The sequence below is a fragment of the Cupriavidus sp. 8B genome (assembly GCF_054589115.1).
In genome coordinates this window covers 1-51,005 of record NZ_BAAILO010000377.1, presented here as the reverse complement: position 1 = coordinate 51,005, position 51,005 = coordinate 1, and the positions used below count along the sequence as shown (strand labels likewise).

At 66.6% G+C, this 51,005-nt stretch carries 50 protein-coding genes; 19 read left to right on the top strand and 31 right to left on the bottom strand.

What is annotated here, in order from left to right:
- The 4 genes from ACYP5B_RS35015 to gcvA form a co-directional block, all read right to left on the bottom strand.
- The coding region (locus ACYP5B_RS35015) for a hypothetical protein (RefSeq protein WP_459572718.1) at positions 1–288 on the bottom strand (288 nt) is incomplete at its 3' end.
- Positions 285–845, bottom strand: a complete 561-nt coding sequence (locus ACYP5B_RS35010; protein ID WP_318238193.1) for an RNA polymerase sigma factor — start codon at positions 843–845, stop codon at positions 285–287. The genes ACYP5B_RS35015 and ACYP5B_RS35010, both read right to left, overlap by 4 nt.
- A gap of 241 nt (positions 846–1,086) precedes the next feature.
- The gene (locus ACYP5B_RS35005) at positions 1,087–1,404 is read right to left on the bottom strand and encodes a YXWGXW repeat-containing protein (RefSeq protein ID WP_459572717.1); all 318 of its coding nucleotides are present in this window, start codon (positions 1,402–1,404) and stop codon (positions 1,087–1,089) included.
- 141 nt (positions 1,405–1,545) lie between these two features.
- Entirely contained in the window at positions 1,546–2,448 is a 903-nt protein-coding gene (gene gcvA, locus ACYP5B_RS35000; protein ID WP_267606055.1) for a transcriptional regulator GcvA, read from the bottom strand.
- Between the two features lie 179 nt (positions 2,449–2,627).
- On the opposite strand from gcvA, the gene ACYP5B_RS34995 reads away from it, so the two are divergent.
- The 3 genes from ACYP5B_RS34995 to ACYP5B_RS34985 all read left to right on the top strand — a co-directional run bounded on the left by ACYP5B_RS34995 (position 2,628) and on the right by ACYP5B_RS34985 (position 5,596).
- Positions 2,628–3,614, top strand: coding sequence for a tripartite tricarboxylate transporter substrate binding protein BugE (locus ACYP5B_RS34995; RefSeq protein ID WP_459572716.1), 987 nt, complete (start codon positions 2,628–2,630; stop codon positions 3,612–3,614).
- Positions 3,615–3,626: 12 nt separating this feature from the next.
- Positions 3,627–4,499: an N-formylglutamate amidohydrolase gene (locus ACYP5B_RS34990; RefSeq protein ID WP_459572713.1), complete on the top strand. Its 873-nt coding sequence runs from the start codon at positions 3,627–3,629 to the stop codon at positions 4,497–4,499.
- A 281-nt stretch (positions 4,500–4,780) separates the two neighbouring features.
- The gene (locus ACYP5B_RS34985; protein ID WP_459572712.1) at positions 4,781–5,596 is read left to right on the top strand and encodes a BspC domain-containing protein; all 816 of its coding nucleotides are present in this window, start codon (positions 4,781–4,783) and stop codon (positions 5,594–5,596) included.
- Between the two features lie 58 nt (positions 5,597–5,654).
- On the opposite strand, the gene ACYP5B_RS34980 is transcribed toward ACYP5B_RS34985, so the two are convergent.
- Positions 5,655–6,797 (bottom strand): M14 family metallopeptidase, encoded by a 1,143-nt coding sequence (locus ACYP5B_RS34980; protein WP_459572711.1) that lies wholly within the window; start codon positions 6,795–6,797, stop codon positions 5,655–5,657.
- Between the two features lie 91 nt (positions 6,798–6,888).
- A complete protein-coding gene (yaaA, locus tag ACYP5B_RS34975) occupies positions 6,889–7,674 on the bottom strand; it encodes a peroxide stress protein YaaA (protein WP_459572710.1) in 786 nt (261 codons plus the stop codon).
- Positions 7,675–7,713: 39 nt separating this feature from the next.
- Here yaaA and ACYP5B_RS34970 point away from each other — a divergent pair, with 39 nt between their 5' ends.
- Positions 7,714–8,280 carry a putative toxin-antitoxin system toxin component, PIN family gene (locus ACYP5B_RS34970; RefSeq protein ID WP_459572709.1) on the top strand — a complete coding sequence of 189 codons (567 nt, stop codon included), beginning with the start codon at positions 7,714–7,716 and terminating at the stop codon, positions 8,278–8,280.
- Positions 8,281–8,334: 54 nt separating this feature from the next.
- The gene (locus tag ACYP5B_RS34965) at positions 8,335–9,522 is read left to right on the top strand and encodes a pyridoxal phosphate-dependent aminotransferase (RefSeq protein WP_400097867.1); all 1,188 of its coding nucleotides are present in this window, start codon (positions 8,335–8,337) and stop codon (positions 9,520–9,522) included.
- A 136-nt stretch (positions 9,523–9,658) separates the two neighbouring features.
- On the opposite strand, the gene ACYP5B_RS34960 is transcribed toward ACYP5B_RS34965, so the two are convergent.
- Positions 9,659–10,300: a glutathione S-transferase gene (locus ACYP5B_RS34960; protein WP_318236071.1), complete on the bottom strand. Its 642-nt coding sequence runs from the start codon at positions 10,298–10,300 to the stop codon at positions 9,659–9,661.
- Between the two features lie 233 nt (positions 10,301–10,533).
- On the opposite strand from ACYP5B_RS34960, the gene ACYP5B_RS34955 reads away from it, so the two are divergent.
- The 8 genes from ACYP5B_RS34955 (at position 10,534) to ACYP5B_RS34920 (ending at position 20,272) form a co-directional block, all read left to right on the top strand.
- A complete protein-coding gene (locus ACYP5B_RS34955) occupies positions 10,534–12,057 on the top strand; it encodes a 3-hydroxyacyl-CoA dehydrogenase (protein ID WP_459572708.1) in 1,524 nt (507 codons plus the stop codon).
- 93 nt (positions 12,058–12,150) lie between these two features.
- Complete coding sequence (locus ACYP5B_RS34950) at positions 12,151–12,930, top strand: oxepin-CoA hydrolase, alternative type (protein ID WP_400097871.1); 780 nt, start codon at positions 12,151–12,153, stop codon at positions 12,928–12,930.
- A 101-nt stretch (positions 12,931–13,031) separates the two neighbouring features.
- Positions 13,032–13,766 carry a histidine phosphatase family protein gene (locus ACYP5B_RS34945; RefSeq protein WP_459572707.1) on the top strand — a complete coding sequence of 245 codons (735 nt, stop codon included), beginning with the start codon at positions 13,032–13,034 and terminating at the stop codon, positions 13,764–13,766.
- Between the two features lie 75 nt (positions 13,767–13,841).
- Positions 13,842–14,918, top strand: coding sequence for a phosphotransferase (locus ACYP5B_RS34940; RefSeq protein WP_400097873.1), 1,077 nt, complete (start codon positions 13,842–13,844; stop codon positions 14,916–14,918).
- A 259-nt stretch (positions 14,919–15,177) separates the two neighbouring features.
- Complete coding sequence (locus ACYP5B_RS34935; protein WP_267606043.1) at positions 15,178–16,185, top strand: Bug family tripartite tricarboxylate transporter substrate binding protein; 1,008 nt, start codon at positions 15,178–15,180, stop codon at positions 16,183–16,185.
- Positions 16,186–16,317: 132 nt separating this feature from the next.
- Complete coding sequence (locus ACYP5B_RS34930; protein WP_459572706.1) at positions 16,318–18,111, top strand: vWA domain-containing protein; 1,794 nt, start codon at positions 16,318–16,320, stop codon at positions 18,109–18,111.
- 98 nt (positions 18,112–18,209) lie between these two features.
- Positions 18,210–18,830: an RNA polymerase sigma factor gene (locus ACYP5B_RS34925; protein WP_267606041.1), complete on the top strand. Its 621-nt coding sequence runs from the start codon at positions 18,210–18,212 to the stop codon at positions 18,828–18,830.
- Positions 18,827–20,272, top strand: a complete 1,446-nt coding sequence (locus ACYP5B_RS34920) for a hypothetical protein (protein ID WP_459572705.1) — start codon at positions 18,827–18,829, stop codon at positions 20,270–20,272. Before ACYP5B_RS34925 ends, ACYP5B_RS34920 begins: the two co-directional genes overlap by 4 nt.
- Before the next feature lie 28 nt (positions 20,273–20,300).
- Here ACYP5B_RS34920 and ACYP5B_RS34915 read toward each other — a convergent pair whose 3' ends face one another.
- Positions 20,301–21,236, bottom strand: coding sequence for a LysR family transcriptional regulator (locus ACYP5B_RS34915; protein ID WP_400097880.1), 936 nt, complete (start codon positions 21,234–21,236; stop codon positions 20,301–20,303).
- Positions 21,237–21,428: 192 nt separating this feature from the next.
- Between ACYP5B_RS34915 and ACYP5B_RS34910 the strand changes: the two genes are divergently transcribed.
- Both ACYP5B_RS34910 and ACYP5B_RS34905 read left to right on the top strand, forming a co-directional pair.
- The gene (locus tag ACYP5B_RS34910) at positions 21,429–22,691 is read left to right on the top strand and encodes an acyl-CoA dehydrogenase family protein (protein ID WP_267606038.1); all 1,263 of its coding nucleotides are present in this window, start codon (positions 21,429–21,431) and stop codon (positions 22,689–22,691) included.
- Positions 22,692–22,848: 157 nt separating this feature from the next.
- Entirely contained in the window at positions 22,849–23,541 is a 693-nt protein-coding gene (locus ACYP5B_RS34905; RefSeq protein WP_459572703.1) for a glutathione binding-like protein, read from the top strand.
- A 33-nt stretch (positions 23,542–23,574) separates the two neighbouring features.
- Here the strand turns inward: ACYP5B_RS34905 and ACYP5B_RS34900 are convergent, their stop codons facing one another.
- Positions 23,575–24,336, bottom strand: coding sequence for a hypothetical protein (locus ACYP5B_RS34900; protein ID WP_459572702.1), 762 nt, complete (start codon positions 24,334–24,336; stop codon positions 23,575–23,577).
- 385 nt (positions 24,337–24,721) lie between these two features.
- On the opposite strand from ACYP5B_RS34900, the gene ACYP5B_RS34895 reads away from it, so the two are divergent.
- Positions 24,722–25,111, top strand: a complete 390-nt coding sequence (locus ACYP5B_RS34895; protein WP_318236065.1) for a helix-turn-helix domain-containing protein — start codon at positions 24,722–24,724, stop codon at positions 25,109–25,111.
- A gap of 39 nt (positions 25,112–25,150) precedes the next feature.
- Here ACYP5B_RS34895 and ACYP5B_RS34890 read toward each other — a convergent pair whose 3' ends face one another.
- From ACYP5B_RS34890 to urtA, 15 genes are all read right to left on the bottom strand, one after another.
- The gene (locus ACYP5B_RS34890; RefSeq protein WP_459572700.1) at positions 25,151–26,170 is read right to left on the bottom strand and encodes a threonine/serine dehydratase; all 1,020 of its coding nucleotides are present in this window, start codon (positions 26,168–26,170) and stop codon (positions 25,151–25,153) included.
- A gap of 459 nt (positions 26,171–26,629) precedes the next feature.
- Positions 26,630–27,259: an urease accessory protein UreG gene (ureG, locus tag ACYP5B_RS34885; RefSeq protein ID WP_318236062.1), complete on the bottom strand. Its 630-nt coding sequence runs from the start codon at positions 27,257–27,259 to the stop codon at positions 26,630–26,632.
- Positions 27,260–27,308: 49 nt separating this feature from the next.
- Positions 27,309–28,001, bottom strand: coding sequence for an urease accessory protein UreF (locus tag ACYP5B_RS34880; protein ID WP_459572698.1), 693 nt, complete (start codon positions 27,999–28,001; stop codon positions 27,309–27,311).
- Complete coding sequence (locus ACYP5B_RS34875) at positions 27,998–28,369, bottom strand: endonuclease domain-containing protein (RefSeq protein WP_459572697.1); 372 nt, start codon at positions 28,367–28,369, stop codon at positions 27,998–28,000. Before ACYP5B_RS34875 ends, ACYP5B_RS34880 begins: the two co-directional genes overlap by 4 nt.
- A gap of 134 nt (positions 28,370–28,503) precedes the next feature.
- Entirely contained in the window at positions 28,504–29,136 is a 633-nt protein-coding gene (gene ureE, locus ACYP5B_RS34870) for an urease accessory protein UreE (RefSeq protein WP_459572725.1), read from the bottom strand.
- A gap of 35 nt (positions 29,137–29,171) precedes the next feature.
- Entirely contained in the window at positions 29,172–30,890 is a 1,719-nt protein-coding gene (ureC, locus tag ACYP5B_RS34865; protein ID WP_459572696.1) for an urease subunit alpha, read from the bottom strand.
- Positions 30,890–31,195 carry an urease subunit beta gene (locus tag ACYP5B_RS34860; RefSeq protein WP_267606026.1) on the bottom strand — a complete coding sequence of 102 codons (306 nt, stop codon included), beginning with the start codon at positions 31,193–31,195 and terminating at the stop codon, positions 30,890–30,892. Before ACYP5B_RS34860 ends, ureC begins: the two co-directional genes overlap by 1 nt.
- A 37-nt stretch (positions 31,196–31,232) precedes the next feature.
- A complete protein-coding gene (locus ACYP5B_RS34855) occupies positions 31,233–31,856 on the bottom strand; it encodes a HupE/UreJ family protein (protein ID WP_459572695.1) in 624 nt (207 codons plus the stop codon).
- A 78-nt stretch (positions 31,857–31,934) separates the two neighbouring features.
- Complete coding sequence (locus ACYP5B_RS34850; RefSeq protein WP_318236059.1) at positions 31,935–32,237, bottom strand: urease subunit gamma; 303 nt, start codon at positions 32,235–32,237, stop codon at positions 31,935–31,937.
- Positions 32,238–32,303: 66 nt separating this feature from the next.
- Complete coding sequence (locus tag ACYP5B_RS34845; RefSeq protein WP_459572693.1) at positions 32,304–33,176, bottom strand: urease accessory protein UreD; 873 nt, start codon at positions 33,174–33,176, stop codon at positions 32,304–32,306.
- Between the two features lie 205 nt (positions 33,177–33,381).
- Positions 33,382–34,074, bottom strand: a complete 693-nt coding sequence (gene urtE, locus ACYP5B_RS34840) for an urea ABC transporter ATP-binding subunit UrtE (protein ID WP_318236057.1) — start codon at positions 34,072–34,074, stop codon at positions 33,382–33,384.
- A gap of 37 nt (positions 34,075–34,111) precedes the next feature.
- Positions 34,112–34,960 carry an urea ABC transporter ATP-binding protein UrtD gene (gene urtD, locus ACYP5B_RS34835; RefSeq protein WP_267606021.1) on the bottom strand — a complete coding sequence of 283 codons (849 nt, stop codon included), beginning with the start codon at positions 34,958–34,960 and terminating at the stop codon, positions 34,112–34,114.
- Positions 34,957–36,162 (bottom strand): urea ABC transporter permease subunit UrtC, encoded by a 1,206-nt coding sequence (gene urtC, locus ACYP5B_RS34830; protein WP_459572724.1) that lies wholly within the window; start codon positions 36,160–36,162, stop codon positions 34,957–34,959. The genes urtD and urtC overlap by 4 nt, the downstream gene beginning before the upstream one ends.
- Positions 36,162–37,799 (bottom strand): urea ABC transporter permease subunit UrtB, encoded by a 1,638-nt coding sequence (gene urtB / locus ACYP5B_RS34825; RefSeq protein WP_267606019.1) that lies wholly within the window; start codon positions 37,797–37,799, stop codon positions 36,162–36,164. Before urtB ends, urtC begins: the two co-directional genes overlap by 1 nt.
- Before the next feature lie 186 nt (positions 37,800–37,985).
- Positions 37,986–39,251: an urea ABC transporter substrate-binding protein gene (urtA, locus tag ACYP5B_RS34820; RefSeq protein WP_267606018.1), complete on the bottom strand. Its 1,266-nt coding sequence runs from the start codon at positions 39,249–39,251 to the stop codon at positions 37,986–37,988.
- Positions 39,252–39,598: 347 nt separating this feature from the next.
- Between urtA and ACYP5B_RS34815 the strand changes: the two genes are divergently transcribed.
- The 3 genes from ACYP5B_RS34815 to ACYP5B_RS34805 all read left to right on the top strand — a co-directional run bounded on the left by ACYP5B_RS34815 (position 39,599) and on the right by ACYP5B_RS34805 (position 43,368).
- The gene (locus ACYP5B_RS34815; RefSeq protein WP_459572691.1) at positions 39,599–41,086 is read left to right on the top strand and encodes a flavin-containing monooxygenase; all 1,488 of its coding nucleotides are present in this window, start codon (positions 39,599–39,601) and stop codon (positions 41,084–41,086) included.
- Positions 41,087–41,220: 134 nt separating this feature from the next.
- On the top strand, positions 41,221–42,006 hold the full coding sequence (locus ACYP5B_RS34810; protein ID WP_459572690.1) for an alpha/beta fold hydrolase: 786 nt from the start codon (positions 41,221–41,223) through the stop codon (positions 42,004–42,006).
- A gap of 60 nt (positions 42,007–42,066) precedes the next feature.
- Positions 42,067–43,368, top strand: a complete 1,302-nt coding sequence (locus ACYP5B_RS34805; RefSeq protein ID WP_459572688.1) for an MFS transporter — start codon at positions 42,067–42,069, stop codon at positions 43,366–43,368.
- Between the two features lie 7 nt (positions 43,369–43,375).
- On the opposite strand, the gene ACYP5B_RS34800 is transcribed toward ACYP5B_RS34805, so the two are convergent.
- The 7 genes from ACYP5B_RS34800 to ACYP5B_RS34770 form a co-directional block, all read right to left on the bottom strand.
- The gene (locus ACYP5B_RS34800; protein ID WP_459572687.1) at positions 43,376–44,008 is read right to left on the bottom strand and encodes a hypothetical protein; all 633 of its coding nucleotides are present in this window, start codon (positions 44,006–44,008) and stop codon (positions 43,376–43,378) included.
- Between the two features lie 94 nt (positions 44,009–44,102).
- A complete protein-coding gene (locus ACYP5B_RS34795; RefSeq protein ID WP_267606012.1) occupies positions 44,103–44,582 on the bottom strand; it encodes a MaoC family dehydratase in 480 nt (159 codons plus the stop codon).
- A gap of 138 nt (positions 44,583–44,720) precedes the next feature.
- Positions 44,721–45,170: a MaoC family dehydratase gene (locus ACYP5B_RS34790; RefSeq protein WP_318236050.1), complete on the bottom strand. Its 450-nt coding sequence runs from the start codon at positions 45,168–45,170 to the stop codon at positions 44,721–44,723.
- Between the two features lie 126 nt (positions 45,171–45,296).
- Complete coding sequence (locus tag ACYP5B_RS34785; RefSeq protein ID WP_459572686.1) at positions 45,297–46,415, bottom strand: acyl-CoA dehydrogenase family protein; 1,119 nt, start codon at positions 46,413–46,415, stop codon at positions 45,297–45,299.
- A gap of 13 nt (positions 46,416–46,428) precedes the next feature.
- Complete coding sequence (locus ACYP5B_RS34780) at positions 46,429–47,631, bottom strand: acyl-CoA dehydrogenase family protein (protein WP_459572685.1); 1,203 nt, start codon at positions 47,629–47,631, stop codon at positions 46,429–46,431.
- A 95-nt stretch (positions 47,632–47,726) separates the two neighbouring features.
- Positions 47,727–48,176: a DUF1178 family protein gene (locus ACYP5B_RS34775; protein ID WP_318236048.1), complete on the bottom strand. Its 450-nt coding sequence runs from the start codon at positions 48,174–48,176 to the stop codon at positions 47,727–47,729.
- A 1,111-nt stretch (positions 48,177–49,287) separates the two neighbouring features.
- Positions 49,288–50,837 (bottom strand): IS3 family transposase gene (locus ACYP5B_RS34770; protein WP_459572684.1). Its coding sequence is split into 2 segments (ribosomal slippage): positions 49,288–50,351 and positions 50,351–50,837, totalling 1,551 coding nucleotides; the frame shifts between segments, so codons are not numbered across the junction.
- Between the last annotated feature and the right edge of the window lie 168 nt (positions 50,838–51,005).

Genomic DNA, 51,005 nt, shown 5'->3' with positions numbered 1-51,005 from the left:
GCCGGCCCGGCCGACGCCGGCCAGGCCCAGCCCGGACCACCACCACGGCGCGCGCGGCGCGCTCGCGCTCGCGCTCGCGCTCGCGGCGATGCGGCGCTGCAACGCCGCATCCGGGGCCGCCACCTCATGCGCGGCCAGCAAACGGTCGAGCGCGGCAGCTTCGGCCAACGCGCCAAGCTGCCCGGGAGCGGCGGCCATGGCCTGGCCCTCGGCCCGCTCCCCTTCGGGCCAGCGTGCCGGGTTGGCACCATAGCTCTCGGTCAGTGCGTGAAATCTCTCAGGTGTCATCGCAAGTCCTCGTGATGGCCGTCCTGCATGAGCAAGTCGCGCAGGTTGCGGCGTGCGCGCGCGAGCAAGCTTTCCAGCGCCTCGATGCTGATGCCCATCAGCGCGGCGGCCTCGCCATTGGGCAACTCCTGGTAGTACTGCAGCACCAGCGCCTCGCGCTGGCGCGGCGGCAGCTTAGCCAGCGCCGCGCCCACGCGCGCGCCTTGCGCCGCTGCATCCAGCCCGTCCTCGGGCCCCGCCCCGGACGCCGCGGGTTCCGGCAAGGAATCCATGGCCTGCTCGCGCGTGCCGCGCAAGCGGTCGTAGCAAAGGTTCAGCGCCACCCGATGCAGCCAGGTGTCAAAGCGCGCCCGGCCGGGTTGCCAGCGCGCGGCCTGCTTCCACAAGCGCATGAAGACTTCCTGCGCCACGTCTTCCGCTTCGCCGCGGTCTCCCAGCATGCGCGTGGCCAGCGCCAGCACGCGTGGCAGCTTGCGCGAGACCATCTCGCGCACCGCGGCTGCGTCATGCTTGCCGACCCGCGCCAGCAGCGCATCGTCCGGATCTGTGTCGCTCAATGGGTGTGGTTCCGCGTTGCCGGTTCATCCTTCTCGCACGCCGCGCCCGCCCCCCGGGGCAGGCGCGGCTTCCCCCGTCAGTAGACAAAAACCGGCGCGCGATAGTGATAGTAGGCAGGCCGGGCCGGCACGATCACGCAGCCAGACAACGTGACGGCGACCAGCGCCGCGATCAGAAGGCTTTTCATCGATTTCCCCTTGCTGTGGTTACTGCCTTCGCGCTTGACCCATGTCATGCCGGTCACGGCGCCCAATGCCCTTCGACCCAGCGCCATTGCGGGCCGCGCGCCACCCAGTGCCCCGGCACCCAGCGGTAGCCCGCCCGGGCAGGCCGCCAATGCCCGACCAGCCAGACGTAGGCGCCATTGCGCCATTGCCAGTGGCCCGGATCCCAGACGTAGCCGCCACGCGCGGGCGGCAGGACCTCCTGGCGCATCGGCGGGGGCGCCGAGGGCGCGATCACGATGGTTTGCGCGAATGCCGGCGCCAGCGCGAACGCCGCCGTCATGGCAACGCCCAGGCGGGCCAGGCTAGATGAGAGGGCAATTGACCTGCGCATGAGAGCCTCCAGTCCACAATCCACAGCCTGGCGCCGCTTCGCGCGCAGGCTTGTCATGTCTGTCATGTCTCTTAAACGCAGGCGGGCGGAAAAAACCGTCGCGGAAAAGCGTAAGTTTTGATTACAGCGGGGACGCGCGGCTCACGCCACCACGTCGACGCCTTCCATCACCCATTGGCGAAAGGTCTGCAGCGCCGGCAGATGCTGTTTCTGCTCGGGATAGCAAAGGTAGTAGCCCTTCTTGCTCAGCACCCGCGCCGGATGCGCCACCACCAGCACGCCGGTGGCAAGCTCCTCCTCGATCAGGCAGCGCGGGATCAGCGCGATGCCGAGCCCCGACATCGCCGCCTGGGTCAGCAGCGAGAACTGGTCGAAGCGTGCTCCGCTCCACGCCTTGCGGGTCGCCACGCCAAGCTCGGCGAACCAGTCGGGCCAGGCTTCGGGCACGGTGGTGTGGTGCAGCAGCGAGAAGCGCAGCAGCCCCGACGGCGCGCGCGCCATGCCCTCGGGCTCCCCTGCCAGCAGGGCCGGGCGGCATACGGGCAGGACTTCGCGGCCGGTCATGTAGTCGGCCAGGCTGCCAGGCCACATGCCGTCGCCGAAGCGGATGGCGGCATCGAGGTCGGGCTGGGAAAAGTCGTAGCCCTGCGCGTGCGGCACGAATTCAAGGCTGACGTCGGGATGCTTCTCGAAGAACTGCGGCAAGCGCGGAATCAGCCACTTGGCGCCCAGCGTGGGCATGCTGGCGATGTGCAGGGTGCCACCCCGGCCTTGCTTGGCGATCAGCTCCACCGTGGCGGCCTCGATCTCGGTCAGGCTGGGGCGGATGCGGTCCAGGTAGCGCTGGCCGGCATCGGTCAGCATCAGGCGCTGGCGCACGCGCTCGAACAGTTCCACGCCAAGGAAGGCCTCCAGGCTGCGCACCTGCTTGCTCACGGCACCCTGCGTGACGTGGAGCTCCCGCGCCGCGGTGGTGAAGCTGTTGTAGCGTGCGGCAGCCTCGAAAGCCTGCAATTCAGTCAGCGACGGACATAAGCGTCGCATAGATAACCCCTTACTTCGCTACCAAACGGAATGATCGCACGATTTTATTTCGTTTGCGGTGTGACTGCACGAACAAGCAGAATCAGGGAAGCCTTTCCTTTCCCCGCTTTCATCGCTTTAGTTGCTTTCATCGCGTCAAGCCCTTTCCTCCTCTCCTCCGTCCATTCAGGAACCGAACCATGCAACGCCGTAACATGCTCCGCCTCCTTGCCGCCGCCACTGGCGCCGCCGCCGCCGGCCTGTCGCTGTCGGCCGCTGCCCAGGGCACGTACCCGACCAAGCCGATCTCGCTGGTCGTGCCGTTCCCGGCAGGTGGCACCACCGACATCGTGGCGCGCATCGTGGCCGACAAGCTCGGCCAGCAACTGGGCCAGACCGTGGTGGTGGACAACCGCGGCGGCGCCGGCGGCAGCATTGGTACCGGTTACCTGGCCAAGGCCGCGCCGGACGGCTACACCCTGGGCATCGCCACCGCTTCCACGCACGGCATCAACCCGGCCGTGTACCCGCGCCTGTCGTATGACGCAACCAAGGACTTCACCACCATCACCAACCTGGCTTCGGTGCCTAACGTGATGAGCATCAACCCGGCGGTGAAGGCCAACGACATGAAGGCCTTCATCGCGCTGGCCAAGGCCCAGCCGAACAAGATGGCCTACGGCTCGGCCGGCAACGGCAGCGTCTCGCACATGATGGGCGAGCTGTTCAAGATGAGCAGCAAGACCGAACTGCTGCACGTGCCGTACAAGGGCGTGGGCCCGGCGCTGAACGATGCGCTGGCCAACCAGGTGCAAGTGCTGTTCGACAACCTGCCGTCCTCGCTGCCGTTCATCGAAGGCGGCAAGCTGCGCGCCCTGGCCGTGGCCTCGCCCAAGCGTGTGCCGGCCCTGCCCAATGTGCCGACGTTTGCCGAGCTCGGCCTGCCCGAAGTCAACGACGCCGCCTGGTTCGGCCTGATCGCGCCGGCCAACCTGCCTGCCGACGTGCAAGCCAAGCTGCACGACGCCACCGTCAAGGTACTGGCGCTGCCCGAAGTAAAGGCTAAGCTGGAGAAGCTGGGCGCGGTGCCGGTTGGCAACACGCCGGCGCAGTTCGCCGTGCAGATCAAGACCGAAGTGGCGAAGAACAAGCGCATCGCCGCAGCAGCCAAGATCACCCTGGATTAAACGACGCACATCATGACGGAAGCAGACCGAAAGACCGGGCTCAGCCCTTACCTCCTGCAACTGCCGCAAGGCGAGAGCAGCCCGCTCTTTCTCGATTCGCCGCATAGCGCCACCAGCTACCCGGCCGATTTCCGGCCGGCGGCCGGCTTGCCCCTGTCGCTGCTGCGCCAGGCCGAAGACACGTTCGTCGACGAGTTGTACGCCGACGCTCCCGCACGCGGCATTGCGCTGCTGTGCGCGGGCTTCCCGCGCAGCTACCTCGACGCCAACCGCGGCATCGAGGAAATCGACGAAGCCGTGCTCGACGCGCCCTGGCCCGGCCCGCGCCAGGAAACCTCCAAGACCCGTCTTGGCAAGGGCCTGGTGTGGCGCGTGCTGGATACCGGCGAGGCCATCTACGACCGCAAGCTGAGCGTGGCCGAGGTGCAGGCGCGCATTGCGCAGTACTACCTGCCCTACTATGCGCAACTGCAGAAGCTGGCCGATCAGGCCGTCGCCACGCACGGCAGCGCCTGGCATATCAACTGCCACTCGATGCCCAGCGAGGCGGCGCAGTACGCCACCGAGCATCCCGGGCTGCAGCATCCGGACTTCGTGGTGGGCGACCGCGACGGCACCACCTGCGACACGCGCTTCACGGACCGCGTGGAAGGCGTGCTCAAGGACATGGGCTACGACGTCTGGCGCAACCACCCCTACAAGGGCGTGGAAATCGTGCGCGTGGTGGGCCAGCCGGCGCAAAAGCGCCACAGCCTGCAGATCGAGATCAACCGCAAGCTGTACATGGACGAAGTCGGCCTGGTGCACAACGCGGGCTTCGGCAAGCTCAAGGCCGACCTCAACGCGCTGCTGGACGACCTCAAGGTCTTCGTCAAGACCATCTGAGCGATTCAGCGTTTTCAAGTTTGAAGGCGCTGAAAACCGGGAGGCCCGCCGCGCAATGCGTGGCAGGCCTCACCGGCACCCCACTCCTATCTCACACCTCGCGCCGCCATCCCCGGGCGGCCCGTGCAGCCGGGCAGAACGCTGCACTCTGCTGCACATCCCGCATGCTTTCACTTCGGGCAGAACCCTAAAGTCGGGAGATTTCGGAACTTTGCTGCATGGGTTTCCTCTATCATGGCAGACCTTTGCCAACCCCTTATGCTCCAAAGCAAGACGATCCCGTGATCCGACGAATCTCTGACCTCCTCAGCAGCCGGCTGTGTGCGCTCGCTGCTGCAGTGGCAGGTGCGATCGCCCTGGTGGGCTGCGCCGATACCCCGCTCAACGATCGCGACGCCGTGGTGACCCCCGGCATCGCCACCCCGGCCGCCAAGGCAGCCGCTGCCAACTCCACATCCAGCCGCCCCGCGCCGACCCCGCCCGCCACCGCCGCACCGCCTACCAAGACCGTGACCCTGCCCGCGCAAGGCCGCGTGAGCCTGGCCGAGTACCGTGCGCAGATGCGCGAGCAACTGATGCAGACCGAGAATGCCAGCGCGGATGTGGCCGATTGCGCCGCGCACGCCAGCTGGGTGGTGCCACGCTCGGCCACCTACGACGCATTGAAGATCCCCACCGGCGCGCTCGGCGCCGGCCAGGCTACCGTGGAGCCATGGGACGGCCGCTTCTCGCAAGGCAAGCAAGCGGTGCCCGTCAGCTCCGTGGTGACATTCTCCGCGACCGCCCACAAGCGCCGCGCCGAAGCCCAGTGGGAACCGGTCAAGGTACGCTGCGGCTATGCCGACGGCATGATGCTGGCCTATGAATTGCTCGATGGCAGCGGCACCGTCATCAGCGAGCCGGCGGCAGCGCCCGCGGTGCGCAGCAGCAGTACGCGGCAGGCCACCAGCAGCAAGGGCCACAAAGGCAGCAAGGCCAGCAAGTCCAGCTCGGGCAAGGCCACCAAGTCGACCTCGTCCAAGTCGAGCAGCAGCAAATCGACCGCCAAGAGCAGCGGCGCCAAGACCACGAGCAAGTCCACCAAGAAGGCGCACTAAGGCCTGGCCAGGCGCCTGCGGCCCGTTTGGGGGCGGCCTGGCGCCTGGCCGCGCATCCTCAGCCCAGTTGCGCCAGCACCGCCTGCAGCAACGCCGCGCCCAGCAAGGCGCTGCGCGCGCCGTTCCAGCCCACCACCGGATCGGGCTGGTCGGCGTTGTCCTTGAACGGCATCTCCAGCGTCAGCGACAGGCAGCCAAAGGTATGGCCGATGTACTTCGAAGCCAGCTTGAGCGCGTCCTGGTTGTACTTGCTGGCAGCGTAGCCGTGCACGTCCTGGAAGTCCGGCGTCGCGCGCTTGAACGCGTCGATGAAGCGAAGCTGTTCGGCTTTCTGCGCCTCGGTAAAACCGGGCAGCATCTCGCTGCCCGCGACGAAGTTATAGGGCAGGCCCTCGTCGCCATGGATGTCGAAGAACATGTCGCAGCCGGTGGCCTCGATGGCGCGGCGCACGTGATACACCTCCGGGCTGGTCTGCTCGCTGGGGGCCATCCATTCGCGGTTGAGGTTGGCGCCGGCCGCATTGGTGCGCAGGTTGCCGCGCGCCGAGCCATCGGGATTCATGTTCGGCACGATATGGAACACGGCGCGCTCCAGCAGGCAGCGCGCCACCGGGTCGCCGGCCCACATGCCGGTGCCCGTCAGGCGCTGCAGCACGCCCTCGCAGAACCACTCCGCCATGGTCTCGCCGGGATGCTGGCGCGCGATCATCCAGATGGTCTTCTTGCCGTCGCCGGGCGTGCCGACCGTGATCGCGGTCATGTCGCGTCCGTCTACCGTGCTGCCCAGGTGCGACAGCCGCGCCAGCGGCGAACGCTGGCAGGTGGCCAGCAGGGACAGGTGGCGGTCTTCGGAGTACGGCTCGAAGTAGGCCAGCCAGACGCTGTCGTGCTCGGGCGTGAAGGCCACCGTCATGGTGCTGCCATCGAAGCTGGTCGGCACGCGGAACCAGTGCGCGCGGTCATAGGAGGCCACGGCCTGGTAGCCGCGCCAGCCGTCGGGGTAGGTACAGTCGCCGGCATTGAGGAACTGCAGGCGGCAAGACTGGCCACCCGCGCCCTGCAGGCGGAAATGGAACCACTGGCGGAACTCGGCGTGCGAGTCGGCGCGGATGCGCAGGCGGATGTCGCTAGCTTGCGCAAGCGATTCGACTTCGATGGCGCCCGCGTCGAAACTGGCGGAAATATGCAGGGCTGAACTCATGGTATGGCGTCTCGGAGGGTGCGTGCCGGGAAGCCTGTGGGCCATCCCTGGCGCTGGGTTCGGGGGCGATAGGCCGTAGCCGGAGCGCGTGTCAGTCTTCCAGGCGGCGGCGGAAGACCCAGCGGGCATCGTCGGAAGCCGCGGCGTCAAAGACGTAGCCGTGCTCGGCAAAGCGCTTGAGCTTGGCCGGCTCGGTGATGCGATGCGTCACCGCGTAGCGGGCCATGAAGCCGCGCGCCCGCTTGGCATGGAACGAAATGATCTTGTAGCGGCCGCCCTTCCAGTCCTCGAACACCGGCGTGACAATCCTGGCGCCGAGCACCTTGGGACGCACCACCTTGAAATATTCCTCGGAGGCCAGGTTGACCAGGGTCGGGCTGCCTTCCGCCTTCTGTGCCTTGAAGTCATCGTTGAGCAACTGCGTGACGTCATCGCCCCAGAACGCATAGAGATCCTTGCCCGCCACGTTGTCCAGGCGCGTGCCCATCTCCAGCCGGTAGGGCTGCATCCAGTCGAGCGGGCGCAGCACGCCGTACAGGCCGGACAGGATGCGCACATGTTTTTGCGCGAAGCCAAGCTCGTCGGCCGACAGGCTGGACGCGTCGAACCCCTCGTACACATCGCCATTGAAGGCGAGCACGGCCTGCTTGCTGTTGGCCGCGGTGAACGCCGGCGACCAGTCGCCATAGCGGGTGGCATTGAGTACCGCGAGCTTGTCCGAGATGTCCATCAGCGCCCCGATATCCTGTGGCGCGAGCTTGCGCAGCCGCTCGATCAACACCGCCGAGCGGTCGATAAAACGGGGCAGCGTATGGGTCTTCAGACGCGCGGGCGTCTCGTAGTCGAGCGACTTGGCAGGGGACAGGACGATGAGCATGGCAAAATCGCGGCAAACACAAAGGCCAGATTGTAACGAATGCACCCCGACTCCACCGCAGTACCCGTCAATTCCCCGCCGCCCCCGCAGGCCATTCCCGGCCCCGGCCCCGTTCCCGGCCTGCTGGCGCCGCGGGTCGTGCTCGACTCCAACATCTGGGTCGACCTGCTGGTCTTTGTGGATCCGCATGTCGAGCCCATCCGGGCCGCGCTGGACGCCGGCGCCATTGCTGCGGTGATCCGCGCCGATTGCCGCGAGGAGCTGCGCCGAGTGCTGGCTTATCCGCAATTTGCCCATTTTGGCGTCGATATTCCTGCCGCCATGGCCACGGTCGACCGGTTGACCACCGCCATCGCCACCCCGGACGAAGCCGACACGCTGGCCGCCCGCCTGCCGCGCTGCCGCGACACGGACGACCAGAAGTTCATCGAGCTGGCGCACTTTGCCCAGGCCGCCTGCCTGGTCTCCAAGGACAAGGCCGTGCTCAAGCTCAAGGGCCGCCTGCGCCGCCAGAGTGGCGTGGAAATCATGCTGCCCCAGGCCTTCGGCAGCTGGCTGGCAGCGCGTGAGGAGGCCACGGCGCAGGCGCCGGCCGATCCCCGCTAGAATGCCAGCATCGTTTTCCGCCCATCCCGACCGCCTAGCCTGACGCAGCTTCCCATGCCCACGAACCTCTCCGCCCAGCCCGGCACCCTTGCTCCCTTCACGCCGCCGATTTCGCGCCTGCCCAAGGTCGGCACCACCATCTTCACCGTGATGTCGGCGCTGGCCGCCGAGCGCAATGCCGTCAACCTCGGCCAGGGCTTCCCGGATTTCGACTGCGACCCGAAGATCGTCGATGCCGTCGCGCATGCGATGCGCTCGGGCCTGAACCAATACCCGCCGATGGCGGGCGTGCCCAAGCTGCGCCAGGCCATCGCCGACAAGATCGGCAAGCTGTACGGCCATGCCTACGACTGGGACAGCGAGATCACGGTCACGGCCGGCGCGACGCAAGGCATCCTGACCACCATCCTGTGCGCCGTGCACCCGGGCGATGAAGTGATCGTGCTGGAACCCTGCTACGACAGCTACATCCCCGCGATCGAGCTGGCCGGCGGCAAGGTGGTGTCGGTGGCGCTGGACGCGCCGCACTTCCGCATCCCCTTCGACCGCCTCGCCGCCGCCATCACGCCGCGCACGCGGATGCTGCTGATCAACACGCCGCACAACCCCACCGGCACCATCTGGCGCGCCGGCGACATGGACCGCCTGGCCGACTTGCTGGCAGGCACCGACATTCTGTTGCTGTCCGACGAGGTGTACGAGCACATGGTGTTCGACGGCCAGCCGCACCAGTCGGTGTCGCGTCACCCTGAGCTGGCACGCCGCAGCTTCGTGGTGTCGAGCTTCGGCAAGACCTACCACGTGACCGGCTGGAAGGTGGGCTATGTGGCCGCGCCGGCCGCGCTCTCGGCCGAATTCCGCAAGGTGCACCAGTTCAATGTGTTCACGGTGAACACGCCCGTGCAGCATGGGCTGGCCGACTACATGGCGGATCCGGCGCCCTACCTGGACCTGGCGGCCTTCTACCAGGCCAAGCGCGACTTCTTCCGCAGCGGGCTGGCCACCACGCGCTTCAAGCTGCTGCCGTCGGACGGCACCTACTTCCAGTGCGTGGACTACTCCGCCATCTCGGACATGAGCGAGGCGGATTTCTCGATGTGGCTGACGCGCGAGATCGGCGTGGCCGCGATTCCCGTCTCGGCCTTCTACTCGCAGCCGCGCGAGTCTGGCGTGGTGCGCTTTTGCTTTGCCAAGAGGGAAGAGACGCTGGCGCTGGCGCTGGAGCGGTTGAAGGCGCTGTAAGCGCCTGTGGGCCTGCGTTCGGCGCTGGTTATTTGATCAGTATCGGTCCTGCGAGCCGCTACCACCCAAACCCCGCCAACTCATCAATGCAAAACGCCCGCGGATCGCGGGCGTTTTGCCTGGTGCAATCCCTGGCTTACTTGCGGCCGCTCAGCATCAGCTCGGTATTCACCTTGCGATCCGCGTTCATCTTCTGCACGGTGGGCCGCTCGCCCATCCGCTTCAGGTACTCCTTGACTGGCAAGTCAGCCAGCATATCCGTACCGTAGATGATCTTGGTGCACGACGAGATCAGCGGGAAGTGCACCACGGCGGCGCAGTCCGCCAGCGTGAAGGTGTCGCCGGCCAGGTAGGGCGAGAACTTCGCCAGCTTGCCGAAGGCGGGGATATATCGCTCCAGCAGCTTCTTCTGGCGTTCCTTGACGCCGTCGCTGACCTTGCCGCCGAAGAACGCTTCGGGGTAAAGCTCGCGCGCGGTCAGCTCCAGGTACAGCTCCAGGAAGGTCACCAGTTCGCGCACCTTGGCAGCCTCGTAGGGGCTGGCCGGCAGCAGCGGCGCTTGCGGGTAGGTCGACTCGATATACGCGTCCAGTACTTCGGACTCGCATAGCGGGCCGTGATCGGTGATCATGTAGGGCACCTTGCCCAGGGGCGAGGCTTCGAGATCGGTCTTGCCGATCCAGGCCAGCTCCTCCTCGAACGGCAGGTTCTTTTCCAGCAAAGCCAGCTTGACCTTGTTGTAGTAGTTGCTGGCGGCAAAACCACAGAGCTTCAGCATGTCGTCTCTCTCTCCTCGTTATTGCGTGATTGGCAACCCACCAGGTGGATCGCGATGAAATCAGGGGCTAAGGTGCCCTGCCCGCACATTGACAAGCAGGCATTGTGTGCCATGACAGACTCTGGCGGTCCGCGTTGGCCGATCAGCGCACGCCGCCTGCATCGCCCCACTGTCGCAGATGATGCAGAAAACGTACGATCGTGCTAATTTAACCACACTTCTCTGGACGCACTATGAGCACTTTCACCATTGACTCGCTGGGCATCGTCGGCACCGGTGCCATGGGCCGGGGCATTGCGCAGATCGCCGCGCAGGCCGGGCTGACCGTCAGCCTGTACGACACCAACCCGCAAGCCGTGGCGGCTGCCCGGCAATACCTGCAGGATACCTTCGCCAAGCTGGCCGAGAAGGGCAAGATGAGCGCCGAGGACAGCGCCGCCGCGCTGGCCCGCGTGCTGCCCTGCAATGCGCTGGAAGACCTGGCCGGCTGCGACATGGTGCTCGAAGCCATTGTCGAGAAGCTGGAAGTCAAGCGTGACCTGGTGGCCAAGCTTGAAGCCATCCTGCGTCCGGATGCCGTGATCGCCTCCAACACGTCGTCGCTGTCGATCACCGCGATCGCGGTCGGCGCGAAGCAGCCGGGCCGCATCGCCGGCTATCACTTCTTCAACCCGGTGCCGCTGATGAAGGTGGTCGAGGTGATCGACGGCCTGTCCGGCGACCCCGCCGTGGGAGACGCGCTGATGGCGCTGTCGCGCCGCCTGGGCCATACCCCGGTGCGCTGCAAGGACATGCCCGGTTTCATCGTCAACCATGCCGGCCGCGGCATGAACATCGAAGGCCTGAAGGTCGCGCAGGAAGGCGTGGCCGAGTTTGCCGACATCGACGCCATCATGCGCGAGCAGGCGGGTTTCCGCATGGGCCCCTTCGAGCTGATGGACCTGACCGGGCTGGACGTCTCGCACCCGGTGATGGAATCCATCTACAACCAGTTCTACCAGGAACCGCGCTACCGCCCGTCGCCCATCACCGCGATCCGCTCGGTGGGCGGGCTGATCGGCCGCAAGGCCGGCGCCGGCTTCTACCGCTACGTGGACGGCCAGAAGCAGCTGCCCGCCACCGCCGCCGTGCCCAGCGCGCGCCCGGCCAGCGTCTGGGTCAGCCTGAACGACGAACGCGGCCATGGCATGGCCGTCAAGCTGCTGCTCTCGCTGGGCATCACGCCCGAAGCCGGCAACCGGCCCTCGGACGACGCCCTGATCGTGGTGACGCCGCTGGGCCTGGACGCCACCACCTGTGCCCTGCATGAGGGCCTGGACCCCACCCGCGTGGTCGCCATCGACACGCTGCTGCCGTTTGAAGCCACCAAGCGCCGAACCCTGATGACCACGCCGGCCACGTCTGCCGCCATGCGCGAGGCCGCGCACGGCCTGTTCGGCAGCGACGGCGTGCCCGTGACCGTGATCCGCGACTCGGCCGGCTTCGTGGCCCAGCGCATCATCAGCTGCATCGTGAACATCGCCAGCGACATCGCGCAGCAGCGCATTGCCACGCCAGTCGACATCGACCTCGCCGTCAACCTCGGCCTGGGCTACCCCAAGGGCCCGCTGGCGCTGGGCGATGTCATCGGCCCGCACCTGGTGCTGACCGTGCTGCGCAACCTGGAGCGCCTGACCGGCGACATGCGCTACCGCCCCAGCCCGTGGCTGTGGCGCCGCGCCGGCCTAGGCCTGTCGCTGCTGGCCGAAGAGCAGTAAGAACCGCGACCGCAGGCTTGTTTTGGGCCTGCGGTCGTTTTGTATCCGACACCGCATTTGCATCGTTGCATTCGCTCATCCGTACAGGCCACCATGACCGCACAGCTGCTCACCGAACGCGTCGACACCACCCTGGTGCTGACCATCTCGAACCCCGAAGCACGCAACGCGCTGCATCCGGACATCTACGCGGCCTCGCAGGAAGCGCTTGAGCTGGCCTCGCGCGACGACGAAATCCGCGCGGTGGTGATCACCGGCGCCAACGGCGTGTTCTGCGCCGGCGGCAACCTCAACCGCCTGCTCGGCAACCGCGCCAAGCCGCACGAGGTGCAGGCCGAGAGCATCGAAGTCCTGAACCACTGGATCGAAACGCTGCATGCCTTCCCCAAGCCGATCATCGCGGCCGTGGAAGGCCCCGCTGCTGGCGCCGGCTTCTCGCTGGTGCTCGCCTGCGACTTCGTGTTGGCCGCCAGCGACGCCAAGTTCGTGATGGCCTACGTCAACGTTGGCCTGACGCCTGACGGCGGCGGCTCGTACGAGCTGGCCCGCGCGCTGCCCCGCCAGCTCGCCTCCGAACTGATGATGGAAGGCAAGCCCGTGGATGCGGCGCGCCTGGCCCATTTCGGCCTGGTGAACCGCGTGGTGCCGCCCGGCCAGGCGTTGACCGAAGCGCTGCGCCTGGGCGAATCGCTGGCCGCGCGCTCGCCGCATGCCATGGGCCGCATCAAAGGCCTGATCAACCACGCCGCCACCGCCAGCCTGACCGAGCACCTGGCGCAAGAGCGCGACAGCTTCGTGGCCGCGCTGCATCACAAGGACGGCGGCGAAGGCATCAGCGCCTTCCTGGAAAAGCGCAAGCCGAACTACCGCTGAACCTCTGCGCCGGGTTCGCCCATGCGCGCACCCGGCCTCGCAATGCCACGCCAACGATGCCCGCGCAGACGGGCACAAAAGCACAAGCACCGGAGACCTGCATGGAACTGCCGCCCTCGCCCCGCCGCCGCGTCTACCTGATGCGCCATGGCGCGGTGACCTACTTCGACGAGACCGGGCGCCCGGCGCTGCCCGAACTGGTGCCGCTCAACGAGACCGGGCGCGAACAGGCCAGCGCGGCTGGCCGCGCCTTTGCCGCCGAGAACATTCGCTTTGACCGCATCATCGTCAGCGGCCTGCCGCGCACGGTGGAAACCGCCGAGCGCGTGCTGGCGGAACTGCCCGGCATGGCCGACGCCGCGATGGAAACCTGGCCCGAGCTGCAGGAAATCCGCGGCGGCAAGCTGCAAGGCATCAGTGACGACAAGCTGCGCGATGCGTTTATCGGCGCCTTTGAAGGCGAAGTGCCGGAAGACAAGCGCTTCCTCGATGGCGAGAGCGTGGGCGAATTCCTCGACCGCGTGCTGCCCGCGCTGCGCCGCCTGTGCGACGACCCGAACTGGGACACCGCCCTGCTGGTCCTGCATGGCGGCACCAACCGCGCCATCCTCTCTCACGCCATTACCTGCGGGCGCCGCGTGTTCTACGGCAGCCTGATGCAAACCGCCGGTTGCATCAACGTGCTGGACGTGGGCGACGAGCCGCTGGACTGGGTGGTACGCATGATGAATTACTCACCGCCCACACCGGTGCACAGCGGTACGCGCCACACCACCATGGAAGTGCTGCTGCATCAGTACCTGCGCTTTCGCGGCCTGCGCCGGCCGGCCAGCTAGCCACGCCGCAGACGGAAAAAAAAGACAGATTCGAATCTCGGAAAACCCGGAACATACCGAAAACACGGAGACAGCATGAGCACCAACGTTTCGAATTTCGAAGGCACCCGCGAGGTAGCCGAGCAGCAACGCTTCGACATGGCCGCGCTGGAAGCCTGGATGCGCGAGCATGTGGCCGGCTTTGCCGGTCCGCTCTCCATCGAGCAGTTCAAGGGCGGCCAGTCCAACCCCACCTTCAAGCTGGTCACGCCGGGCCAGACCTACGTGATGCGCGCCAAGCCCGGCCCCAAGTCCAAGCTGCTGCCCTCGGCCCACGCCATTGAACGCGAATACCGCGTGATGGCCGCGCTGGCCGGCACCGACGTGCCGGTCGCCAGGATGTACGCCCTGTGCGAAGACGAAACCGTGATCGGCCGCGCCTTCTACATCATGGAATTCGTCGCCGGCCGCGTGCTGTGGGACCAGTCCCTGCCCGACATGACGCCGGCCGAGCGCGGCGCCATCTACGACGAGATGAACCGCGTCATCTCCGCGCTGCACACCGTCGACTACAAGGCCATCGGCCTGGGCGACTACGGCAAGCCGGGCAACTACTTCTCGCGCCAGATCGAGCGCTGGACCAAGCAGTACAAGCTGTCCGAGACCGAGAGCATCCCCGCCATGGACTCCCTGATAGCCTGGCTGCCCGAGCATATCCCGCAGGAAGACGCCGATCTCACGTCCATCGTGCATGGCGACTACCGGCTGGACAACCTCATGTTCCACCCCACCGAGCCGCGCGTGCTGGCCGTGCTCGACTGGGAACTGTCCACGCTGGGGCATCCGATGGCCGACTTCGGCTACCACTGCATGAGCTGGCACATTGCCCCAGGCCAGTTCCGCGGCATCGCCGGCCTGGACCATGCCGGGCTCGGCATCCCTGACGAGGCAAGCTACCGGCGCACCTACGAGCAACGCACCGGCCGGCCCATCACGGGCGACTGGAATTTCTACCTGGCCTTCAGCATGTTCCGCATTGCCGGCATCCTGCAGGGGATCATGAAGCGCGTGGTGGACGGGACGGCTTCGTCCGCGCAGGCCGCGGATGCCGGAAAGCGTGCCCGGCCGATGGCGGAAATGGGCTGGGAGTACGCAAGGAAGGCAAAGCAATAACAATCTGGCGCTTCGCCGGGATCATCAGGAAGCCTCTTCCCTCACACTGCGGGAAGAGGCTTTTTTACTGGGCAAGTTATCGTATCAGATGATGTGCCGCCTGGCTTTCTGCATCAAACCCATCGCCCCGCCGCTCAGGTTCGCCATCCGCCACACCGAAAACCCTGCCAGGAAAATGCCCTGGACCCGCCCGGGACTTCCGGCTATGATCCAACAGATACGACAACATACAACTAATACAAATCTGGAGACAAAGCCGATGCCAAGCAACCGCCGCACCTTCCTGACCCAACTCTCGACCCTGGGCGCCACCGCCACGCTGGGCAGCCTCGGCGCAGCCGGCACCCTGCTCTCGTCCCCGGCCAAAGCCGCCGATTGGCCCACCCGCCCGATCCGGCTGGTCGTCCCTTACCCCGCCGGCGGCTCCTCCGACATCATCGCCCGCCTGATCAGCCGCCAGCTCGGCGAAGCCCTCGGCCAGCCCATCGTGGTAGATAACCGCCCGGGCGCCAACGGCAATATCGGCGCCGCCATGGTCGCGCAGGCCGGCACCGACAATCACACGCTGCTGCTGTGCGATGTCGGCGCGCTGGCCATCAGCCCTTCCGTCTATACCAAGCTCACCTTCGATCCGGGCAAGGACCTCAAGGGCGTTTCCATGCTGGCGTATTCGCCGCATTTGCTGGTGGTCCATCCCTCGGTGCAGGTCAGCAACCTCAAGGAGCTGGTGGATCTGTCCAAGCGCACCCAGCTCAACTTCGCCGTGACCGCCATCGGCAGCGCGCCGCACCTGGCTGGCGTGGCGGTGGCGCAAGCCACCGGCGCGAAATGGCAGTACGTGCCTTACAAGGGCGGCGCGCAGGCGGTGGCCGATACCGTGGGCGGCACGGCCCAGGTGCTGATGAACGGCATGCTGGCTACGCTGCCCCAGGTGCAGGCGGGCAAGCTGAAGGTGATCGCCGTTTCCAAGAAAACACGCATGCCGCTGGTGGGGCAAGTCCCGACCATTGCCGAGCAAGGCGTGCCGGGCTTCGAATCTGGCACCTGGCAGGGCGTGATGGCGCCGGCCGGCATGCCCGATGCGCTGGTGGCGCGCATCAGCAGCGAGCTGATCCGCATCATCCGCTCGCCGGACGTGCGCGCGCAGCTCGCTGGCCAGGGCGCGGAAGTGGTGACCATGACGCCGCCGGAAACCAACAAGTTCTTCGGCGCCGAGCGCGCACGCTGGGCGACCGTGGTGAAGCAGGCCGACATCCGGCTGGACTGACCTGCGCGCCGGGTCTTGGCCAGTTCTTGCTTTTTTTTTGATCGCGCTTAACCCCTTGCGCCAGGCTGCCTCGTTTCACTGACAGCGCCCTGCCGCCGGCATCGCCGGCGCGGCCCTTCAGGAGAAAAGAACATGCTTAAGCGCTTGGGAGCCTTGGCCATTGCCTTCGCGGTGGCCGCCTGCGGTGGTCATTCCACCACCGCCCCTACCCCGCCGGATTCGCCCGCGCGAGCCGACAACGCAGCCCCGGCCATGCAGCCGGTCGCGCCGCCCCCGGTTGCCCCAGCCACCCCAATGCAAAGCGTGCCCGCGGCAAAAGCCCGCGACGCGGCGTCCCCCGCCAGGGAGGCGATCGCCGGGGCCGTTGCGGATGCGCGCGCACCCGCCATGCACGCCCAGCCCGCGGCGCCCTTGGCGCTGATGGTTCGCCCCATGCCCTACCCGCAGCCGCAGCCCGGGCCAGACCGCGAGCGCTATGGCGCCATCGACGAGAACGGCGTGCAGCAGGTAGCCCAAGCTCCCGTCTCCACTTTCAGCATCGACGTCGACACCGGCAGCTACAGCAATGTGCGCCGCCTGCTCAACGCCGGCCGCCTGCCGCCGGCCGACGCGGTGCGCGTGGAGGAGATGATCAACTACTTCCCGTACGACTACGCGCAGCCACGCGACGGCCGTCCCTTTGCCGTGCACGCCGACGCCGCGCCCGCGCCATGGCAAGCGCATAACGTGCTGCTGCGCATCGGCATCAAGGCGGCCGACGCGGCGCGCGACAGCCTGCCGGCGGCCAACCTGGTGTTCCTGGTCGATGTGTCGGGGTCGATGTATTCGCCCGACAAGCTGCCGCTGCTGAAGTCTTCGCTCAAGCTGCTGACCAACGCGCTGCGCGCGCAGGACCGCATCACGCTGGTGACCTACGCCAGCGGCACGCGCGTGGTGCTGCCGCCGACGCCGGGCAGCGACAAGGCCGCCATCTCGTCGGCCATCGACTCCCTGGTGGCAGGCGGCTCGACCGCCGGCGCGAGCGGCATCGCGCTGGCCTACCAGGCCGCGCAGCAGAGCTTTATCGCGGGCGGCATCAATCGCGTGTTGCTGGCAACCGATGGCGATTTCAATGTCGGCATCACCGACTTCCGCCAGCTCAAGGCCCTGGTCGCGGAGAAGCGCAAGTCGGGCGTTTCGCTGTCCACGCTGGGCTTTGGCACCGGCAACTACAACGACCAGCTGATGGAGCAGCTGGCCGACGCCGGCGACGGCGCCTACTCCTATATCGACAACCTGATGGAAGGCCAGAAGGTGCTGGTGGAAGAGTTCAGCTCCACGCTGGCCACGGTGGCGCGCGACGTCAAGATCCAGGTCGAGTTCAACCCCGCCACGGTCAAGGAGTACCGCCTGATCGGCTATGAGAACCGCGCGCTCAAGCGCGAGGACTTCAACAACGACCAGGTCGATGCCGGCGATATCGGTGCCGGCCACACCGTGACGGCGCTGTATGAGCTAACGCTGGCTGGCCAGCCAGGCCTGATCGACCCGTTGCGCTACCAGCCGGCCAGCCCCGCCGCCCGGCCGGGCAACGGCATCGCCGGCGAGCTGGCCCACATCAAGTTGCGCTACAAGCTGCCGCAGGCGCAAACCAGCGAGCTGATCGACCTGCCGGTGCAGGCCGCCTCGGTGCGGCCGCTGGCGCAGGCCGACGACGCTTTGCGTTTCGCCACGGCGGTAGCCGGCTTTGGCCAGTTGCTGCGCGGCGGCAATCATGTCGGCAGCTGGACCTACGCCGATGCGCGCACCCTGGCGCTAGGCGCGCGCGGCACCGACCGCTTCGGCTACCGCGGCGAATTCATCAAGCTGGTCGACCTGGCGCAGGCCTTGTCGACGCGCGCGCCGCTGGCGCAAGGCGGGGAGCCTGCCGGGGAGCCACCACGCTGAGGCCACCATCCCCACCATCGGCCGGGCTGCTCGCGCGCAAGCGCCCGGCACGGACAGCCCCGCACAGCCGCGCGCGGGGCTGTCATATACTCCCGCGCATGCATGCCTCCCCGCCTGGCGCCTCGCCATCCCAACCCGCAGCCGGACTGTCCGCGCTGCCGGACACCGACCTGATGCTGCTGGTCGCCAACGGCCTGATCGAGCAGCCGGTGGCCGAGCTGTTCCGCCGCCACAACGCGGCGCTGTACAACTACGTGGCCTGGCTGTGCCAGGGCAACACCGGCGAGGCCGAGGACGTGACCCAGAAGACCTGGGTCAAGCTGATGACCCGCTGCGCAGACTACCAGCCCAGCGCGGCCCTGCGCACCTTCCTGTTCCAGATCGCGCGCAATACCTGGCTGGACCAGTTGCGCGGCGCCTACGAGCGCCAGCGCGACACGCTCGACGAGACGCACCTCGCCATGCCTGCGGACGACCTCAGCCCCGAGGCCGAGGCGCAGTTGCGGCAGAACCTGCAGGGCGTTCGGCAAGCGCTGCTGGCGCTGCCGGCGGCGCAGCGCGAGGTGATCGTGCTGCGCTTCTTCAGCGAGATGAGCGTGGAGGACATCGCCCTGACGCTGGGCGAGAAGTTCGAGACCATCAAGAGCCGGCTGCGCTACGCCTTCGCGCGGCTGCGCGAGAGCCTGGCGGCCACGGCGTCGCAGGAGCGGCTGCCATGAGCGCGGACGAACGCTTCATCGCCGGAGAGGACCGGCTCGCGGCATTGCTGCGCGAGCTGCCCGCCTTTGTGCCGCCCGCCTCGCTGGAGGCATCGGTGATGGCCGCGGCGCGTGCGGAGCAGGCAGCGCGCAACGCACCCGCGCCGCTGCCGCAGGCCTCGCTGCCGGCCAAGGTCCGGGCCTACGCCGAACAGGCCGAAGCCCCCGCCGACGATGCCGAACTGGATTTCACGCCGCCGGCCGGATTGCAGGCGTCGGTCATGGCGCAAGCCGCGCGCATGCAGGCGGCACAGGCCACGCGCCGCAATGCGGTGCTGGAGGAAGTCCGGCGCGGCGACGCGCCGCAGCGCGTGCTAGGCGCGCCGGTCAGCGAGGCTGCGCAGGCGTGGCTGCGTGAACAGGCGCACCCCGCGCAGCCAGCCGCAGGCGAGCAGGCAGCTGGCAAGCCGGCCCGTGCGCGCCCGGCCCGGCGCTGGTGGCCCGTGCTGGGCGTGCTCGCCGCCACCCTCGGCGTGGGCGTCTTGTCGCTGCAGATCGTCATGCGCCAGTTGGACCTGCGCGATGGCGAAATCACGTTGCCGGCCCAAGCCCCGGCTCCCGCAGCGGACACGGCGGCAAACAAGGCGGCAAAGCAGGCGGATGCCGCCAAGCCGGTTGCGCAGGCGGCAGTGCGGCCGGCAGCGCAGCCGGCTCCGGCTCCGCAAGCAGAATCCGCTGGACAGCCGGCATCGCCGCGCGCGGATGCGCCAGTGCCTGCGCCCCCCGTGCAACCCGCACAGCCTGCGCCTGCACAGGCCAGCCCGCCTGCCACGGCCAACGCACAAACCCATCGCGCGCCGCCCGCCGAGGCACAGGCCAAGGCCGCGCAGCGCCTACCCGGCCGGCTAGCGGAACAGCGTGCATCTGAACCCAAGGAAAGCGCAGCAGGCACGACTGGCGCGCTCTCTGCCGGAGCGCCACCCGCCGCCGCAGCCGCAGCTGCGGTACGTGCGCCGGCTCCCATGGCTCCCATGGCGCCGATCGCGCCGCCAGCCCCGATCGCACCCATCGCCCCACCGGCGCCAGCGCCCACCATGGAGCCGCCCAGGTTCGCGCTGCGCGCCAGCCCGTCACAGCAGGCCGATGCGGCACGCGCACCCGCGCCTGCTGCACGCGTGCAAAGGGTGGGAACATTGACGATGAGCTTGCGGGAAGAGCCTCAGCTGGCCGTGGAGCGCTTGCTGTCCGCCCCAGCGGGGGCAGAGCCCGCCGCCGGGGCGCAGCTCGCGCTGCGCATCACGGCGTCGGCGCCGGCAAGCCCCGAGGTTAGGGCCTGGGTCGAACGGCTATGGCAGGCAGTCCCACCCGAACACCGGCCGCCGCTGCCCTATGCGGTGCAGGCCGACAGCACGTTGCCGCCAGCCACCGTGCGCATCGAGCGCCAGCCCGACAGCGCACCGTGAAAGGTGGCGCAGGGCAAGCCGGACGCGCTCAGCCCTGCGCCACCTCGCCTACGCTACCGCCCAGCGCGTTGATCACCGCCAGCAACTGCTCGCGCAGCCAGCGATTGGCGCCGTCGTTCTCGCCGCCGGCGTGCCAGTAAAGGTGCAGCTCCAGCGTGGGCACCTTGAAGGGCAGCGAGAGCAGGCGGTTGGCATAGGGCTCATTAGCGATGCGCGCATAGCGCAGCGGCAGCGTGGCCAGCAGGTCGGTGCAGCTCACCACGCGGCAGGCCGCGGCGTAATGCTGGCAGCGCAACCGCACCCGGCGCGTCAGGCCCATGCGGTGCAGCGCCTGGTCTTCCAGCCCGGCCCCGCGCCGGCGCGAAGACACATGCACATGCTCGGCGGCCAGGTAGCGCTCCAGCGTCAGCTCCTTCTTCATCAGCGGATGGTCGCGCCGGGCCAGCACCACCATCGGGTCGGCCATGAAGGGCGTGTGATGGATGGCCGGCGACACCGGCAGCAGGATATCGATGGCGGCATCGAGCGTGCCCGCCAGCAGTTCCGACTCCATCTCGCGCCGGTCGAAGCGGATCGCCGCGATCTCCACCTGCGGCGCCACCGTGGTCACGCGCGCCATCAGGGGCGGCAACAAGGTGGACTCCAGTGCATCGCGCATGCCGATGGTGAACCGGCGCACCGTGGCCGCCGGATCGAAATGCGGCGTGTCCTGCAAGGTGCGGGCGAAGGATTGCAGCGCTGTGCGCACTTCGGCGGCCAGCGAGCGCGCCAGCGGCGTGGGCGCCATGCCCTGCCCCCGCCGCTCGAACAAGGGGTCGTCAAACAAGGTGCGCATGCGCCCCAGCGCGTGGCTGACCGCGGGCTGGGTCAGGTTAAGCTGGCGAGCGGCGGCCGTGATGCTGCCTTCGCTATAGATAGCGTCGAACACCACGAAGAGATTCAGGTCGATGCGGGATAGCTGCATGACGGGCATTCTGGCATGGAATGCACAGTATTGATACTGGCAAATCCAGAAAATTCATTTTTCTAATTACCTGGATTGCGGTACAGTCCTCTCCAGTCGGCGCAAACCGCGTCCGCCGGTGCCGGGAACGGCCCACCGCAATCCGCGGCGGCCCAATCGATGCCGGCCTCATTCAGAGGTGGAGGAGACAACATGCAATTCGAGTACACCCCTAAGGTCAAGGAAATGCAGGCTCGCCTGCTGGCCTTCTTCGACAAGCACATCTATCCGAACGAGAAGCGCTTCTACGCCGAGATCCAGGCCAATCGCCAGGCCGGCAACGCCTGGGTCCCGACCAAGGTGATCGAGGAACTCAAGCCGCTGGCCCGCGAAGCCGGCCTGTGGAACCTGTTCCTGCCCCATTCCAAGCGTGCTCCGGAAGGCCTGTCCAACCTGGAATACGCACCGCTGTGCGAAATCATGGGCCGGGTGCCCTGGTCGGCTGAAGTCTTCAACTGCGCCGCGCCCGATACCGGCAACATGGAAACGCTGGAGCGCTACGCGTCGGAAGAACTCAAGGACAAGTGGCTGGAACCGCTGCTGCGCGGCGAGATCCGCTCGGCCTTCCTGATGACCGAGCCGGACGTGGCTTCGTCGGACGCCACCAATATCCGCTGCAGCATCCGCCGTGATGGCGACGAATACGTGATCAACGGCACCAAGTGGTGGTCGTCGGGCGCGGGCGACCCCCGTTGCCAGGTCTATATCGTGATGGGCAAGACCGATCCGGAAGCGGGCCGTCATGAGCAGCAATCGATGATCGTCGTGCCGGCCGATACCGCAGGCATCACCATCAAGCGCTACCTGCCGGTGTTCGGCTACGACGACGCGCCGCACGGCCACATGGAGATCGAGCTGAAGGACGTGCGCGTGCCGGCAGCCAACATCCTGCTGGGCGAAGGCCGCGGCTTCGAGATCGCCCAGGGCCGCCTCGGCCCGGGCCGTATCCACCACTGCATGCGCAGCATCGGTGTGGCCGAGCGCGCGCTGGAACTGCTGTGCAAGCGCGCCCTGTCGCGCGTCGCCTTCGGCAAGCCGGTGGCCGCCCAGGGCGTGACGCGCGAGCGCATCGCCGAAGCCCGCTGCGAGATCGAAATGGCGCGCCTGCTCACGCTCAAGGCCGCCTACATGATGGACACCGCGGGCAACAAGGTGGCCAAGGCCGAGATCGCCATGATCAAGGTCGTTGCGCCGAACATGGCCCTGAAGGTCATCGACTGGGCCATCCAGGTCCACGGCGCCGCCGGCGTCTCGGACGATTTCCCGCTGGCCACGTGGTGGGCGCATCAACGTACCCTGCGCCTGGCCGACGGCCCGGACGAGGTGCACCGCAACGCCATCGCCAAGCTGGAACTGGCCAAGCACATGGGCGTGAGCCCGGACGACATCAGCATGCCGGTGGCACGCGGCTTCTAAGCCGCATTCAGCCCCACCGCCGGCCCTGCTGGCTACATGGAAAACGCGCAGCCTGCCTGCGCGTTTTTTTCTTCTGTGCTTAAATCGCGCGGTTCGCCACGTCAGTGGTTGATGTGGCGGTTCACGATTGCACGATCGCAGCCAGGAGCCTTTCCCGATGATCGACGTCTACAGCTGGCCCACGCCCAACGGACACAAAATCCACATCATGCTCGAGGAGTGCGGCCTAGCGTACAAGATCCACCCCATCAATATCGGCGCCGGCGACCAGTTCGGCGAAGCATTCCTCAAGATCAGCCCGAACAACAAGATCCCGGCCATCGTCGACCCCGACGGCCCGGACGGCGAGCCCATCTCGCTGTTCGAGTCCGGCGCCATCCTGCTGTACCTCGCCGGCAAGACCGGCAAGTTCCTGCCCGAGGATGTGCGCGGCAAGTATGACGCGCTGCAATGGCTGATGTTCCAGATGGGCGGCGTGGGCCCGATGCTCGGCCAGGCGCACCATTTCCGCATGTATGCGCCAGAGCAGATCGAGTACGCCATCAACCGCTACACCAACGAGGCCAAGCGCTTGTACGGCGTCATCGACAAGCAATTGTCGGAACATGCGTGGCTGGCCGGCAGCGAATACTCCGTGGCCGACATCGCGACCTTTCCGTGGCTGCGTAGCTGGCAGAACCAGGGCGTGGAGCTGGACGACTATCCGCACTTGAAGCGCTGGTTCCTTGAGATCGCCGAGCGGCCCGCCGTGAAGCGCGGCGTCGCCGTGCTGGCGCAGGAACGCAAGCCGCTGAGCGGCGACAAGGAACGGGAAATCCTGTTCGGCGCCACGCAATACCAGCGCCGCTGAGCAGCAGGCCAGGGTGGCCACGGCGCCGGGCGATCAATGCAGGGAAATCGCCTGCCACTCGCCCGCGCCGGCCACGCGCGCCGGCGCCTGCAGGCAGCACAGCAGGCTCGCCACGGGATACAGCGCATCGATCCGGTACGCTTCATCGGGATCCGGCGCGAAGACCATGCCAGGCTGCAGGTACGCCACCTGCCGCTCGACGTGCGGCCAGGGCGAATGCCACTGCAGGCATAGCGTGCCCGCATGGCAGGCCGCCCAGTTCAGCCCGCCCGCGCGCAAGCGCAGCGCCCATTCCGGCTCGCCCTCTGCCAGCGAGACAAAGGCCGCGTTGGCGCGCGGCACGCCATGCGCGCCGCGTTCCGGGCCATCGGCCTGCCAGAGATCCGCCTGGCCCACGGCAAAGGCATCGTAGCTACTGGTCGCGCCCGCACCCACCAGCCCGACGGCATTCGGATCCAGGATCGCACGGATCAATACCGTATCCTGCAGCACCGCCAGATGCAGGCGCTCGGCCTGGCGCAGCGCATACACGCCACCCGCGGACACCAGCACCGGCTCGCCGCCCAACGGCGTCAGCTTGATCGTGCCGCACAGGCAAGCCCACCACTCGGCACGCGTCGTGACAATGCCGGACTGCATCGCGCCTTGCGGCAAAAAGATGTAGTCACCACTGCTGCCCAGGCCGGCGGCCTCTGGCACCACCCTCACCTGCAGGCCCACGCGCAACTGCGACGCGGTACCACCGGCCAGGATCTCGCCGCGCATCTGCGCGTCGAACAACGAAAAAATACGCATAGCACCCCACTCTCCGCGTAATGGAAAAAACAGCGCCGCGCTTCCCGGGGGATTGGAGTGCCTCTATGCCGAGGTCGTGGTCTTTTTGGCCTGGTGCCTTGCCGCCTTAACAGGATGCCGAGGCGGCTCGCCTCTGGCTTGTGGCCGCGGACCCCATTCGTATCATTTGGACAAGTTCTAGCCCTTCGCCGGCGGGCATCATCAGCAGGTTGTGGGCACCGCCCTACTGCCGATTTTTGCCATAAACATTTTTGCCATAAACATCACGTATGCCATATATACCATACATACAAAAACTGCCACCTATAGTACGTGCTACTATAAGGCGTCGCTACAAAGAGGTCAAACCCTTAGCCTCGATCCGTTCTCAATCACGTATAGCGCCATGGTCGCCGATCCTCTCAAGCTCTTCGGGCTGCACCTTGCCGAGCTGCGCAAACAGCGTGGCTGGTCGCAGGAAAAGCTCGCTCTCGAAAGCGGCATGGCGCGCTCCTACCTCAGCGGTATCGAGCGCGGCGTGCGCAATGTTTCCTTGATCAATATCTGCGCGCTGGCCGGCACGCTTGGCGTGGACGCCAGCGAGATGCTCAACTTCAGCGAGGCCGACAACAGCGGCAGCGGCGGCGCGCTCGTGCTGGAGCAACGCTGCGCCGAGTTCAACATCACTCCGGCACAGCGCGTCACCGTGCGCCATATGGCCTTGATGACCGATACAGAGCAGGACGTGATCGCATCGGTGGCGCGCACGATCGCCGTCAGGGCCATGCAGGCCTGACGGCGCCGGGCCGATCAGCCGCGCCGGGCGGCGCCGGATTCAGCTGGCGCTGGCGGGCTCGTCCACGGCCAGCAGTTCGGCAAAGCGCGCGGAGTCTAGGTTGGACCCGCACACGATCAGCGCGACCTTCTTGCCCGCCAGCGTCTGGCGCAGGGGCCCCAGCAGCGCCGCGGTGGACACCGCGGTGGCCGGCTCCGTGGCCAGCTTCATATCGCGATAGAGGATGCGCATGGCTGCGCGGATCGCCTCGTCGGATACGCGCACCATGCCGTCGACAAACTGGCGGCACACGCCGTAGCTGTAGTCCAGCGCATAAGGCGCGCCCAGGCTGTCGGCAACTGTCGTGACGCGCTCCAGCGTTTGCGGCCGCCCGGCCTCGAAGCTGCGGTTCATGGCGTCGGCGCCCTCCGGCTCGACCCCATAGACCCGGCAAGCCGGATTGATCTGCTTGACCGCCGCGGCGATGCCGCCGCACAGGCCGCCACCGCCCACCGGCACCACCACCGCATCCAGCCCGGCCACCTGGCGCATCAGCTCAAGCCCGACCGTTGCCGTGCCCTGCGCGATCAGCGGGCCGTCGTACGGGTGCACCATGGTGCGGCCCTCGTCGGCCACCAGTTGCAGCGCGTGGTCAAAAGCAGCATGGACATCCGGCAGCAACAGCACCTCGGCACCCGCCTCACGGCAGGCCGCCACGCGTGCCGGGCTGGCGGTGGCCGGCATGGCCAGCTTGGCGCCGACGCCGGCCACCTTAGCCGCGTAGGCCACCGCCATGGCATGGTTGCCGGCGCTGGCCGCTACCACGCCGCGCGCCCGCGCGGATGCATCCATGCGCTCGATGCTGTTGAGCGCGCCACGCACCTTGAAGGTGCCGGTGATCTGGAACAGCTCCAGCTTGAGCCAGACTTCCGTGCCGGCATCGAGTTGCTGGGCCGCACCGGTCTGCCAGCGCCACACGGGCGTCTCCAGCACCTTGCCTTGCAGGCGCCGCGCGGTGTCCTGGATTTCGGGCAGCAAGGGATAGCGGGCATGCGCACGCAGGTCGGAAAGATCGGACATCGGGTGTTCTCCATCGAATCGGTGGGTCGCGTGCAGGCCCCTATGGCCGTGCACGGCAAGGAGGGACCACGGGCCACCGAGCACCAGCCAAAGCCGCAGCTCAGCGACCCCGGATAATTCGAATAATGGAGAACGAGAAGGAAATCGAGACGGTACGCGACGACAGGCCGGACGTGGAGGCAAGGCCCACCGGCAGCCCGGCACCCGCGCATGCAGCGGCGCCACCGGTATCGGTGGTGCTGCACAGCGAAGAAGGGGCGAGCGAATGGAACGTCATGGATCGGCAAGTATGCCACAAGCCTCGGCGTTGTGGCGGCATGCGTAGAATGCGAGGGGATCGGCCGCAGTCAATCCCTTTGCATGAACTGCACGCCTGGCTGTCGCGCGCACCCTGCTTCCTGTGCGTGCGCGCACGCCGCCACTGAAGTCGCGGCAGCGACGGGCGCGGGGCGCCGTGTGTTACACGCCCAGCATGCCCTGCCGCTCGATGAACGCGATCACCTCATCCAGCCCCTGCCCCGACTTCACGCTGCCCATCACGAACGGACGCGTGCCGCGCATCTTGCGTGCATCGCTTTCCATCACTTCCAGGTTGGCCCCCACATAAGGGGCCAGGTCGGTCTTGTTGATCACCAGCAGGTCCGACTTGGTGATGCCCGGCCCGCCCTTGCGCGGGATCTTCTCGCCGCCGGCCACATCGATCACGTAGATGGTCAGGTCCGACAGCTCCGGGCTGAAGGTGGCCGCCAGGTTGTCGCCGCCGGACTCGATGAAGACGATGTCGGCATCGGGAAACTTGCCCAGCATGCGGTCGACCGCTTCCAGGTTGATGGAGGCGTCCTCGCGGATCGCAGTGTGCGGGCAGCCGCCGGTTTCCACGCCCATGATGCGTTCGGCCGGCAACGCGCCGGAGATGGTCAGCAGGCGCTGGTCTTCCTTCGTGTAGATATCGTTGGTGATGGCGACCAGGTCATAGCGCTCGCGCATGGCCTTGCACAGCATCTCCAGCAAGGTGGTCTTGCCGGAACCGACGGGGCCGCCCACGCCGACGCGCAACGGGGGGTTCTTCTTGGTACGAGCCTGGGTCATGATGGACATCTTGTCTTGGGGAATCGTTTGAATGCCGCCGGCGCACGCGTCAGGAACGGAACAGCCGCGAGTACTGCGTCTCATGGCGCGCGCACAGCAGCCCCAGCATCGGGGAAAAAGTAGACAGCAGCGGCGGCTCGGCATCGGCGCGGCGCACTGCCTCATCGACGGTCTTCAGCACCGCGGGATGCAGCCGGCGCAGGATGTGCTGCCCGGCCACCTGCCCCAGCGGCACCGCCTTGAGCGCCGCGGCCACCTGGTTCTCCGCCCAGCTGAAGCAATAGGCCGCCAGCCCGTCGCGCTCGTTCACATCCAGCGCCACGCAAGCCGCGGCAAAAGCGGTAGGCAGGCACACCGGCGACAACGCCTCGAGCTGCGCGCGCAGCGCGGCATCGCCCCACTCCATCTGCGCCACCAGCCGCGCCAGCGACCAGCCCATCTGCTCCGTCTCCAGGCGCAGCTCGGCACTCTCGCGCGTGGCATGGAACCAGTCGTTCCATTCGGCCAGGCGCGCGGCATCCAGCGTGCGCCAATGGCGAAACAGCAGCAGCCAGACTGGCGCTTCGCACTGCGCCTGCACGTCCAGCAGATTGCTGCGCACCCACTGCTCCGCACTGCCGGCATCGTGCACCATGCCGCACTCGATGGCAGCCTCCAGCCCTTGCGAATAGCTGAAGCCACCGATCGGCAGCGCCGGCGATGCCAGGTGCAGCAGGGAGATGAGTTGGGAGAGCTGGGTCATGGGCGCTTCCGGATGTGGCTCTGCTTTTCATCGCCCGGGGGCTCAGAGGCCATAGGCTTCGGCGAGTGCCCCAGCATCAAAACGACCTCTCGCACTCGTTCCAGCACGGCATCGGTTTGCGCTAGCACTTCGTGATTCCAGAAGCGCAAGAGCGTATAGCCACTGCGCTTGAACCACGCGTCGTGCGCGACATCGGCCGCATCGGCATGCTGCCCGCCGTCAGCCTCGATCACCAATTTCAATTCCATGCACACGAAGTCGGCAATGAAAGGGCCAATCTGTTTCTGGCGTTTGAACTTAAGGCCCATGAAGCGATGGGCGCGCAGGCGATACCAGAGCCCGCTGCTCGGCGTCTGTCTGGCTGGCACGGAGCGATTTGGCGAACTGAGGCTTCGGCACGCGCTCGCCCTCTCCCCCCTCCCCTCCCGCCGCGCGGGAGAGGGGAGTTCGGTCATCGGAGGTTGGGCGTGCGGTGGCTTGCTCATGCATAGGGGGCCAAGCCTCAGTGCTTGTGCCCGCAGTTCTCGTCATGCACATGTGGCGCATGGTCGTGTGGCGCATGGTCGTGGTCGTGCGCATGGCCATGATCGTGATCGTGATCGTGATCGTGATCGTGCCCATGATGCTCATGGAACACCGCCTGCGCCGCGGCATAGTCCTCCGCAAACGTCGCATCGTGCCCATGCTTGTGCCCGCCGCCGTAGGCGCCGGCTTCCGGCTCGAACGGCAGTTCCGCGCGTTCGGCCTGCACGCCGAGGCGGGCCAGCATGTCCGCGAGCACCGGGTCGAATTCCAGGCGCAGGTAGTCGCGGCCCACTTCCACCGGCGTGTGGCGATTGCCGAGGTGGTAGGCCGCGCGCATCAGTGCCTGCGGATCGCTGGCGCCGACTTGCAGCACGGACTCCGGCGCCGCCTGCACTTCGACAAAGAGGCCGCCCTCGGTGACCAGCAGGTCGCCGCCGCGCAGCACGGTGCCGCGCGCAAGGAACACCGCCACTTCTTCGCCATTGTCGAGCGTGGCGCGCAGGCGGCTCTTGCTGCGCTCGGCGAAAGGCAGCACCAGCTTGGGCGCGCGGCGCACCAGCACGGCGGCGATGCCGTGCGGGGCGGCGAGGTGTTTGTCGATCTTCTGCAAAGCGGGCCTTATGGACATCACGGACATCATGGACATCAAAACAGGAAATAGCGCTGCGCCATCGGCAGTACGGTCGCCGGTTCGCAGATCAGCAACTGGCCGTCGGCCACCACCTGGTAGGTCTCGGGATCCACGGTGACGTTCGGCTGCCAGTCATTGTGCACCATGTCGCGCTTGCCCACGGTGCGCGTGCCTTGTACCGCCGACAGCACCTTGTTCAGGCCATAGCGCCCGCCCACATCGGCGGCCAGCGCCGCTTGCGAGACAAAGGTCAGCGACGACTTGTGCAAGGCCCGTCCGGCGGCGGCGAACATCGGCCGGTAGTGCACCGGCTGCGGCGTGGGGATCGATGCGTTGGGGTCGCCCATGGCAGCAGCGGCAATCATCCCCCCCTTGAGGATCAGGCTCGGCTTGACGCCGAAGAAGGCCGGCTTCCACAGCACCAGGTCGGCCCATTTTCCGACCGCGATCGAGCCCACCTCGTGCGCGATGCCATGCGTGAGCGCGGGGTTGATCGTGTACTTGGCGATGTAGCGCTTGACGCGGAAATTGTCATGCCCGCCGCGCGCGTCGTTGGGGTCGCCGGGCAGCTTGCCGCGCTGCGCGGCCATCTTGTGCGCGGTCTGCCAGGTGCGGATGATGACCTCGCCCACGCGGCCCATGGCCTGCGAATCGCTGGAGATCATCGAGAACGCGCCGAGGTCGTGCAGGATGTCTTCGGCGGCGATGGTCTCGCGCCGGATGCGGCTCTCGGCGAAGGCGATGTCCTCGGCGATCGACGGGTCCAGGTGGTGGCAGACCATCAGCATGTCGAGGTGTTCGTCGAGCGTGTTGACGGTGTATGGCCGCGTCGGGTTGGTCGACGACGGCAGCACGTTGGGCTCGCCGCAGACCTTGATGATGTCGGGCGCATGGCCGCCGCCCGCGCCTTCGGTGTGATACGTATGGATGGTGCGGCCCTTGAACGCAGCCACGGTGGCTTCGACGAAGCCGGCCTCGTTGAGCGTATCGGTGTGGATTGCCACCTGCGTGTCGGTGGCATCCGCCACGCTCAGGCAGTTGTCGATGGCCGCGGGCGTGGTGCCCCAGTCTTCGTGCAGCTTGAGCCCGATGGCGCCGGCCTCGACCTGCTCCATCAGCGGCCCCGGCAGGCTGGCGTTGCCCTTGCCGAGCAGGCCGATGTTCATCGGGTAGGCTTCCACCGCCTGCAGCATGCGTTCCATGAACCAGGGGCCGGGCGTGACGGTGGTGGCGAAGGTGCCGGTGGCCGGCCCGGTGCCGCCGCCGATCATGGTGGTGACACCGCTCATCAGCGCCTCTTCGATCTGCTGCGGGCAGATGAAGTGGATGTGGCTGTCGATGCCGCCGGTGGTGACGATCATGCCCTCGCCCGCGATCACCTCGGTGCCCGGCCCGACGACGATGGTCACGCCGGGCTGGATGTCCGGATTGCCGGCCTTGCCGATGGCGGCAATGCGGCCGTCCTTGAGGCCGATGTCGGCCTTGACGATGCCCCAGTGGTCGACGATCAGCGCATTGGTGATGACGGTGTCGACACAGTCCTTGGCCATGCGCTGGCTCTGCCCCATGCCGTCGCGGATGACCTTGCCGCCGCCGAATTTCACTTCCTCGCCGTAGACGGTGAAGTCCTTCTCCACCTCGATGACGAGCCCGGTGTCGGCGAGCCGCAGGCGGTCGCCGGTGGTGGGGCCGAACATCTCGGCATAAGCCTGCCTGGAGATTTTCACGCTCATCACAGCGCTCCCATGATCTTGCCGTTGAAGCCGTAGACGATGCGCGCGCCGGACAGCGCCACCAGTTCCACCGTGCGGCTCTGGCCCGGCTCGAAGCGCACGGCGGTGCCGGCAGCGATATTCAGGCGGAAGCCGCGCGTGGCCTCGCGGTCGAAATCCAGCGCGGGGTTGGTCTCGTAGAAATGAAAGTGCGAGCCGACCTGGACCGGGCGGTCGCCCGTGTTGGCCACCGCCACGCTGACCGTGGGGCGGCCGGCGTTCAGTTCGATCTCGCCCTCTGCGGGCATCAGTTCACCGGGGATCATGATGGGTTCCTTGTTGCGGTCGGTGCGCTCGGTGCGCTCAAGCGACCATCAGGCCGACGCCGTACAGCGCCACGCCCGCGCCCGCCAGCCGTGCCAGCCAGCCGGCGTGGCGGCGCAGCGCGCCGCCCAGGCCGATGCCGGCCGCGTGCAGCACCATCGTGGCCACGCAAAAGCCGCCCACATAGGCCGCCACCGCGGGCAATGCGCCGGCCGTGGCCGGCAACTCGGATCCGTGGGCATAGCCGTGGAAGACGGCGAAGCCGCCCACAATGGCCATCCCCCCCCATGCCGGCAGCCTGGCGCGCAGCGCAACCAGCAGGCCGATCACCAGCAGCGACGCGGCAATCATCGGCTCCACCAGCGGCAGGCTCATGCCGGTAAGGCCGAGCACCGCGCCAGCCAGCATCAAAGCCACGAAGACAAAGGGCATGCGCAAGGCTTCGCGCGGCGAACGCGCACCCAGCGCGCTCCATACGCCCACGCCCACCATGGCGAGCAAGTGATCCATGCCGGTGAAGGGATGCAGCAAGCCGGCCCACAGGCTGGCGCCGGCAGTGGCGGCATCATGGCCCGGATGCGCGACGGCAGCGGCGCTGGCAAGCGCCAGCGAGGCGCCCACGGTGGCGAGCCTCACGGCGCGCGAGCGGTTGGAGTGGTTCATGTCTTGACCTCGTGTCCTGGTTCTGGGATTTCGATGCAACCGGCGTGCTTCACGTCCGGCGTGCCATGCGCCTTGGCGTCAGATGATCGGATGGTGCACCGTGACCAGCTTGGTGCCATCGGGGAACGTGGCTTCCACCTGGATATCGGGGATCATCTCGGCCACCCCATCCATCACGTCCTCGCGCGCGAGCACGGTGGTGCCCTCATGCATCAGTTCCGCCACGGAGCGGCCATCGCGCGCGCCTTCCATGATGGCGGCGGTGATCAAGGCCACCGCCTCGGGATAGTTGAGCTTGAGCCCGCGCGCGCGGCGGCGCTCGGCCAGCAGCGCGGCGGTGAAGATCAACAGCTTGTCCTTTTCTCGCGGAGTGAGTTCCATCCTGGTATTCCCGTTGTTTCTTGTTTTGTCCGTGCGATGCGCGGTGGCAAATCCCAAAGTCCGCGCCTACGTCGCCCACAGCCTCAGGGGCCTTGCAGGCACACCGTGGATCGGTTCGCGCAGCGCGCTCCACGCCATCACCATCAACTGCCTGACCGCTTCCATCTGCGCGCCCAGCACGCGCAGCAGCAACATCGACTGGCCGTCTTGCTCGAGCCGCGTCACACCGGCGCGCAGGTCGGCCCGATAAGGCAGCTGCCCGGCCAGCATTTCCGCGAGTGCCTGCGTCGCCCCATCGCCCACCGCCCACAGCGTGCCGATGACATTGAGCCCGTCCAGCCCGGCCACCGCATTGCGCAGCGCACAAGCCGCGTCAAGTTGCGCGCGCTCGATCCACAGCGCGCGCTTGCCGCCGCCCTGCAGCCGGGTCTCCATGCCCAGCGTGCCGCGGCTCCAGGTCTCGCCGCTGGCCTGCCGGCCCAGCACGATGGCATCCCAGCCGATCGCGCTGGCCCCGGGAGCCACCGTCACGGTGGTGGCAAGGCGCGCGTGCGCGTCGTCAAAGACGATGTTCTCCTGCGGCAGCCAGTCCACCCGCGCGCCGGCGTCCAGCGTCAGCGTGACGCGCTGCGCGGCCTCGCGGCCGAGCGACTTGTACCACTTGGTGGCGCCGGGCGTCGTCAGCACCGCATGGGCGAGCGCGCCCACCGTCACGTCGATGTCCAGGCTGTCGCCGCCGGCCACGCCCGCGGGCGGATGCAGGATCACCACATGGCAGATAGACCCCTCCGGATAGAGTGGCTTTTGCACCAGCAACGGCCCTTGGTGGCGACGCTCGACCAACGCGCTGCGCTCCCCGCGCGCGGCAAACCGCAGGCGCAGGCTGGCCTCCCATGCGGGCGGCACGGCGAGGGTCGAAGGAAAGTCTGGATGACGCATGAATGTTGGAATGGCGGAGGCGGCCGGCAATGCATCGTGCGCTGGATGCGGGCATCATAGCGCGCAGCCGGAGGCACTGGAAGTGGTATTCGAGGCGGGCTTCGGCACGACACGCAATCGGCGCCCGCCAGGTGTCCGTCCTCTCCCGCGCCGCGGGAGAGGGGGAACACACCAGCACTACGATCATGCGGCACCGCGTGTCACGTCACACCGCGATGAGCTCCCGCACGCCCTCCTCTTCCATCTTCGCGCCCTCGCCTCTCGCCACCACTTCGCCGCGGCTCATCACCACGTAGTGATCCGCCAGGTGCCGGGCGAATTCGTAATACTGTTCCACCAGCAGCACCGTCATGCCGAACTCATCCACCAGCAGGCGCAGCGCCCGCCCGATGTCCTGGATGATCGAAGGCTGGATGCCTTCGGTCGGCTCGTCCAGGATCAGCAGTTCGGGCTCGCTCATCAGCGCGCGGCCGATCGCCAGTTGCTGCTGCTGGCCGCCGGAGAGATCGCCGCCGCGGCGCTGGCGCATGCTGCGCAACACCGGGAACAACTGGTAGATGCGGTCCGGCACGCCCGGCGGGCTCTTGAGGCTGGCGGCGCCGATCAGCAGGTTCTCCTCCACCGTCAGGCGCGGGAAGATCTCGCGGCCCTGCGGCACGTAGGCCAGGCCCGAGGCCACGCGCTCGTACGGCGGCTTTTTCTCCAGTGCCTGCCCCGCCCAGCTGATGCTGCCGCTCTTGGTCGGCACCACGCCCATCAGGCATTTGAGCAAGGTGCTCTTGCCCACGCCGTTGCGGCCGAGCAAGGTCGTCAGCTTGCCTTGCGGCACCTCGAAGGTGACGTTGCGCAGGATGTGGCTGCCGCCGTAGAACTGGTTGAGTGCATTGACCTGCAACATAGTCTCGTTCCCTTTTTTTCTATCCGGTGCGCAGCGCCTAGCGGCCGAGATAGGATTCGATCACGCGCTCCTCGCGCTTGACGGCGTCGAGCGTGCCTTCGGCCAGCACGCTGCCCTCGGCCAGCACGGTCACCTTGCCCGCATCGCCGGCCAGCGCCGCGACGAACTCCATGTCGTGCTCCACCACCATCATCGAGCAGGTGCCGCGCAGGCTGTTGAGCAGCTTGGCCAGCTGCATGGTTTCTTCATCGGTCATGCCCGCCACCGGCTCGTCGAGCAGCAGCAATTGCGGCTGCTGCATCAGCAGCATGCCGATTTCCAGCCGCTGCTTCTGGCCGTGCGACAGCAAGCCGGCCGGGCGATAGGCCTCATCCTCCAACCCCGTCAGCGCCAGCGTTTGCTCGATGCGGCGATGCCCTTCGGCGCCCAGGCGCGCGCGCAATGAAGTGAACCAGCGCTTGTCGCCTTTCATCGCCAGCTCCAGGTTCTCCCACACTTCGTGCTGCTCGAACACGGTGGGCTTCTGGAACTTGCGGCCGATGCCGGTCTGCGCGATCCTGGGCTCGGTCATGCGCATCAGGTCGATGGTCTGGCCCAGGAACACGCGCCCGCTCACATTGGCGTTGCGCGGCCCGGTCTTGCCGGTGATCACATCCATCATGGTGGTCTTGCCCGCGCCATTGGGCCCGATCACGCAGCGCAGCTCGCCGTGGTCGATCGACAGCGTGAGCTTGTTCAGCGCGCGAAAGCCATCGAACTGCACGGTCACGTCTTCCAAGTAAAGGATGGGGCCGTGCGAGACGTCGATGACGCCCGGCTCCATGATGCGGCCCAGGCCGGTGGTGCCACCGCTTTCCGCCTGTTGTGCTCCCAGTGCTGCGTTCATGCTTCACCTCCGCTGCGGGTGGCGGCCGCCGGCGCATTCGCGGCGTTGCCCTGCGCGGCCTGCGGGCTTGCGCGCAGGCCGCGCAGGCGCTTGAGCAGGCCGATCACGCCGTCCGGCATATACAGCGTCACCAGCACGAACATCGCGCCCAGCAGGAACAGCCAGTACTCCGCGAAGTACGCCGTGAACATGGTCTTGGCGCCATTGACGATGAAAGCGCCGATGATCGGGCCGATCAGCGTGCCCCGTCCGCCCACCGCCACCCATACCGCCATCTCGATGGAGTTGGCCGGCGACATCTCGCCCGGGTTGATGATGCCCACCTGCGGCACGTAGAGCGCGCCGGCGATGCCGCACAGCACGGCCGAGAACGTCCACACGAACAGCTTGTAGCCAAGCGGGTTATAGCCCGAAAACATCACGCGCATCTCGGCATCGCGGATCGCGGTCACGACGCGGCCGAGCTTGGACGTCACGATGTAGCGGCAGGCGATGAAGCCGGCCAGCAAGGCGAAGAACGTCAGCACGAACAGCGCGGTGCGGGTCTGCGGCGCGGCCACGGCAAAGCCGGCGATGCGCTTGAAATCGGTGAAGCCGTTGTTGCCGCCAAAGCCGGTCTCGTTACGGAAGAACAGCAGCATGGCCGCGTACGTCATGGCCTGCGTGATGATGGACAGGTACACGCCCTTGATGCGCGAGCGAAAGGCGAAGAAGCCGAACAGCCATGCCAGCACGCCCGGCACCAGCACCACCAGCAGCATTGCGTAGCCAAGATGCTCGGTGCCGTGCCAGAACCACGGCATCTCCTTCCAGTCGAGGAACACCATGAAGTCGGGCAGGTCGCTCTTGTAGACGCCTTCGCGGCCAATGCTACGCATCAGGTACATGCCCATGGCATAGCCGCCGAGCGCGAAGAACAAGCCGTGGCCGAGGCTGAGAATGCCGCAGTAGCCCCATACCAGGTCCAGCGCGATCGCCGCCAGCGCGAAGCACATGATCTTGCCGATCAGCGTCAGCGCGTAGGCCGACAGATGCATGGGATGGCCTTCGGGCACCAGCAGCGCGCACACCGGCACGCCGATGCCTACCACCAGCGCGATCAGAGCCAACGCCATCCAGCTGCGTCCGGAGAACAGCGGCTGGCGCTCAGGCACGGCCAGCCGGAAACCCGCCGCGTAATGGTTCGAGGGTGAAGTCTTCATCATGCCTCCGCGCTGCGCCCTTTGAGCGCGAACAGTCCCTGCGGGCGCTTCTGGATGAAGAGCACGATCAGCACCAGGACAAAGATCTTGGCCAGCACCGCGCCATAGAACGGCTCGATGAACTTGTTGATCAGGCCCAGCCCAAAGGCGCCGATGATGGTGCCTGCGAGCTGCCCCACGCCGCCCAGCACCACCACCATGAAGGAGTCGATGATGTAGGCCTGCCCGAGGTCGGGGCCGACATTGCCGATCTGCGACAGCGCGCAGCCGCCCAGGCCGGCAATGCCCGCGCCGAAGGCAAAAGCGTAGCTGTCCACCTTCCAGGTGCGCACGCCGACGCAGGCCGCCATGGTGCGGTTCTGCGTGGTGGCGCGCACGAACAGGCCAAGGCGGGTGCGGTTGAGCACAGCCCAGGCCACTGCCACCACCGCCAGCGCAAACACGATGATGACCATGCGGTTGTACGGCAGCACCATGCCAGGCAGCCATTCGATGCCGCCGCTCATCCAGGACGGATTGGCCACTTCCACGTTCTGCGCGCCAAACAGGGTGCGCACCGTCTGCATCAGCAGCAGGCTCACGCCGAAGGTGGCCAGCAGCGTCTCCAGCGGACGGCCGTAGAGATGGCGCAGCACCAGCCGCTCCAGCACGAAGCCGACCACGGCGGAGGCGAGGAACGATGCCGGCAACGCGAACAGCAGGTACCAGTCGAACGCGCTGGCGAAGTGCGCGCGGAACACGCCCTGCACCATGTACGTGGCGTACGCGCCGATCATCAGGAATTCGCCGTGCGCCATGTTGATGACGCCGATCAGGCCGTAAGTGATAGCCAGCCCCAGCGCGGCGAGCAGCAGCACGCTGCCCAGGCTCAGGCCGGCGAAGAGGTTGCCGATCAGCTCGGCGCGGCGCTGGTCGCCGCGCAGGGCATCGAGCGCCTGCTGCGCGGCGCCGCGCAGTTCGGCGTCGGGCTCGCGATAGTTGCCGGCGGCATCTTTTTCCAGCAATGGCTGCAGTTTCTGGCGGCTCTGCGGATTGCTGTCGCGCCCGAGGATGCGGATGGCTTCGAGGCGATCGTCGCGGTTGCCATCGGCCAGCACGATATTGGCCCAGATCACATCGAGCTTCGCGCGCAGCCCTGCATCGGCCTCGGCCTTGCGCGCGGCTTCGACCACCGGGCGCGAAGCGCTGCCCGGCTGGTCCAGCAGCGTATTGACGGCCTGCGTGCGCACCGCCGCGTCGGGCGATTGCAGCAGCGTGCTGCTGGCGGCACTGTCCACCATGGCGCGCAGGCTGTTGTTCAGGGTGAGCGCTTCGAGCACGTCGGGCTTGACCGTGACCGGCTTGCCGCTGATCGCATCCACCAGCTTGTCTGCGTCCTGGCGCACCATGCCGACGCCGGGCGCGTATTGCAGCGTATCGTCCTGCAACGCCTTGAGAATGGGGCCGGCCTGCGCCACCGGTGCCTTGGTCAGCGCGGTGATCGCGGCGGTCTTGGCATCGAAGTCGTCTTCGGCCAACGGCTTCAGGTCGGCCTGCGTCAGCGGCGCGGCCCACAGCGGGCACGCGGCCAGCAGGAGCAGCGCGGCCAGCATGGCGCGCAACCGTGAAGCGAGAGAGAACGATAAGGGTCGGTGCATAAGGTTTGCAGAGTCGCGCGCGACGAAGCACGCGCGTCACCTTGATCGGCGTGACGATTTGCCGCCCACCGCGCCGAAGCGGCGGACAGCATGGGAAGCGGCAAAGACACTGCCAGGCTCCCTCCCCTCCCTCACCAGCCACGAGGCAAGAGAGAGAGGAAGAGAGCGCTGAGCGAGAGCCCTTGCTTACATCACCTTGTCCGGCTTGCCTTCGTTACCCGCGATGAACGGGCTCCACGGCTGCGCACGCACGGCCTTCGGGGTCTTCCACACCACCGTGAACTGGCCATCGCCCTTGACCTCGCCGATCATCACCGGCTTGTACAGGTGATGGTTCTCGCCCATGGTCAGGGTGAAGCCGTCCGGGGCCTTGAAGGTCTGGCCGTACATGGCGGCGCGGACCTTGTCGGTGTCGGTGGTGCCGGCCTTCTTCACGGCTTGCGCCCACATATGGATGCCCACGTAGGTGGCTTCCATCGGGTCGTTGGTCACGCGCTTGTCGCCGCCCGGCAGGTTGTTGGCCTTGACCCACGCCGCCCATTGCTTCTTGAAGGCTTCGTTTTCCGGGTTCTTGACCGACATGAAGTAGTTCCATGCGGCCAGGTGGCCCACCAGCGGCTTGGTGTCGATGCCGCGCAGTTCTTCCTCGCCCACCGAGAACGCCACCACCGGCACGTCCTTGGCCTTCAGGCCGGCGTTACCCAGCTCCTTGTAGAAGGGCACGTTGGAGTCGCCGTTGATGGTGGAGATCACCGCGGTCTTGCCACCCTGCGAGAACTTCTTGATGTTGGCGACGATGGTCTGGTAGTCGCTGTGGCCGAACGGCGTGTAGACCTCTTCGATATCCTTGTCCGCCACGCCCTTGCTCTTCAGGAAGGCACGCAGGATCTTGTTGGTGGTGCGCGGGTAGACGTAGTCGGTGCCGAGCAGGAAGAAACGCTTGGCGCCGCCGCCTTCCTTGCTCATCAGGTATTCCACCGCGGGAATGGCCTGCTGGTTGGGCGCCGCGCCGGTGTAGAAGACGTTCTTGGACATCTCCTCGCCCTCGTACTGCACCGGATAGAACAGCAGCGAGTTCAGCTCTTCATAAACGGGCAGCACCGACTTGCGGGACACCGAGGTCCAGCAGCCGAACGTGACGGCGACCTTGTCCTTGGTGATCAGTTGGCGCGCCTTCTCGGCAAACAGCGGCCAGTTGGAAGCGGGATCGACCACGACCGGCTCAAGCTTGCGGCCAAGCACGCCGCCGCTCTTGTTGATCTCGTCGATGGTCATCAGCGCCACGTCCTTGAGCGAAGTCTCGGAAATGGCCATGGTGCCGGACAGCGAATGCAGGATACCGATCTTGATCGGTTCCTTGGACTGCGCCATTACCAGCGGGCTCACGCCTGCCGTTGCAAACAAGGCCGCGGCGGCTACCGCCGACAGCTTCAGCATGTCACGTCTTTTCATTGCAGCTCCCAGATTGTCGTGTTGGATAAAGGAACAACGCACCCCGGGTACACCTTCTGCAACTAGCATGCCATGGCATACAAGCTTGTATACATGGCTGTGCACACGGTCTGGCGAGCCTTCAGCGGTCGCAATGCCGCACATCGCACCACGATAGTGCGCAAGCGTCACGCACCAAGCCTGTGCGCCGCCGCCGGCTGACTCAGATTGGGGCACATGGCGGTGCGTATGTTGCGCCGTGACTTGCCCGAATCCGGAATCGGCACTATGGTGGCCTCTCGATTGCGCGCCACGGCGTTGCCGGATGAGCCGCAACTACCAAGTAAAAGCACGATGGAGACAGCCCATTGAAAGCGTCAACGACGCCCGGCGCGGACCAGATCGTCATCATCGGCGCCGGCGTGGCCGGCATGTGCATGGGCATCCGGCTCAAGCAGGCCGGCATCGATGACTTTGTCATCCTGGAGAAGGCCGGCACGGTAGGCGGCACCTGGCGGGACAACACCTACCCGGGCTGCGGCTGCGACATCCCCTCCCATCTCTACAGCTTTTCGTTCGCGCCCAAGCCGGACTGGTCCAGCGCGTACTCGCCCCAGCCGGAGATACACCGCTACCTGCAGCATTGCGCCGAGCGCTTCGGGCTGCTCGGGCATATCCGCTTCGGCATCGAGGTCACCGAGGCACGCTACGACGAAGGCGCCTGCCTGTGGCAGGTGAGCACAGGTAACGGCGACACCATCGCCGCGCGCATCCTTGTCAGCGGCACCGGGCAGCTCAACCGTCCGCTGGCGCCGGACATCCCGGGGCTGGACAGCTTTGCCGGCACGGCCTTCCATTGCGCGCGCTGGCGGCATGACGCCGACCTGCGCGGCAAGCAGGTCGCGGTGATCGGCAACGGTGCCAGCGCGCTGCAGTTCATTCCACGCATCGCGCCGGAAGCGGGCAAGCTGACGGTGTTCCAGCGCAGCGCCAACTGGGTGCTGCCGCGCAACGGCGAGGCCTATACCGCCGAGCAACAGGCGCGCTTCGGGCGTCACCCGTGGACGGCGCGGCTGCATCGCTGGCACCTCTACCTGCAGCGTGAGCTGCGCTTCGGGCGCATGCAACGGGACAGCGGGCGCAACCGGGAACTGGAAACGCTGGCGCGCCGCTACCTGGCGCACATGATTGCCGACCCCGCGCTGCGCGCCAAGCTCACGCCGGACTACCCGATCGGCTGCAAGCGCATCCTGATATCCGACGATTTCTACCAGGCGCTCAAGCGGCCTAACGTCCAGGTCGAGACCACCCGCATCGCCCGCGTCGACGCCGACGCCGTGGTCACCGCCGACGGCGCCAGGCATCCGGCCGACGCCATCATCTTCGCCACCGGCTTCGACGCCCGCTCCTTCCTCGCGCCGATCCGCATCCACGGCCGCCATGGACGCACCCTGGCCGATCAGTGGCGCGAGGATCCCGAGGCCCATCTGGGCATGACGGCGCCGGGATTTCCCAACCTGTTCGTGCTGTACGGCCCCAATACCAACCTGGGCCACAACTCCATCATCTTCATGCTCGAGTGCCAGGCGCGCTATGTCCTGCAGTGCATCCAGGCCTGCCGCTCAGCGCGCTTCGCCTCCATGGAAGTGCGCCCGGAGGTGGTGACGCGCTTCAACCAGGCATTGCAGGCGGCCATCGGCCAGACCGCGTGGGCCGGCTCGTGCAGCAGTTGGTACAAGTCGGCGAGCGGCAGGGTCATCAACAACTGGTCGAGCCATGCCACCGCCTATTGGTGGAAGACGCGCAAGCCGGACTGGGGGCACTTTGTGCTGCGCCACGCCGGCAAGCCGTCATAGCGTTGCCCCGCCAGCGACGAGGGCCGCTACATCACAGGCTCGCAGTTCACGGTCGATGGCGGCACCACTGCCCAGTAAGCCTGCCGCGTCATTTTGCCAAACCAGCCCGCCAGGAGAAGCCTATGGAGTTCGCCATGCAACGTCTGGCCATCGCGTCGGAACCCATCCAGACCAGCCTGATCGAGGCCGGCACCGGCCGCCCCACCCTGCTTGTGCACGGCACCAGTTCCAGCGCGGAGACCAACTGGGCCGCGCTGCTGCCCGGGCTCGCGCAGCGCAGGCGCTGCCTGGCGCTGGACCTTGCGGGCTCCGGCGAAACCCGCGACGACGGCGGGCCGCTGACGCTCGATGCGCTGGTGGGACAGGTGCGCGCCTGCATGGCGCTTGCGGGCGATGCGCCCGTGGACCTGGTCGGCTATTCGCTTGGCGGGGTGGTGGCCGCCGCCGCGGCTGCGCTGATGCCGGAGCGCGTGCGGCGCCTGGTGGTGTTCGGCGCCTGGGCGCGCACCGATAGCCGCATGCGCCTGCTGTTTGCGCTGTGGCAGTCGCTGGCGCAGTCGGACCGCAAGCAACTGGCGCGCATGATCCTGCTCAACGGCGTATCGGAGCACTTCATCGCACCCATGGACGACGCCACCGTCGAGGGCATCCTGCGGCGTTTCGGCGCAGGCTTGGCGCCCGGCAGCGACCGCCAGGCCGCGCTCGACGCCACCATCGACATCACACCGCTGCTGGCACGCATCCGCGCCGCCACGCTTGTGATCGGCATGCGCCACGACCAGATGGTGCCGCCGGCGCATTGCCGCGCGCTTGCCGAGGCGCTTGGCGACGCCAGCTACGCGGAGATCGACAGCGGGCACCTGGTGATGCTGGAGCAACCCGAGCGCCTGCTCGCACTGATCGAGCAGCACCTGGACTGAGCGACCACCAGCACAAGCGCACACCAAGCCGACACGTTGAACCGATCCTGAGGCTGACCGATGAATACACTTCCGACCTACCAGCCACGCAGCGCCTGGGCCATGGCCTCGATGCTGACCTGGCTTTCGCTGATCAACTTCCTCGACAAGATCGTGCTGGGCATGGTCGCGGTGCCGCTGATGGCGGACCTGAAGCTTGCGCCGGCCGAGTTCGGCCTGATCGCCAGCAGCTTCTTCTGGCTGTTCTCGCTATCCACCGTGCTGGTCGGCTTTCTGTCCAATCGCGTGGCCACGCGCTGGCTGCTGCTGGCGATGGGCTTGGCGTGGGCCGTGCTGCAGGTCCCGCTGGCGCTGGCGGGATCGGCCATGACCATCCTGCTGTGCCGCATGCTGCTTGGCGCGGCCGAGGGGCCGGCCTTCCCGATCTCCGTGCATGCGCTATTCAAATGGTTTCCGGACCACAAGCGCAACCTGCCGGTGGCGATGATCAACCAGGGGGCCACCGTGGGCCTGCTGCTGGCGGGACTGCTGATCCCACTGGTGACGATACGATGGGGCTGGCGCGCCAATTTCATGATCCTGGCCGGCATCGGCATGGCGTGGAGCGCGATGTGGCTCTGCGTGGGGCGCGAGGGACCGCTGTCGCAGGCAAGCGCGCCACGCGCCGGCACCGTGGCCACGCCCGTGCGCCAGCCCTATCGCCGCATCTTCCGCGACCCGACCGTGCTGGCCTGCCTGGCCGTTGGCTTCTGCGCGTACTGGGCGCTGGCGCTGGGGCTGACCTGGCTGCCCGCCTACCTGGAAAAGGGCCTGGGCTTCGACCCGGTCACCACCGGGCGCTGGTATGCGGCCATCGTGGCCTCGGCCATGCCCGTCACGCTGATCCTTAGCTGGTTGTCGCAGCGCATGCTGCGCGCGGGCGCATCGTCGCGGCTCGCGCGTGGCGCGGTCATCTCGGTGGCCGCGCTGGCAGGCGGCGGCGTGTACCTGGCGATCGCGTCGATCACGCTGGCGCCGGTGCCCAAGACCTTGCTGATTGCCGTAGCGGCATGCCTGCCACCCGTGGCGTTCGCACTGACGCCAGCCATGCTCGCGCAGATCGTGCCGGAGGGCCAGCGCGGCAGCGTGTTGTCCATCCACACGGCGCTGATCACGCTGGCCGGCATCCTGGCACCGGCGGTGGTGGGGCAACTGGTGCAGCGCCATGGCATGAACGGGGGCTTCGAAGTGGGCTTCACGATCAATGCTTTGCTACTGCTGGCCAGCGGTGTGATTGGCCTGTGCTGGCTCAATCCCGAGCGTTCCGCAAAGGCGCTGGCGGCCTCGCCCCAAGACATGGCGGCCGCGCGCTCGCCGGCCTGAGCTGCGCCTAGCGGGACAGCCACCACCAGGCCGCGCCGGCTGCGGCGGCCTGGCCCGCGGCAACGATCAGGAACGGCTGCCACGACGCGTCAAACTGGTCCTGCAGCGCGTTGACGGCAGCCGTGCGCAAGGCCGCCGGCGCGTCCTGCGCAGCCAGCCCGGCAAACGGCACCGCCGCAATCACCTTGTCCGAGAGATGCAGCGCCACGCGGCGCGCCAGCCGGGGCATGCGCTCGCTGTCCTCGAGAAAATCGCGCAAGCGGGCCGTCAATGCTTGCGGCTTGGCAAGCAGGCTGGCCAGGGCGCCGGGTTGCTGCGCTTGCAGCGAGTCGACGAAGCGCCCCAGCGTGGCGTCGTAGAAGCGCTCGCCATGCGCGTTCGCCAGCGTGCCGAGCACACGGTCGAGCGCGCGCTGCTGGCCAACCACGAAATAAGCTATGGGAAAACCGATCAATAACACCGCCGCAGCCGCCGCGAGCGGCCAGCTCATCCCTGCGCTGCCCTTGGCCACCAGCGTGAATGCGATCAGGCTGAGGACCAGCCCGGCAACGCAGCAGCGCACGATCTCCCAGAGATAGAGCGAGCCCGCCTTGAGCATGGACTTGCCGAGATCGCCGAGATCGCTTGCGCTGCCGGGCATGTAGGTCACCTTGAAATGGCGCCCGCATGACCAGCGCCGATAAAGAAGCGGCGCGGGCCGCCGCGCACCCTGGTGTGGCGGCGCCCCGCCTGCATTACGAGTAGCGGCGGCTGATGGATTCCGCCACGCATACCGGGCGCTCGCTGCCCTCGCGCTCCACCGTGACTTCCCAGTTGGACTGGGCGCCGACCAGCGCGGGCGCGTTCGGCAGCGGCTCCAGGCGCTCCACCGATAGCAGCTTCACGCGCGCACGCAAGCGGCTGCCGACCGGCACCGGCGCGGTAAAGCGCACGCGGTTCAGGCCATAGTTGACGCCCATCTTCACGCCGGGCATGTCGATCGCGTTGTGCATGAACGCCGGCAGCAGCGACAAGGTCAGGAAGCCATGCGCCACCGGCCCGCCGAACGGCGATTCGCGGCGGGCGCGCTCCACGTCGACGTGGATCCATTGATGATCGCCGGTGGCTTCGGCGAACTGGTTGACCTGCTGCTGGGTGATCTCGATCCAGTCGCTGATGGCCACTTCCTGGCCCTGCAGGCTTTCCAGTTCTTCGAGCGAAGCGATGGTGCGCATGGTGTCTCCTTGTTGTTGTTGTGCTGGCCGGGATGGCCGGGGTTCAGTCGGGGGTGATGCCTTGCTCCCCTCTCCCGCGTGCGGGAGGGGCTGGGGGAGGGAGTAAACACCACCGTTATATCAAGCGGCTTTGGCGCATCAGGCAGGCCGCCGTCCGTACATGCCCATGCCCTTGACGGTGCAGACCAGTTCGCCGCGCTGGTTGGTGGCCTCCCACTGGGTGTGCACCACGCCGCGGTCCGGCTTGGACGAGGATGCGCGCGCATCCAGCACCACCAGCGACACGCTCAGCGTATCGCCCGCATAAACCGGCTTGAGCCAACGGATTTCGTCCACGCCGGGCGAGCCCATGCTGGCCGCCTTGGAGGTCATGTTATCCACCAGCAGGCGCATCATGATCGAGCAGGTCATCCAGCCGCTGGAGATGAGATTCTTGTAGATGCTTTTTTGCGCGGCTTCCTTGTCGACGTGGAAAGGCTGGGGATCGTACTGGCGGGCGAAGGCCAGGATCTCCTCCTCCGTCACCAGGTGGGACCCGAGGTCGCGCTTGCTGCCGACGGCGAAGTCTTCGAAATACAGGGTGGACATGAATCGCTCCGTCAACGGGGAATCAGTGAATACGGGACACGCGAAACGCACTGCAAAACACGAGATCCATACATAACAAAAAACCGCGCCTGGAACAACCGGCGCGGTTCTTTGATGCCACCTGGATCAGACCGTTTCCAGGAAGCCAGGTTGCGCCGCAAAGCGCGACAGGTGATGATCGACATCCCCGAAGGTGGTGTTGATCAGCGTCAGGCGCTTGAACATGTGCGCCGCCGGCAGTTCATCGGTGACGCCCATGCCACCGTGGATCTGCACGGCTTCCTGGCCGACCGAGCGAGCCGCCTGGCCCACGCGTGCCTTGGCCGCGGAGGCAAAGCGACGGCGTTCTTCCGGGCTGGCCTCGTCGAACTTGGCGGCGGCCAGCAGCGTGATGGAACGCGACTGCTCGGCGTGGATGAACATCTCCACCATGCGGTGCTGCAGCGCCTGGAAGCGCGCGATCGGCACGCCGAACTGCTGGCGGGTCTTGGCGTACTCCAGCGTGGCGGCGTTGAGCGTGTCCATCACGCCAACGGCTTCAGCGCACAGCAGCACGGCGGCGTAGTCAGCCACCTGCTCGATCAGCGCAAACGCCGCGCCCTCGGTGCCCAGCAACTCGCCCTGTGCATCCTTGAAGGTGATATCGGCAGCGCGCAGGTTATCGATGGTGCGGTAGTCGGTGATGCCGACGCCGGCCGCCTTCGGGTCCACCAGGAACAGCGAAATGCCATTGGTATCGGCATCGGCGCCGCTGGTGCGGGCCGACACAACCAGCTTGCCGGCTTGCGCGCCGTGGATGGTCACGACCTTGCGGCCGTTGAGCTTGCCGCCCTTGGCGGTCACGCGCACGTCGTTGAGCGCATAGCGGGCATGCGGCTCGTTGAAGGCGGTGGCCAGCTTCAGCTCGCCACCGGCAACCTGCTCCAGCAGCGCGTCCTGGCCGCCGGCCAGCTTGAGCGCGTAGGCGGCTACCACGGTGGCGAAGTATGGCTCGACCACCAGGCCGCGGCCCAGTTCCTGCATCACCACCATCATGTCGACGGGCGTGCCCGAGAAACCGCCCTGCGCTTCCGGCACCGGCAGCGCGGTCAGGCCGAGCTCGACCAGCGCGCCCCAGGCGGCATCGCTATGGCCGGCTTCGGCCTTGATGCCCTTCTTGCGGGTTTCGAAATCGTAGTCTTTATCGATGAAGCGGTGGACGGCGTCAGCCAGTTGCTTCTGTTCGTCGCTGAGATTGAAGTTCATATCGCGTGTCTCCTCACAGCCCCAGGATCATCTGGCTGATGATGTTCTTCTGAATTTCGTTGGACCCGCCGTAGATGGAGGTCTTGCGATAGTTGAAGTAGTAAGCGGCCAGCGGCGCGGCATCGTCGTAGCCGGTCACCGCGTGCTCGTGTTCGCACTCCAGGTAGGCGGTGTCGAACGGCTGCGCGTAGGGGCCGACAGCCTCCACCATCAGCTCGGTCAGCATCTGCTGGATCTCGGTGCCCTTGATCTTGAGCATCGAAGCCTCGGGGCCGGGGCCCTTGCCGGCGCTCTCGCTCGACACCACGCGCAGCACGGTCAGTTCCAGTGCCATCAACTCGATTTCCAGCGCAGCAACCTTGGCGCCGAACAACGGATCTTCCAGCAGCGGGCGGCCGTTCTTTTGCTGTTGCTTGGCAACGCGCTTGAGGAAGCCCAGCTCGCGCTTGGAGTTGCCCACGCGGGCAATGCCGGTGCGCTCATGGCCAAGCAGGTACTTGGCGTAGGTCCAGCCGCGGTTTACCTCGCCCACGCGGTTCTCCACCGGCACCTCGACGTTGTCGAAGAACACTTCATTCACTTCGTGCTCTTCGTCGAGCATGATGATGGGGCGCACGGTGATGCCCGGGGTCTTCATGTCGATCAGCAGGAAGGAGATGCCCTCCTGCTTCTTGGCTTCGGGATCGGTGCGGACCAGGCAGAAGATCATGTCGGCGTGCTGGCCGAGCGTGGTCCAGGTCTTCTGGCCGTTGACAATGTAGTGCTTGCCGTCGGAGGTGAGTTCAGCGCGGGTCTTCAGCGACGCCAGATCGGAACCCGAGCCCGGCTCGGAGTAACCCTGGCACCACCAGTCGGTGCAATCCAGGATGCGCGGCAGGTAGTAGTCCTTCTGCGCTTCGCTGCCGTACTTCATGATCACGGGCGCGACCATGGCCACGCCGAAGGGCAGCACGCCGGGCGCGCCGACGCGGGCATTTTCCTCGTCCCAGATATGGCGCTGCGTGGCGTTCCAGCCCGTGCCGCCGTACTGCACCGGCCAGTGCGGCGCGGACCAGCCGCGGCCCGCCAGCAGCTTGTGCCAGCGCACCAGGTCGTCGCGGTTGGGGCGGCGGTGGTTCAGAATCTTGCTGCTGATTTCCGCCGGCAGGTTGGCCTCCAGCCAGCCGCGCACTTCGGCGCGGAAGGCATCGTCGGACGCCGAATAGTTGAGATCCATGCCCGTCTCCAGTGATGCCGGTGTGAGACCGGCAAATTGTTCTAGCTAGCGCGTCATGCGCCGGCAAGAACACTGCCTTGGGCACAGGACGCTATTCAGTGAGCCGTCTGCTTGAGCGCATCCGGCACCACGAGCTGGAAAGTATCGATGCCTTCGTCGGCAAGCGCCTGCACTTCATCCGGCGAAGCCGTTCCGCGGATCCCGCGTTCCGGCGCTTCGTCGTAATGCATGCGCCTAGCCTCTTCGGCAAAGCGTTCGCCCACGTCCTCGGTCTGCGCCAGCACCTGCTTTACCGCCTTCAGGTAAAGCGACTGCAGTGTTGCCGGCGCCGCAGGGGCCTTCGCCCCGGCCGGCTTGCCCGCCGGCGCGGCGGCCGCTCCCGAGAGATTCAGGCGCGGCGCGCTGGGCAACCGGGTGATGGCATGGTCTTCGCAGACCGGACATTGGACGAGATTTTGCGAAATCTGCGATTGCGCGTCGTCCTCCGAAGCAAACCAGCCCTCGAAACGATGGTCTTGCGCGCAGCGCAGGTCGAGCACCTTCATGATGTTTCCAGCCCGTCGAAGGCTATAGTATCCGCGAAACGGAATTTTGTGAACGGTCGTGCTAATTTTTTTGCAGCCATCTTGGCATCCGGTGGGCCTTGCGGGGTCCGGGGGATTTTTAGGTATGGCTGCGGGCGCACGGCTAATTGGAGATTTTACGCGGTTAGGGGGTGGGGTGCTGGGGGCGGCAAACAATTGGCGCTTGATGTGGGCTTGGGATGTGATGTTTGCGGTGTTGGTTTTTGGGCCCACGTGCCTCCATGCGCGGGTCTTTTGCTGCTTCTTTGGGCGGTGTTGGTTTTTGGACCCACGTGCCTCCATGCGCGGGTCTTTTGCTGCTTCTTTGGGCGGCGTTGGTTTTTGGACCCAAGTGCCATACGACATCCCCCTGCGGGGGCTGCCGGTCACTCTTCTTTGCGCGGCAAAGAAGACTAACGAGAAGAAAGCCGCCCTGCCGGGAGCAGAGCAATAAGGCTGTTCGATGGGGGTGGTTGCGTCGTACGGCCCTGAGTGTTGGCTGGCGTGTCCCACCGGCCCAAAGGACATCGCTACTGCATGACCCATGGGTTACGTGGCGCGGCCCCTGACCTCGTGTGCGGTGCGCGTTCGACCATCTGCCGTTCGCGGCGCGAGGGGCTGCGCCGTTTCGGGTGTGGCTGGTTTCGTGGTTTTGTCTCGGAGGGCAGGCGCGGTGATGTTCGAGCGTGACCCTCGCGGACGGGCCACGGCGCCCACCACGAAACCAGGGGCGCTGAGAGCAAGGCGCCAGCAGCGCCGGTACGGCAGGGCATCAAATGGCCGGGCATTCGCCGCCAGAGACAAAACCACGAAACCAGCAACGTGGGGAGCATCGCGGCCCTTCGAACCGCGAACGGCAGATGTGGGAATGATCACCGCACGCGAGGTCAGGGGCCGCACCACGATACCCATGGGTCATGCAGTTGAGATGACCCTAAAGCCGGTAAGGCACGCCAGCCAACACTCGGGGCCGTACGACGCAACCACAGAGGCAAAAACAGCCTTATTGCTCTGCTCCCGGCAGGGCGGCTTTCTTTTCGTTAGTTTTCTTTGAGGGTGGCGGCGTGTGTCAAGGTAATTGTCGCCTCAGCCGTTACGCTGCTTTCTTGTGGTCCTCCACGTTTTGCTGTGCTCGTTCCGGGTTCAGGTACACGACATCGGCTAGCTGCCAGTTACGGATGCCCGCGGCCCAACGCTGCGGATTCCGGGCTCGCGCGGCCTGATACAGCGCCGTGCGCTGCGCCAGCAGGGCGGTCGCTTTGCCCTGATGTCGCTGGTTTGGCGTGACGTATTTCAGGCTGCTGTGGCGGTGCTCGTCGTTGTACCAGCGCACAAAGCTCAGTACCCAGGCACGCGCTTGCTCCAGGCTCTCGAATGGGCGCTCCGGCCACAACGGGCAGTACTTCGCCGTGCGGAACAACGCTTCGGCATAGGCGTTGTCGTTGCTCACCCTCGGCCGGCTGTAGGACGGCACCACACCCAAGTCATGCATCGTTGCCAGCATGCTCGCCCCCTTCATGGCCGTGCCGTTGTCCGAGTGCAGCACCAGCGGGCGGCCCGCCGTCTGCTCGCGCAAGCAACCGTGTGTCAGCAGACGACTGGCGTGCTCGGCCGACTCGCTTGCATGCACCTCATTGGCCACCAGCTTGCGGCTGTAAATGTCCTTCATCATGTACCAGTAGAAGAACCGTCCCTTGACTGTGGTCGGTAGCCAAGTGATGTCCCAGCACCACACCTGGTTCGGACCTTCGGCCCGGTGCGTCGTCAGCGGACGCGCGCTCGGGGCCTTGCTGCGGCCACGCCGCAGGCCTTGGCCAGCCGCCTTCAGGACTCGGTAGAACGTCGATTCCGACGCCAGGTAGATCCCTTCGTCCGCCAGCTTCGGCACGATCTGGTGCGGCGTCAGGCTGGCGTAGCCAGGCTGATTTGCCGCCGTCAGCAACGCCTGCCGTTCCGCTTCGCTGAGCTTGTTGGCGGGCGCGTCACGACGCACCTCGGGCCGCCTGTCGGCTGGGGCATGCCGCCAGCGCTGCAAGGTCCGCTCGGTCAACCCAAGCGCCTCGCAGGCCAACTCCTGTCGCGCCCCCGCGCTCACCGCTTCATCGATCAACTGTATGGCTTCAAAGCGATCCGGGGTGCTGATCAGTCTTCCTCGTCCCGTCCCCAGATCGCTGCGGCTTTTTTTTGCAGAACCAGCAGCGCTGCCGTTTCCGCCAACGCCGCATTCTTGCGCTTGAGCTCGCGCTCCAGTTCACGCACGCGTTTGCGCGCCGCTTCGTCTTCCCGACGCTGCACCAAGGTACGCTTGGCCGGGGCCGACGCATTGGCCTGCTCGCACGCCGCACGCCACTCCTGGATCTGCTCCGGCAGAATGCCCTTCAACCGGCAGTATTCAGACAGCTCCGCTTCGCTCAGCGGCGCCGTCTCGAGCACCACGCGAAACTTGTCCACACTGGACCATTGATCACTTTGCTTCCCGTCACCCGGCACAATTCTTCCTGCAGCTCTCGCCATCTCGCGCCACGTCCTCAAGGTCACTGTCGTGATCCCCGTGGCCTTGGCCAACTCCACTATTGATCGGTTAAGCGGGGGCATCATCTGCTCAACCGCCCACTCCCGGCGCTCGGCCGTATATCGCTTCATCTTCCAGTCGCACACCGCCCTCCATTTTGCTTCATCAAAGAAGACGGAGGCGACAAGTATCCTGACATGGAGGGGTGGAGACAAAAGAAAGAAAGACCTATTCTTCCTAAACTGAACATGGAGATGCAGTCATGGGGAAGATGGGAAGGCCCTTGGCCATAGACGAGG

Bases quoted from the DNA above. Each gene is read 5' to 3' on its own strand.
- urtB (WP_267606019.1), bottom strand. From the start codon at position 37,799: ATGCACCGACCCTTATCGTTCTCTCTCGCTTCACGGTTGCGCGCCATG.
- ACYP5B_RS34995 (WP_459572716.1), top strand. From the start codon at position 2,628: ATGCAACGCCGTAACATGCTCCGCCTCCTTGCCGCCGCCACTGGCGCC.
- ACYP5B_RS34805 (WP_459572688.1), top strand. From the start codon at position 42,067: ATGAATACACTTCCGACCTACCAGCCACGCAGCGCCTGGGCCATGGCC.
- ACYP5B_RS34935 (WP_267606043.1), top strand. From the start codon at position 15,178: ATGCCAAGCAACCGCCGCACCTTCCTGACCCAACTCTCGACCCTGGGC.
- urtA (WP_267606018.1), bottom strand. From the start codon at position 39,251: ATGAAAAGACGTGACATGCTGAAGCTGTCGGCGGTAGCCGCCGCGGCC.
- ACYP5B_RS34910 (WP_267606038.1), top strand. From the start codon at position 21,429: ATGCAATTCGAGTACACCCCTAAGGTCAAGGAAATGCAGGCTCGCCTG.
- ACYP5B_RS34915 (WP_400097880.1), bottom strand. From the start codon at position 21,236: ATGCAGCTATCCCGCATCGACCTGAATCTCTTCGTGGTGTTCGACGCT.
- ACYP5B_RS34940 (WP_400097873.1), top strand. From the start codon at position 13,842: ATGAGCACCAACGTTTCGAATTTCGAAGGCACCCGCGAGGTAGCCGAG.
- ACYP5B_RS34780 (WP_459572685.1), bottom strand. From the start codon at position 47,631: ATGGATCTCAACTATTCGGCGTCCGACGATGCCTTCCGCGCCGAAGTG.
- urtC (WP_459572724.1), bottom strand. From the start codon at position 36,162: ATGAAGACTTCACCCTCGAACCATTACGCGGCGGGTTTCCGGCTGGCC.
- ACYP5B_RS34775 (WP_318236048.1), bottom strand. From the start codon at position 48,176: ATGAAGGTGCTCGACCTGCGCTGCGCGCAAGACCATCGTTTCGAGGGC.
- ACYP5B_RS34990 (WP_459572713.1), top strand. From the start codon at position 3,627: ATGACGGAAGCAGACCGAAAGACCGGGCTCAGCCCTTACCTCCTGCAA.
- ACYP5B_RS34895 (WP_318236065.1), top strand. From the start codon at position 24,722: ATGGTCGCCGATCCTCTCAAGCTCTTCGGGCTGCACCTTGCCGAGCTG.
- ACYP5B_RS34785 (WP_459572686.1), bottom strand. From the start codon at position 46,415: ATGAACTTCAATCTCAGCGACGAACAGAAGCAACTGGCTGACGCCGTC.
- ACYP5B_RS34880 (WP_459572698.1), bottom strand. From the start codon at position 28,001: ATGACCCAGCTCTCCCAACTCATCTCCCTGCTGCACCTGGCATCGCCG.
- ACYP5B_RS34970 (WP_459572709.1), top strand. From the start codon at position 7,714: ATGCACCCCGACTCCACCGCAGTACCCGTCAATTCCCCGCCGCCCCCG.
- ACYP5B_RS34980 (WP_459572711.1), bottom strand. From the start codon at position 6,797: ATGAGTTCAGCCCTGCATATTTCCGCCAGTTTCGACGCGGGCGCCATC.
- ureC (WP_459572696.1), bottom strand. From the start codon at position 30,890: ATGAGCGTGAAAATCTCCAGGCAGGCTTATGCCGAGATGTTCGGCCCC.
- gcvA (WP_267606055.1), bottom strand. From the start codon at position 2,448: ATGCGACGCTTATGTCCGTCGCTGACTGAATTGCAGGCTTTCGAGGCT.
- ACYP5B_RS34900 (WP_459572702.1), bottom strand. From the start codon at position 24,336: ATGCGTATTTTTTCGTTGTTCGACGCGCAGATGCGCGGCGAGATCCTG.
- ACYP5B_RS34950 (WP_400097871.1), top strand. From the start codon at position 12,151: ATGACCGCACAGCTGCTCACCGAACGCGTCGACACCACCCTGGTGCTG.
- ACYP5B_RS35005 (WP_459572717.1), bottom strand. From the start codon at position 1,404: ATGCGCAGGTCAATTGCCCTCTCATCTAGCCTGGCCCGCCTGGGCGTT.
- ACYP5B_RS34920 (WP_459572705.1), top strand. From the start codon at position 18,827: ATGAGCGCGGACGAACGCTTCATCGCCGGAGAGGACCGGCTCGCGGCA.
- ACYP5B_RS34890 (WP_459572700.1), bottom strand. From the start codon at position 26,170: ATGTCCGATCTTTCCGACCTGCGTGCGCATGCCCGCTATCCCTTGCTG.
- yaaA (WP_459572710.1), bottom strand. From the start codon at position 7,674: ATGCTCATCGTCCTGTCCCCTGCCAAGTCGCTCGACTACGAGACGCCC.
- ACYP5B_RS34810 (WP_459572690.1), top strand. From the start codon at position 41,221: ATGCAACGTCTGGCCATCGCGTCGGAACCCATCCAGACCAGCCTGATC.
- ACYP5B_RS34845 (WP_459572693.1), bottom strand. From the start codon at position 33,176: ATGCGTCATCCAGACTTTCCTTCGACCCTCGCCGTGCCGCCCGCATGG.
- ACYP5B_RS34945 (WP_459572707.1), top strand. From the start codon at position 13,032: ATGGAACTGCCGCCCTCGCCCCGCCGCCGCGTCTACCTGATGCGCCAT.
- ACYP5B_RS34960 (WP_318236071.1), bottom strand. From the start codon at position 10,300: ATGCTGAAGCTCTGTGGTTTTGCCGCCAGCAACTACTACAACAAGGTC.
- ACYP5B_RS34790 (WP_318236050.1), bottom strand. From the start codon at position 45,170: ATGTCCACCCTGTATTTCGAAGACTTCGCCGTCGGCAGCAAGCGCGAC.
- ACYP5B_RS34800 (WP_459572687.1), bottom strand. From the start codon at position 44,008: ATGCCCGGCAGCGCAAGCGATCTCGGCGATCTCGGCAAGTCCATGCTC.
- urtD (WP_267606021.1), bottom strand. From the start codon at position 34,960: ATGAACGCAGCACTGGGAGCACAACAGGCGGAAAGCGGTGGCACCACC.
- ACYP5B_RS34965 (WP_400097867.1), top strand. From the start codon at position 8,335: ATGCCCACGAACCTCTCCGCCCAGCCCGGCACCCTTGCTCCCTTCACG.
- ACYP5B_RS34930 (WP_459572706.1), top strand. From the start codon at position 16,318: ATGCTTAAGCGCTTGGGAGCCTTGGCCATTGCCTTCGCGGTGGCCGCC.
- ACYP5B_RS34905 (WP_459572703.1), top strand. From the start codon at position 22,849: ATGATCGACGTCTACAGCTGGCCCACGCCCAACGGACACAAAATCCAC.
- ACYP5B_RS34955 (WP_459572708.1), top strand. From the start codon at position 10,534: ATGAGCACTTTCACCATTGACTCGCTGGGCATCGTCGGCACCGGTGCC.
- ureG (WP_318236062.1), bottom strand. From the start codon at position 27,259: ATGACCCAGGCTCGTACCAAGAAGAACCCCCCGTTGCGCGTCGGCGTG.
- ACYP5B_RS34850 (WP_318236059.1), bottom strand. From the start codon at position 32,237: ATGGAACTCACTCCGCGAGAAAAGGACAAGCTGTTGATCTTCACCGCC.
- ACYP5B_RS34860 (WP_267606026.1), bottom strand. From the start codon at position 31,195: ATGATCCCCGGTGAACTGATGCCCGCAGAGGGCGAGATCGAACTGAAC.
- ACYP5B_RS34925 (WP_267606041.1), top strand. From the start codon at position 18,210: ATGCATGCCTCCCCGCCTGGCGCCTCGCCATCCCAACCCGCAGCCGGA.
- ACYP5B_RS34795 (WP_267606012.1), bottom strand. From the start codon at position 44,582: ATGCGCACCATCGCTTCGCTCGAAGAACTGGAAAGCCTGCAGGGCCAG.
- urtE (WP_318236057.1), bottom strand. From the start codon at position 34,074: ATGTTGCAGGTCAATGCACTCAACCAGTTCTACGGCGGCAGCCACATC.
- ACYP5B_RS34855 (WP_459572695.1), bottom strand. From the start codon at position 31,856: ATGAACCACTCCAACCGCTCGCGCGCCGTGAGGCTCGCCACCGTGGGC.